Below are 53,437 nucleotides of genomic sequence, written 5' to 3' on the forward strand. Positions count from 1 at the left end.
CGTCCATCATACGCAGCGCACTCAGTTTTTGTTCGATCGAATGTCGACTTCTCGCCATAAAAAAACACTCCCCAATCAGATAAACAGATTTGTTATTTCATCTGTCTACCTATTGGGGAGCATATCATAAACGGTTCTTCGGGTGTTTTTGAATGTGCTCCGCGGTCAAAGTAACCGTTTACGGCACGGTGATTAGTGAAATATAACCATTACTTATTTAGCCGATTGACCACCGCGACCAAAACATGAGAGAACTGGACCCTCTAAAGGAGTTTACAATGTCATTTATTACTGACCACGAATTGTACGAACGCATCCAACAAAAAGACGCCCTCGCTTTAGAACTCCTATACGACCGTTACGAACGAATCTTATACGCCGTTACACTGCGTTTGACGACACGCCCTGACTTGGCGGAAGCCGCCCTCGTGACCGTGTTCACCGAACTTTGGCACAGTCACGTCTCGTTTGATTTGTCCACGAGAACGGTTCGGTCCCATTTGCTCGCGAGCGCGCAACAATCGGCACTCCGTTTCGCTTAAAGTGCATGAAGTGGACTAGTGCGACCGTGTCTCCTGCACAAATCGCGTCAACACCTCTAGTATTCCTTCCGCATAACTTCCCGCGGTCACACGATCGTGCTCAGACTTGGCTTGCTTCGTCCCGTTGCCGAGGACGTATCCGTTACCGACGTGCTTCAACATTGCCAAGTCGTTCCCACTGTCACCGAACGCATACGCTTCGCCCACTTGAAATGCACAGCGGGTACAGACGTAATCGACCGCGGCGGTCTTCCCGGCTCCGCGCGGGATGAAGTCGATATCATGCGCCCCAACGGGATCTCCGGCGAGCGGATTGCAACGACTGACGTTGACGGCGATACCGAAGCTATGCGTGATTTCTTGAATCAGCGCGATATCCTGCTCGCGATCTCCAAAGTAATAATAGTTGTGCATCCACGCGTTCGTCCCCATGTTCGTCTGCGGCTCAATCGTGAGCGCATGGTGAGCCAACGTGTTGACGACCTGTTCGACACGGCGAGAGAAATCAGACGGGAACAGTGACTGGAAGTTCGAGTCTAGCTCGAGTTCTCCTGCAGTTGTAATATGGTATAGCTCTGTCCCGAGGCTCGAGGCGATCCGATGTGGAAAGTAGCGCATGTCGGCCCGCCTCACCTTCTCAGCAATCGTCTCAAGCGAGCTCCCCGTCACCCACATCGTCGACAACCGATGGGAGTGCTGCTCGAGAAAATCTTCGAGCCGCCGCAATTGCTCGAGCTGTTCAGATGTACACGCATGCGGGAAATACGTCTCGTCGAAATCAAAACAGACGAGCGTCCGCCCCTCGTTCGTAAATCGTTTCATGGTCATCCTCCTTGTGTCGTCATACCCCATCTCGTATAGTAAAAGGACGAAAGGAATGAGCGACATGAAAAATCGATTAAGTCGGTACTACTGTCAGTATAGCGGAATCCTGATCGGTTTCGCCCTCGTCTTCGCCTTTTTGTCCGGTGTGCGGACGTATCCGTTCTGGCATCAGTCGCTGTCAAACGGGCCCGCGCTTGTCATGACACTCGTCACGGCGGCGCTGTTCAGCTACGCGACACATCAACTGCTCACCTACTTGAATTTACGACTCTTCCGTCAAATCGGGGATGCAACTTCCACGTGTTCACGTTGAACACGATGGATACATACGACTATTCACAAAATAGTCATAATCAAATAGGCATCCATTTGATGATTCTATCCGTTAGATAAATACAAGGGACTCCCTTCATGAGTAAAGGAGAACGCCATGACTGATATTGAATTGTATGAGCGCGTCAGGAAAAAAGACAAGCAAGCGCTCGAAACACTATATGACCGCTACGAACGAATCTTGTACGCGTTCGTCATGCAACTGACGAAAGACCGCGACCTCGCCGAAGAAGCGATGCAAGAAGTCTTCATCAAGCTGTGGCGCGGCGGCGGTGTGTACGACGAGTCGAAAGGCAAGTTCAAATCGTGGCTGTTCACGATGAGCCGACACGTCACGATCGACTTGATTCGAAAACGCAAACCCGATTTACAGCTCGATGAATCATATGCTGAAGCGATTCCTTCCCCGTCCCCTTCTGTCGAGACCGAGGTCGAGTGGCAAGAAGAACGGACCCAAATCGAGACGGCGATGGCCGAGTTGCCGGTCGAGCAACAAAAAGTCGTCCGGCTCATGTATTTCCAAGGTCTCAGCCAGCAGAAAATTGCCGACGCGTGCGACATCCCGCTCGGTACCGTAAAAGGAAGGATTCGATTAGCGCTGAAACAGTTACGAAAACATCTATCCCATGACGATATAGATAAGGAGGTGGAACGATGAACGCCTGTGACCAATTGATCGACTATTTCAACCAACATTTAACGGAAGACGAACGGATTCGCTTCGAAGCACATTTGGAAACATGCCAAACGTGCCAAGAAGAACTCGAACAACTCGAGGCACTCGTCGGAGGCGTCGCGTTCCTCTCTGAACCGACCGAACCACCGAGCGGCATGAAGGCTCGCATCCTCGACAACGTCTTTGCCGAAGACACAACTGAACCGAAGCTCGTCAAAGCCGAACCGGCTCCCGTCACACCGTTCACGGAAACCCGTAAGAAGCAGAAGTCTTCGTGGGGAGCGCTCGCACTCGCGGCCGCACTCGTCCTCTCACTCGTCGGTAACGGCTATCTGTTGATGAATCAAGACGAGCCGACCGCGATTACCTTGACCGATACGGTGCCACTCGAAGGCGAATCAGAAGGGGTCGCCTACTTGGCCGAACAAGACGGCGATCGCCAACTCATCGTCCAGACGAACGGCCTCGCACCGCTCGAGGCGAACGAAGTGTATCAAGTCTGGTTGCTCAAGGACGGATCTCCGATTCCGACCGGTGCGTTCGTCACAGACGATAAAGGCAACGGTACCGTCATCTATACGCTCGACTCGACCGAGTCAGCGACAGATTGGGACACGGTCGCCGTCACGAAAGAGCCTGAACGGGGCAATCAAACACCCGAGGGCGACATCGTGTTAAGTGCCAGTCTCTGACATAGAATCGGATGACTTTACGCGTGAAGCGTAGGTGTCATCCGGTTCTTTTTTCGTTATGATGAGAGAAAGGAGTGGTACATATGAGAAAACCGAAAATCGGTGTCGTCGGCCTCGGCGGCATCGCCCAAAAAGCGTACTTGCCCATCTTGACGAACAGCACGTCGTTCGAACTTGTCGGCGCCTACTCTCCGACACAGACTAAACGGGATGAAATCTGTCGGGCTCATCGGATGGAATCGTTCATGGGACTCGACACGCTCGCCTCGTCTGTCGATGCGGCGTTCGTCCATAGTTCGACCGAGACGCATTACGAGGTCGTTTCCTACTTACTCGCACAAGGCGTCGACGTGTACGTCGACAAGCCGCTCGCCGCAACCGTCGAACAGGCGGAACGGCTCGTCGAAACGGCAGAACGTACGAACCGCAAGCTGATGGTCGGCTTTAACCGTCGCTTCGCCCCGATGTATACTCAAGTGAAGGCAGCGGCCCCGTTCCACTCACTCGACTTCGTCAAGCACCGGGGAGACGGCTTGCGCGGACACGATTACCGGTTCACGTTACTCGACGATTACTTGCACGTCGTCGATACGCTCCGCTATTTTGCCGGAAGCGACTTACGGCTCGTGACGGGACAGATCGAGACGACCGCATCGAACGGACTCCATTTCGCACGTCACGTCTGGCAAGATGAAAACGGCCTGCATACGACGTCGATGCATCGCAAGGCGGGCGTCAATCACGAAGGACTCGTCGCCATCAAGGACGGACTTCGTTTGACGGTCGATGAAATGGTGACGCTCAATCGCTTCGAGCACGGCACGCATTCGACCGAGACGTTTGGTTCGTGGGATACGTTGCTCACGCAGCGCGGCTTCCAAGGAGCAATCGACCACTTCATCACGGCGCTGACCGACGACACTCCGATTTTGACGGACGGACGCGAGGCGTTGCTCACCCAACAACTGGTCACAGACTTGTTCGGCAGACGCTGAGAGGATGAGAATTCGCATGAATTTCTTGTTTTACATCATGATCATCGCCGTCAACGCCATCGTTGCGGACACGATCATCAAGACGCGCAAAGTCCGCATCGAGGAGCTTCGTCTCAAAGTCGAGCAAGAAAAGCTGGCAATCCAGCGGCTCGAACTCGAGATGAAGCGCGACCAGGACAAATTGGATGAACACGGATTTTAAAAAGACGGTCGACCCTTCATCGGGCCGACCGTCGTCGTTTCCCATGACCGGTACTTCTTGAACAAACTGTTCCCAATCACGTATTGGCTCGATGGGACGATGACCCGTTTCCCGGGAAATGTCGCCTACGCGCTTGAAAAACGGGTTGAACCTCACATCGCTGAACCCGTCTCGCAACCGAAAGCCAAAATAGCCAAACCGCAACGGCCCGTCGATACCGCGGCCGACGAGGCACGATTGAACCAGCTCGAAGATGATCATCAGCGTCTACTCGCTCAAATGAACGACACGAACGACGTCGAGGAACTGATGACGCTGCAACGACAAGCCGAGGCGCTCCAAGCTGACATCGATATGCTACTCCATCAGTTGCTTGAATCGATTTAACGACGAACGACGCCGTGTCAACGGCGTCGTTTTTGTTCGAACCAGGATTGGACTAAAAAGCCGGTCACACCGACCGCCATCAAAAAATACGGGACGACGCGCGGCACCGCGCTCGCCTCTCCGATTGACATGAGCAGCAGTCCGCTCACGAACGTGCCGAGCCAGTACAATTTCGGCATAAATTCACCCCTTCGCCCATCACCTAAGAAAAAGCGCCACACGTGTGGCGCTTAACGGTGAGCATTTTCTAAAAAAGCGGACTTTCACCCGATCGAGAAACATCTCGATCGACCGTCCCATCGGATTGGTCAAATACGTGCTAGAAAATCGACGCGATTCACGCAATGATTTCTGAGCGTACGTTCGTCTAGAGGTCGATATAGCCTGGCACAGAAGCAAAAAACGGTTCCGGATTGGCATGTTACCGACACTTCGACTGTGAAAAATGAAATCTGTCACGAACCTCGTCCTGCTCACCTCTGTTTCCAGAAAAATCGATATCCGTTGACGTCTGCTTCCCCAAAGCATCATGTTTGTCTGCCCCTTGCCGTTTTAACATACGCAAGGTGGACGACAGATCGGATATGAAGGACGGTCACACAGGTCGATTTTTCTGACATGCTGTCTCTCGTTTCACCGAGCCGGCCTCGGCCAAACAACGACTGAATCTTTGTTTCATTCGTTGCCCCCTTTCAGCTCAACACGTTGAATGAGGACTACATTAATACAATAGCCGTTCTGCCCAGCGACGAACCCTAGTTCACCATTTCTTCAAAATTTCAGCTCATACATAACGATCCAGCGCATACGCGACTCCATCCGCCTCGACGTCTTTCGTAATATGGGTACTGATGTCTTTTAACGGATCGACCGCGTTACCCATCGCAATTCTCGTCTCCGCCACTTCGAACATCGAGATGTCATTCAAGTTGTCCCCGATCGCAACGATCTCTGCTTGCGGGATCTGATGATGCTCGGCGAGCTGCTTCAGCGCCATGCCTTTACTCGCCTTCGGATGTCCCATTTCAATCTTCGTCCATCCAGCCGTCGTGATCAAAATATCAGTCCTCGGCTCGTACAGCTTCCGTAGCTTATGCAACTTACGACGATCGAACGAATAGATGAACACTTTGTACACTTCATCGGCTTCAAAATCAATCTCGTCAATCGTATCGACGTACGTCAGGCCGAACTGTTCATTTTGAATCTCGATCTCCCGCTCGCCCCACTCTCGGGTGAACGACTGGTCGTGCGGTAACACCTCATCTAATTCGCCTTTTAACAAGTCGGTACCCGTGAACAACACTTTGACACCGGCGTTCGTATAAAACTCGACGTACGTATCGTGCTCATGCGCCACGTCCCACAACTCCTGAACGACTTGTTTTGGAAGGGCGTGATAGTAAATGCGTTCATTTTCATAAAATGCGATCGCCCCGTTCCCGGAAAGGATCGGACATGTCAACTCGCTCCGCTTCAAAATTTCCTCGATATCATGGATTGAGCGTCCTGACGAGATGGCGACCAAATCACCGCGCTCCTGGCGTCGCCGGATTGCTTGTTGGTTCGCTTCCGTGATGACACCGGTGCGCGACAATAACGTCCCGTCTAAGTCGATGGCAATCAATTTCATTTGATTCTCTCCTTTCAGCATGCTCATCTTCATTCTAATTCCCTGATTTGCTCAGTCTCAACTGTCAGATTGCACAGTTAATGAAAACTCCGGTTTCCTGATTTCAAAATTAGGGAATTTATTATTAGTTCCAAATAATATTTGTCCGTTCGGAAAGGAGTTTTTTATGAACATCTCACCTGAAAAACCGCGTTTGAATCGTGTGTTTTACATCTCTACGAGCATCATTGCCCTGCTCGTCTTATTCGGCGCGATTCGCCCGACATTATTTGCTGACATCGCCGGCAGTATCTTCAACTTCACGACCCAGTCGTTCGGTTGGTTTTACTTACTCGCCGTCTTCTTTTTCGTCCTCTTCTTAATCTTCCTCGCTTTCAGTAAGTACGGAAAGATTCGTCTCGGGACAGACAGCGATCGCCCGCAATACCCGTTCTTCACTTGGATCGGAATGTTATTTTCGGCCGGGTTCGGGGTCGGGCTCGTCTTTTGGGGCGTCGCTGAACCGATGAGTCACTTCATCACGCCCCCCTATGCGGATACGACTGAACTGACAGTCGAGGGAGCCCGACTCGCCATGGCCTATTCGTTCTTTCACTGGGGTGTCAGTCAATGGTCCGTCTTCGCCATCGTCGGATTGATCATCGCCTACTTCCAGTTTCGCCGGAACACAGATGGACGAATCTCGACAAGTTTATCCCCGCTCATCAAAGAACGGCCTTACAAACAACCGCTCAACCAAACAATCGACATTTTTGCCGTCATCGCGACGGTCATGGGTGTCGCGACGTCGCTCGGGCTCGGCGTCCTGCAAATCAATGGCGGACTGAATAGCGTCTTCGGGTTGCCGAACACGGCACTCGTCCAAGTCCTCATCATCATCGTATTGACCGTCTTGTTCTTGACGTCGACGACGACCGGGCTCGATCGCGGGATCAAATGGCTCAGTAACATCAACCTCGGAACGGCACTCGTGTTGATGGTGTTCGTCTTCTTCGCCGGTCCGACCATCTTCATCTTAGAGACGTTCACGCTCGGGCTTGGCGACTATTTGCAAAACTTTATCCGCTATAGCCTCCGTCTCCAACCGTATCAACAAGGGACATGGGTACGGGACTGGACGATCTTCTACTGGGCATGGGCCATCGCCTGGTCGCCATTCGTCGGCGCGTTCGTCGCTCGTGTCTCACGCGGCCGTACGATTCGCGAATTCATCGTCGGTGTTCTCATCGTACCACCGTTCATCGCGCTCATGTGGATCGCTGTGTTCGGAGGAACCGCCCTTCATCTCGACTTGTTTGAAGGGACATCGATCGCCCAGGCAGTTGATGCCGACGTCACGAGCGCCTTGTTCGTCACGTTTGCCGAACTGCCGTTCAGTTTCATCCTGTCTGTCTTGTCGATTTTATTGATTCTCACGTTCTTGATCACGTCGGCCGACTCGGCGACGTATATCATCAGCAGCATGACAACGAACGGAAGATTGAACCCGCCGCTTTCCGTCCGCATCGTCTGGGGCATCTTGCTCGGTGGCATCGCCGCTGTCCTGCTCATCGCGAGCGGGCTCGAGGGGCTACAGACCGCTTCCTTGATCTCGGCGCTACCGTTCACGATCATTCTAATCTTGATGGTGTACACGCTGTTCAGCTTGTTGCGTCAAGAGAACATCAAAAAAATCAAATGAGCTTGTCTGAGCCGCCGATTTCATGGCGGCTCTATTGCTGTCTCGATGCGTCGGTCCGTGTTGACACGTATGCGTCCGATTGCTACGCTTTTGTCAGCATGGCACGATAGTCAAAGGGGGAAATGGTATGGTTCAAGATTTCACACGCGGTTATGCGGAGACGCGAGACGCAAGCGATTCACTCGCACGCTACCGGGGAGAGTTTTACTTGCCGCAAGACGGGATCTACATGGACGGGAATTCGCTCGGCCTGTTATCGAAACGAGCCGAGAAGACGCTGCTCGAATCGCTCAGTGATTGGAAAGAACTCGGGATCGACGGCTGGATGTCGGGGCGCCATCCGTGGTTCAACCTGTCAGAAGAGCTGGCCGCACTCAACGCGCCGCTCATCGGTGCGAGTGCCGACGAAGTCATGGTCACCGGATCGACGACTGTCAACTTGCACCAGCTCGCCGCGACGTTCTTTAAGCCGGTCGGCAAGCGGACGAAGATTCTCGCCGATGCGCTGACGTTCCCGTCGGACATTTACGCACTTCAAAGCCAACTCCTGCTACGCGATCTCGATCCGGCCGAGCATCTCGTGCAAGTGCCGAGCCGTGACGGCCGTTATTTAAATGAGGATGACATCATCGCCGCTATGACTGACGACATCGCGCTCATCGTCTTGCCGACGGTGTTATACCGGAGCGGTCAAATTCTCGACATGGCCCGACTCGCCAAAGCCGCACACGAACGCGATATTTTGATCGGCTTTGATGCATGCCACTCGGTCGGTGCCATCCCGCACGCGTTTCACGCTTGGGGCGTCGACTTCGCCTACTGGTGCAACTATAAGCATTTGAACGGCGGACCGGGAAGTGTCGGTGGGCTGTTCGTCCACGAGCGTCATTTCGGGACGACACCAGGTCTTGCCGGCTGGTTCGGATCAAGAAAAGATAAGCAGTTCGACATGGACCATACGATGACACCGGCTGAGCATGCCGGTGCGTTCCAAATCGGGACACCACACGTCATGAGCCTCGCGCCGCAACTCGGCGCGCTCGAGATGTTCAACGAGGTCGGCATGAAAGCGATTCGTGAGAAGTCGCTCGCTTTAACGACGTATATGACCGAATTGATCGATGAACTGCTCGAACCGCACGGCTTCGTCATCGGCAGCCCGCGCGATGAAAAACGACGCGGTGCCCACTTGAGCCTCGAGCATCCGGAAGCGGCTCGTATCTGTAAAGCGCTCAAACAACATCGCGTCATTCCTGATTTCCGAGCGCCGAACATCATCCGCCTCGCACCGGTCGCGCTCTACAACACGTTCACCGACGTGTACGACGTCATCATGATCTTGAAAAAAATAATGGACAACAAAGAATACGAGGCGTTCGAGAACGTCCGTGAAGTCGTGGCTTAAGGAGATTAACGATGAGTGAACGTATCGAACATAAAGTCGAGCAATCGATTCAAACTGACTTTTCAAAAGCCATGTCGTATGGCGACTATTTACAGCTCGACCCGATCTTATCGAGTCAACATCGCCTGTCGGACCACCACGACGAGATGCTGTTCATCATCATCCACCAGACGAGTGAGCTGTGGATGAAGTTGATCTTGCATGAGTTGACGGCGGCCGTGACAGCCATCGAAACGGGTGAGCTCGAACGCTCGTTCAAAATGCTCGCCCGCGTCTCGAAAATCCAACAACAGCTCATCCAATCATGGAGCGTCCTCGCGACGCTCACGCCGGCCGAATACTTAGAGTTCCGTGACGAGCTCGGCTCGTCATCTGGTTTCCAATCGTACCAGAACCGCCAGATTGAATTCGCGCTCGGCTTTAAAAACGCACGGACGCTCAGTGTCTATGCCCATGACGAGGCACTGTATCCGCTCCTCGAGGCGTCACTGAACGCACCGAGCATCTATGACGTGACCGTCCATGAGATGCACCGCCGCGGACTGCATATCGACGCGGACGTGCTCAACCGGGACGTGACGCAAGACTGGGAGTGGAACGAGAGCGTCGAGAACGCTTGGGCCGCCGTGTACCGGGACGTCAACACGTATTGGGACTTGTACGAACTTGGAGAGAAGTTGCTCGACATCGGCAACCAACAACAGATGTGGCGCTTCAACCATATGAGCACGGTCGAACGGATCATCGGTCAAAAAATGGGCACGGGTGGATCGTCCGGCGTGAACTACTTACGCCGCGTCCTCGACCACCGTTTCTTCCCTGAACTATGGACCGTCCGGACAAAATTGTGAGGAGACATGACGATGACACCATGGATTGACGTATCACAGCCGCTCGAAGACTCGATCACGACATGGCCGGGCGATACCCCGTTCAACTACGAGATCGCTTGGCCGATGGCGGACAGCGGCTCCGTCAACGTCGGCAAAGTGACGATGAGTCTACATACAGGCACACATATTGACGCCCCGTTCCATTTCGACGATGCCGGCAAGCGGGTGATCGACCTCGACCCCGGGCTCTACATCGGACCGGTCCGGGTCATTCATTTGCCCGGGCGACAAAAGATTGAAGCAAGTGATTTGGACGGATTCGACTTGACCGGTGTCGAGCGCCTCATCCTGAAGACGGACGGATGGCCGAACAAAGCTGAATTTCCAAGCCAGATCCCGGAACTGACGCCATCCCTCGCCGAGCGGTTGGGACAGCTCGGTATTTATTTGATCGGTCTCGACCTGCCATCGGTCGACGCCATCGACAGTAAAGACATGGACGCCCACCACGCGCTCGCGCGGAACGGCGTCCACATCCTCGAAGGGCTCGTCCTCGATGCGATCGCGCCCGGGGATTACGAATTGAACGCCGTCCCGCTACCGATTGTGGAAGGCGATGGTAGTCCGGTGCGCGCGCTCCTACGTTCGCTCGACTGATCGACAGGCACCTCTTCGCGTGAAGGGGTGCCTTTAGTCTTCTTGCATGACCTCGCTCGAGCTCTTGCGGTGGTCGAACCGCTTGGATATTTGAATTTTGTACGCCAAATTTTCATCGTAGTCTTTCGAGAATATGCCGGCGTATAAGAGGTCGAGCAGACAGTGAATCGAGTCGTTCGAAGTGAAGCTTCCGATTTTGGAGTAGAGCCGCTCGCGCGTCGTCAAACGGAGCGTGCAATCTGCCTGATTTGAAATCGCATTCTCGCCGAGGCTCGTCAAGGCGAGCACCGGCACCCGGCGGCTCTTCAAATAAGGAATGAGGCCGACCGTATAATCACTCTCCCCTGTATACGAGATCAGGAGCGCGCACGTCCCTTCATCTGAGTTCGCTGCCTCGAACTCGGCGTCCACCTCACATAGTGTGACTTGCTTGCCAATGCGATTCATTTTGGACTTGAAGTCGTGGCAGAGCAGCAAGTTATGAATGATTGAAAAGACTTTAATATGCCGGGCCTCATGTAACATCGTCACGGCTTGTTCGAACGCCTCATGGTCGAGAAGCGACAACGTGTCTTCAATCGTCATCTGCTTCAGCGCCGCCACCTTATTCGCTACCGTCATCAATCCGTCTTCGGCTACAAACGGATAGTTGGCGTCAATCGTCGAGAAGTGACGGTTCAAATAGTCGATCTCCTCTAAAAAAACAGTCTTCAAATCGACCCAACCCGAGAACTCGAGCTTTTCGGCGATTCGACTTAGTATCGATGGGTGCGTGTACGTCGCCTCAGCAATCTGTTTCATCGTTTGGGTGGAGATGTGTTCCCGCTGTTCAAATAAATAATCGATGACGCCTCGTTCCGACGGTGAGAACAAATCTTGTTTCAGCTTTTCGGTCAACAACATATCTGGTCTCCTCTCGTGAATGAAATTCACAAAAATAATTCTTTTTTTGTTTTGTTTTGTAAACGCTTTCGGAGTTGTCTGTAAATCTATTGTGTTCATTTCTCTATATTCTATACTGAAATGGACAAGAGGAAATACATCAAGCAGTCAATTCCATTTACACACCGCTCAATTTTTTGTGAACTATATGAGGAGGAGATTGAAATGACAACCGGAATCAAACTCGTCACGATCGGTGGCGGCAGCAGCTACACGCCAGAATTGATGGAAGGGTTCATCAAGCGTTACGAGGAGTTGCCGATTCGCGAGATTTGGCTCGTCGATATCGAGGCCGGCAAAGAGAAACTAGACATTGTCGGGCAGATGGCACAGCGGATGTGGGACGCGTCGCCATATGACGTCCAAGTGCATTTGACGCTCGACCGCCGGGAAGCGTTACAAGACGCCGACTTCGTGACGACGCAGTTCCGTGTCGGCTTGCTCGACGCTCGGATCAAAGACGAACGGATTCCGCTCTCCTACGGCATGGTCGGGCAAGAGACGAATGGGGCCGGCGGCATCTTGAAGGCGTTCCGGACGATTCCTGTCATTCTCGACATCGTCGAAGATATGAAACAGCTCTGTCCAAACGCCTGGCTCATCAACTTCACGAATCCGAGCGGCATGGTGACAGACGCCATCATCCGATACGGGAACTGGGACAAAGTCATCGGACTTTGCAACGTCCCGGTCAATGCGATGATGGCCGAACCGGAACTGATCGGCAAGAAACCGGGAGACTTGATTTACTCTTTCGCCGGATTGAATCACTTCCACTGGCACCGCGTGCATGACGTGACCGGTCGTGATGTGACGCGCGACATTATCGACAAGATGTATGATGCGGATGCCGGGATTCCGGCCAATATTCACGATATGCCGTTCTTTAAAGAACAGTTGCATCAGATGAATATGATCCCGTGCGGCTACCATCGCTACTATTATCGCGCCGAAGAGATGCTCGCCCATATGCTCGGAGAGTACCGAGATCCGGCTGTCGGGACACGGGCCGAACAAGTGAAACAGACGGAAGCCGAGCTGTTCGAACTGTATAAAGATCCGCACCTCGACCATAAGCCGGAGCAACTGTCGAAGCGGGGCGGCGCCCATTATTCGGACGCGGCGTGCGAGACGATCGCCTCGATCTATGCGAATAAAAACACGCACATCGTCGTCTCGACGAAAAACAACGGGGCCGTCCCTGACCTTGCTCCGGACGACGTCGTCGAAGTGTCCGCCTATATCGGTGCTAACGGCGCGAAACCGATCGCGTTCGGCTCACTCGCACCAGCCGAAAAAGGGTGGCTCCAAGTCATGAAAAACATGGAGCTGTGCGTCGAAGAAGCAGCTGTGACTGGGAATTACGGACTTGCTCTTCAAGCGTTTATCATCAATCCGCTCATCCCGAGCGGCGAGACCGCGAAACGGGTGCTTGATGAACTACTCATCGCCCATAAAGCTCACCTGCCTCAGTTCGCTGACAAAATCGCCGAACTCGAAGCGAGCGGTGTCACGATCAGAGACGAAGTCGTTCAAGCGCTCCGTCCAATCGAGCACGCATAAAAAACAGCCGGCGCATCTAAGATACGCCGGCTGTTCTCATTATTTGATCAACTCGAGGTCGACCGGAATATTTTCTTCCACGGTCTCACCTTTCAAGTAGTTGACGGCTGCTTCGACACCGAGTTTTCCGATCTCTGTCGGTTTTTGTGCCACCGTTGCGGCCATCGTTCCGTCTTCGACAGCTTTGACCGCGTCATCCGTCGCATCGAAACCGATGACTTTGACGTCGCTCAATCCGGCGCTGCTCAATGCTTGGACTGCACCGAGCGCCATTTCGTCATTGTGCGCGAACACCGCGACGATATCTTTATTGTCTTGGAGAATGTTTTCCATGACCGTTAAGCCTTGGGCCCGGTCAAAGTTTGCCGATTGCTTGGCCACGACGTCGAGTTTTCCATCGATTGCCTCGTTGAAGCCTTGACCGCGATCGCGTGTTGCCGATGCTCCTGGAATACCTTCTAATTCAACAACTTTCCCGCCTTCCCCGACAAGTTCAACCATGTATTCACCAGCGAGCTTCCCGCCGGCGACGTTGTCTGACGCGACGTGGGCGACGACTTCTCCCGATTCTGCGTTCCGGTCAACCGTGATGACAGGGATACCGGCATCGTTCGCGCTTTGAACAGCGGCTCCGACTGCTTCAGAATCTGTCGGGTTAATCAAAATCAAATCCATGCCTTTTTGAATCATATCTTCGACGTCACTCACTTGTTTCGCCGCATCGTTTTGTGCGTCCGCCACAGTGAGTGTCGCATCGAGTTGCTTCGCCTCTTCTTCAGCTCCATCTTTCAAGGCGACGAAGAACGGGTTGTTCAATGTAGAGATGGAGAGTCCGATCTTAAAGTCCCCATCTTTTGGTTCTTGTTCCGAACTTGTTCCTGGTTGTTCCGTCGAACAAGCCGCCATCATGACCATTGTCAATACGAGTAGCCAAGCTGTCCATTTTTTCATCTTTCGTTTCCCCTTTCGATGATTAAGCGTTTTGTTTGCGATCGAGCAATACCGCAAATAAGATCACGGCCCCTTTTACGACAAGCTGGAAAAATGACGAGACGCCGAGAAGATTCAAGCCGTTATTCAACGTGCCGATAATTAGAGCGCCAATCAATGTCCCAACAATCCATCCGCGACCGCCCGCAAGACTCGTTCCCCCGAGAACAACAGCCGCAATCGCATCAAGCTCGTATGAAGTACCTGCTGTCGGCTGAGCCGAATTGAGACGTGACGTTAAAATGATTCCTGCTAACGCTGCCAACATGCCTGACAACGAGTAAATCATCACTTTGACTTTGTTGACGCCAATCCCCATCAGTTTAGAGGCTTCCTCATTACCGCCAATCGCGTACGTATGGCGGCCGAACGTCGTTTTTTTCAAGATGAAGTAGAGTATGCCGAACGCGATCAACATCGTGACCGCCGGCACCGGAATGATCCATAAGTAGCCGCGCCCTAACATTTCAAACCAAGTCGAGTCTCCTAAACCTGTGATTGGCCGGCCATCCGTGTATACGAGCGTCAGCCCTCGGTAGATGGTCATCGTCGCCAGCGTCGCAATGAACGGCGCGACTTTCCCGTATGTGATGACGGCTCCGTTAAACGCACCGAGCACGGCACCCGCAATCAATCCGAGCGCGATCGCCATGACAGCGTGTTGGCCGTCGACCATCATCCCGGCGACAAACGCCGAAGAGAGGGCGAGAATCGACCCGACTGATAAATCAATTCCTCCGGTCAAAATGACGAACGTCATCCCGAACGCAATCAAGGCGTTGATGGAAACTTGCCGCAAGACGTTAAAGATGTTGTTCAACGAGAGAAATCCTGGTTCGAGAGCCGTCACCACAACGATGATGGCAAGTAATCCGAACAGTGGACCGAGTTTTTGCCCCCATCCGAGCTTTTGTGGTCGCTGCAGCGCAGCCGTTGCTTTCAATTCCATATCATTGTCCTCCTGTCGCATATGTCATGACTTTTTCTTGCGTCGCCTCGTCTTTTGCTAACGTCCCTGTGACGACGCCTTCTCGCATGACGACGATCCGATCACTCATCCCGAGCACCTCGGGTAAATCCGAAGATACCATGATGATTGCGACACCTGCCTCTGCCAGTTCGCTCATAATCGTGTAAATTTCTTTTTTCGCCCCGACATCGACTCCTCGTGTCGGTTCGTCAAGGATTAACACATCTGGTTCGACACCAAGCCACTTGCCTAGAACGACTTTTTGTTGATTCCCGCCAGAAAGCGACTTCACTTTTTGTTCCATCGAATGATGTTTGACACGCAGCTTCTTCAAATAACCGTCCGCGAAGCGCTCCTCGTCTTGTCTCGAGATAATTGTGCCTTTCGCCCGTTTATCGAGCGTTGGTAGCGACAAGTTTTCTCGTAACGAGAAGTCGAGGAGCAACCCTTCGCCTTTTCGGTCCTCTGTCAAAAAAGCGATACCGTGACGAATCGCATCAGCCGGCCGTTTGATTCTTATTTCTTTTCCATTCAGTTTGACGACACCGCCTTTTGTTCGATCGGCGCCGAACAAGGCGCGCATCACCTCGGTCCGACCGGCTCCCATCAATCCTGAGAAACCGACGATTTCACCCGCCCGTACATTGAACGAGACGTTGTGGAACCGGTTACCTATCAAACCATCAACTGCGAGGACGACGTCGCCAATCGTGGCGGTCCGGTCCGGATAACGTTCCCCGATCTCGCGTCCGACCATCTCTTTGACGATTTCTTCAAATGACGTCTCGGCGATTGGATGGGTCCCGATCGACACCCCATCCCGGAGAACGGTGATGCGGTCACACAGTTCAAAAATCTCTTCCATCCGATGGGAAATATAAATGATGGACACGCCTTGGTCACACAGTGCACGCGAAACCGAGAACAACGCCCGAATCTCACGGTCGGTCAAGGCGGCCGTCGGTTCGTCCATAACGATGACTTTCGCGTCTGTCATGAGTGCTTTCGCGATCTCAATCATCTGTTGTTGACCGACGGATAAGTTTTTAGCGAGCTCATCGACTTCCATGAATACGTTCAGCTCCGCCAAATATTCCCGGGCGCGGCGCTTCATCTCTTGTTGCTTGATGACACCGAACGGACCGGTCAACTCCCGACCGAGGAACAAGTTTTCCATCACCGTCAATTCCGGCAAAATATTCAACTCTTGATGGATGAAGGCGATGCCGGCTCGTTCTGCTTCTTTCGGATGTTTGAACTGCCGCACGGCACCATCGATTTGGACATCCCCTTCGTCTTGCGCGTGAAGACCGGTCATCACTTTCATGAGCGTCGATTTCCCGGCCCCGTTCTCACCCATCAACGCGTGAATTTCACCAGGTAACAGTTCAAAGTCCACACCTCTCAATACACTCACCGGACCGAATGACTTATGGATGCGTTTCAACTGGATGTGCATCGAACCCCTCCTTAAAATAAAACGCCGGCGTGTAAAATGACGTTCGCATACGGTGTCGCTTCACCTGTACGAATGACGACTTTCGCCTGCTCGACTTCGCGCTTGAACGCTTCATGCGAGCACGTCTTGACCGTTTCGAATCGTTCAGTCAACGCTTTAGCAATCGGCTCGTTCTCGGTGAACACTTCGTCCGCCACCGTAATCTGTTCGATGACCATGTCAGCCTCAACCGCATTCAACACATCAAGAAATGACGGCTCGCCGAGACGGAGCGCTAAATCGACCCGTTTTACTCCTTTCGGGATCGGCAGTCCGCAATCGGCGATGACGACTGTATCCGTATGTCCCAGGTCAGCAAAGACTTTTGCCAAATGACTATTGAGAATCCCATGTTTTTTCATCACACTCGCTCCAATCGTCTCATCACGTCGGCTCGGTTCGGCATCCCGCCTTGAGCCCCGAACCCTTCCACGCTCATGCCCGAAGCTACGACGGCAAAACGCGCGGCTTCTTCTAAATTGTTTCCTTCCACGAGGGAAACTGCGAGAGCGCCATTGAATGTATCTCCCGCTCCGGTCGTATCGACGACATTCGCCCGGATGGCTGGGATATGTTGAATCGTCTTCCCGTCGAAGAAACGAACACCTCTTACTCCTTCTGTCACAATCAATTTGTTTGGGTAACGGCGCAATACGTCTTCAATCGGCAAGTCGCCGAATAGATCGCGGCATTCGTGCTCGTTCGGCGTCACGTAAGTCACCTTTTCAAGTAACTCACTCGTGAGCGCTTGAGACGGCGCCGGATTTAACAGGACTGGAATATTTCGCTGATGACAGTACGTACTCACTTGTTCGACGGTTTCAATCGGAATTTCTAGTTGCAACAAGACAAGCGTCTGATCATCAAGCAGTTGCTCCAACTCCACGTCGGTGAAGCGTACATGCTTGTTCGCGGATTGAACGACGACGATTGAGTTATCGCCGTCTGCTAATACGATATGCGCCGTCCCTGTCACTTCTTCGCCAATCGTTCGCAAATGACGCGTCCCAACCTGGTTCTGTTCAAAGTTTTGACGGATTATATTCCCAAATTCATCGGATCCGATACAACCGACCATCTCGACCTGACCACCTAGTCGAGCGGCAGCCACTGCTTGGTTGGCGCCTTTTCCACCGGGTACCGTCTGAAATGTATTCCCGATGACAGTCTCTCCAGCCTGCGGACGTTTATTTGTCGTGACAACCAAATCCATAGATACACTCCCGATGACAACAATTCGGTTCATGCGTCATGCCCCTTTCGTTTCGTCGTCTGTCGCTCTGTCAGTGTGACAGGCAATAAAATTTCTTTTGTAGCGGTCTCTTTCTTTTCAATCAAATCAAGAAGCCGCTCGGTCGCTCGTCGCCCCATCTCATAGATCGGTTGAGCAATCGTCGTGAGTGGCGGAGACGTCATCTCACCTAATTCGATGCCATCATACCCGATGACTTGTAAGTCTTCAGGCACCCGGACGTTGCGACGCACCGCTTCCTGCAAGACTGCGGCGGCGATGACGTCATTGGCGGCAAACACGCCGTCGAACGGCCAATACTCGTCAAATAATGTTTGTGCCGCTGTGAGTGCCTCTTTGAATGCGAAACTAGAATGTGTCATCCCGACGAGCCGGTCACCCGCCACGTCGAGAAAACCATCTGTCCGTCGCCTTACCGTTAGGAGGTGCTTAGGCCCAGCGATATGAGCAAGCTTTGTTGCCCCACAGCTCAACAGCGTCTCCGCTGCGAGGCGTCCACCTTCATACCCGTTCGAGATGACTGCATCAATCCCCGGCTTGACGATACGATCTAACGCCACCATCGGTAGTTCTAACTTTTCATAGTTCGGGTTATCCGAATGGTTCGTCGTAATAATCAGTCCATCAACATGCATCGTCTGAAGAGCGACCAAATACGTCTGCTCTTTTGAAAGTTGCTCATCTGTGTTGCAAAGTACGACCTGATAGCCATGCTGGTTGGCCACGTCTTCAATCGCTCGGGCCAACTGTGGAAAGAACGGATTTGTAATGTCCGGCATGATCAAGCCGATCAAGCCCGATGTCTTTTTAAATAATGAACGCGCGACTCGGTTCGGGGCATAGTCAAGTTCGGCGATGGCCCGCTCGACGGCTTCCCGCGCTTCTGCACTTACGTATCCGTTATTGTTCATGACACGGGACACGGTCGCGACAGAAACGTTCGCTCGTTTGGCCACTTGTTTGATTGTCGCCATCTCGCCCCTCCTTCTTTGGTAACGCTTACAAAACAAGCATAATGTGTAACCGGTTACATATCAACTATTTTTTAAGAAATTTAAAAACTTCGATTTTTCCTAGCTAATAATTAACAATAGAGGCGCGTCTATCCACCAGGGACGACGCGCCTCTACTCGAAATCTTTTGACGTTTTTCTGCTCCCTTAGTTAAGAGATGAGCGGTTGTCATAATCATCACGCGTGATGACATAGACTAAACTTCGAACGGTCCGTCCGTCCAACCGAGTCAGCTCTTGCGTCGTCGTGAACGCATACGTGAAACCGCACTTCTCGACGACACGACGCGACCGGTCATTGAAGTCAAAATAACCGCACCAGATCAGTTCTAAACCAAGGTCGACAAATCCGTGACGAAGCAGCTCACGCACCGCTTCCGGGACGTAGCCTCTCCCCCAATGATCCGGACTGAGCACGTAGCCGATTTCACGCTGGTTGTCGTGTTGGATATCCGGGTCCGGGCGTCGGTCGTGCAAACCGATGCTGCCGATCAGTTCGCCGGTCGCTTTCAACGTGATCGCCCAGACGTCTTGATCTTGCTGGAACATACGGATGACGTCCCGCGTCTCGTCGACGGACTCGTGCGGGGCCCAGCCCGCCATCGGTCCGACCCGCTTATTCTTCGCATAGCGATGCATCGCTTCGGCGTCATCGAGCTGAAACGCTCTGAGCCGTAGCCGTTCTGTGTCTAATAGAATCATGTCAGCTACTCCTTCGCTCGTTTCCCTCGCCTCCGTTCCGGGAACAACGGAACAGAGGAGGGATGACGATGCCGTTTGATTATGATCTTGATTTTGAGACGATCGATTTCCGAAAACACCCCGAGCTCTATCGCGTCGGACGCAGTGAACAAGGTGTGTTGCTCGTCGAACCTTACAAGAGTGAGATTTTGCCGCACTGGCGCTTTAAGACACCGGACATCGCCCGCCAATCTGCCGATGAGATCATGGAGCTGTTTGAAGCATATCGGGCAAACGATGATTTCGTCGGCATGGACATGGCGCGGAAATTCATCCAGATGGGCCATACCCGGGCCCGTCGTTACGCGAACTATAAAGGCGGCCGCAAGTATAAAGACGACGGCGCTATTCACGATCGCCAAATCGACGAAGAGAAAGCCGAATCGGCACGCATCTTTAAAGTGCGGTGGGACGAGATTCGGGCTGACGAGGACTACTTGAAACGTAAGAAGGCTCATCAGAAACAGTACGGTTGATCATTTGACCATGACAATAAAGCGGGTCGTCCCTTTTTCAAACGAAGCGACTTGTTGAAAGCCGAGCTGTCCATACAAATAGATGGCTCGTCGATTGAACACAGCCACGGTCAATCGGAGTGGTCTGCCTTCTCGCTCGGCTTCTCGCATCACTGTCTCGACGAACGCTCGACCACGTCCTTGTCCGGTCCGCGCCGGATGCATCCCGAGCCCGATATCAACGTACGTCCCGCTATAGTCATACGTCGCGTTCGGGACTTGGGCGTATGTGCCGAGGCAGAAAAAGCCATATAGCCCTTGATTATGGACCGCGCAATACGTCATCAGCTCGTTGATGCCTTCGGCCGAAGCTACTTGGTTATAAAAATCATATGGCGGCTCATACGTCCACGCTTGGATCGCATGGGCGTCTTTTTCTGTCATAGGACGAATTTCCATTTGCGCCTCCTGTCTCACGTCTTACTCCTGTTCGTGTCCTACACGAAAAATCCCTGTCGCTCCATACAAAAAAGGATGGGTTGCCCCCATCCTCTCGTTATTTACGGGTCCATGTCGCCGTGATGTCGACGTCGGCCGCATGCATCAAGTTATGGATCGGACACCGGGCCTCGACACCTTTTTGCAGCGCCTCAATCCGTTCATCCGACTCGGTCGTGTCAAGCACGATGTTGACGTGCACGTTCTCGAAATAAGTCCGGACCCCTTCGACGCCTTGGAAGCCGCGCGGGTCGAGCGTCCCTTCCGTCGCGAACGTCACACCTTCATAGTTAAAGTCCTGGTCTTGCGCGACATAGGCAATCGTGATCGTCGTACACGATGATAGCGCTCCGAGTAAATATTCGAGCGGATTCGGTCCGGCATCGGTCCCGCCGAGACGTTCCGGCTCATCGACGATAAACGGCTCTAGGTCGCGCACATGCACCGTCGTCTTCACGCTCGTCGCTTCGCCCTCGGCCCGCATCGTCACTAATGGTTTTTCTGACATCCCATCTCCTCCTTTTGAAATCGCATCTCTACTATCGTTCCCGTTATGTCGGACCGTTTGACACTCCCACGGCTAAAGCCGCAAGCTCACCCCTTCGGTATGAGTGGGATTCTGAAGTGCCCGTGCGGACGCAGTCCATTTCTGTTTTGTCCAAGCCTTCAGATGAGGGTGTGCCATCACCCCTCCTAAGACAGACCCTATAGGTTCTCAGGCTGGCCGACTGTCACCATCGACCACAGGTGCGTATCGGATGTTCATCGCACCGACTAGATCTCTGTGTTTTTTGAATCCACACGGACAGGCGTACGTCCGGTCTTTCGCTTTGCTTCGTTCGCCACAAGAAGGACAGGTTTGAGAGGTGTAGGCCGGATTGACATATTCGACCTTGATCCCTTCGAGCTTTGCCTTGTACTCGATGAACAATGCCAAGCGATAGAACGACCAGGTGTGCAGGTTCTTGTTGTGTTTACGGCTTGTTCTTGCCGTCTGTCGGATGTTCGCCAGTTTTTCTAGGCGGATGACAGAAATATGATTCTCTTTCGCGAAGCCGACGATCTCACGACTGACCTTGTGATCTTTGTCTTTCATCCAGCGCTGCTCTTTGTTGTTCAGTTTCTTGATCGCATTCAGTTTCTTCTTTTGACCGAGCTCTTTCCGTTTCGCACGGAACTTGCGTTTCATGTACTTGTTCTCGCGCCCGTTCCCGAAGAATCGCACCTTGTCACAACTTGTGGACGCGACGGCGGGGACTTTCAGGCCGAGGTCCACCCCGAGCACGTTGGTGCCCCCCTTCTCCGTCGTGGGGACCGTGACAGCGATCTGCGCCATCCACTTGTTCGATTTCTTCGTGATGCGGAGCGTCCCGAGCTTGTGCGCGAGGAGCGTGGCGTGGCGGTTGTCCGGTTCGACTATCTCGGCGCGGATCGCCGTCTTTTTGACCTTGCCGTCGATTATGATGGGGAAGGAGATCGACTCGAAGTCGAACGAGTAGTTCTGGTTGTTCCAGGTGCAGTACGGTTTCTTGAGGACAGGGACGATTTGGAAATCCTTCTTCTTCGCCCTCCTGAACACGCTCTTCGCGTCCTGGATGGCCTGGTTCTTGACGGCGCTGGGCAGGTCGGAACTCACGTTTTTGCTCGTCAGTTTTAGGCTTTCTCGAGCCTGCACCATGTCCGAGACGAGCTGGTTTGTCGTGCGGATATAGGTGTCCATCATCCGCTCTAAGATCGACTGTTGCGCTTTTGTCGGATGAAGTTTGATGTTCACGGTCAATGCCTGTGACACGGTGTCACCCCCTTGTCTTTTGTTCCTCGACATAACGTTTGATGGTCTCACTGGAGACGTTTCCCGCCGTCGAGACGAAGAAAAATCTCGTCCAGAGGCTCGTGAGATGTGTGAGATGCGGAAACTCCTCCCTTAGCCGCTTCGACGAGACGCCTTTGATACGCGCCATGATGTCAGACGGGCTGATGGATGGCAACGCCGACAAGAATAGATGCGTGTGGTCCCGATCACACGCGATGGCGATGAGTCGAATGTCGAGCTCTTCGCAGACATCACGGACGATCTCTTTGAATCGTCGCTCGAACAAATCGTCATCAAATAGTTTTCGGCGATACCTCGGGCAGAACACGAAATGATAACGGATCATCGACACGGTGGTTTTGGTTCTTCTGTAGTTGTTCATACGTTTATGGTATCACTTTGTTTGTTTTAGTGATACATTTTCTTGGAATAAGATTCTGCTTGTAGATTTCTGAAGTTCCGACTAGCGGGACCCCGAAATCAAGCTCACGTTCATCCCACCACTAAAGGAGTGGGCTTTCTCGTTCGCAAATTCTGTAACGCGTCATCGCAAATCGCATAGTCGTTTTTCCTTGCTACTTGATTTGGTACATCGCTCGGTCACATCACCGCGAAAAAGCGAGCGGATTCGAATCCGCTCGCTCACATGATTTATATCGTCTCTTCGATTGCAGTATCACCTTTGACCAAGTCGATGGCTTTGTTTGCCGCTTCTTGTCGACCGATGACATGGGCCAAGAACGCTGCGACATCCGCCCGCGGAATCTCACCCGTCGTCACGTTGTCGACGTTCACTTTGCCTGTACCGGCATCGTCTGTGAGCGCGCCTGGACGGACGATCGTATAATCGAGTCCACTCTGTTCGAGCAAACGGTCCGCATGATGTTTCGCCACGTAGTATGGCTTCATCGAATCAGGCCATGCCGAGCGGTCTTCCGCTTTCAAGGCACTGAGCATCACGAAGTGCTTGATGTTACCGTTCGCTTGGGCCGCCTCGACGCTTTTGGCTGCACCGTCTAGGTCGATAAGTAACGTTTTGTCGGCTCCCGTGCTGCCGCCCGAACCGGCCGCAAACACGACTGCGTCCATGCCGCTCATCGCTTGCTTCAACGTCTCGACATCACCTTCTAAGTCTCCGAGAACCGCCTGATAGCCGTTCGCTTTGAACTCGTCTAGCTGCTCTTGTTTCCGTACCATCGCGGTGACTTCGTGCTTCCCATCCTGCTTCAATCGTTCTACGAGTTGCTTTCCAATCTGTCCATTCGCTCCAATTACAAATACGTTCATCTGTCTTCCTCCTCAAATAAAATTCAGAGACAAGCGAAACGCCGTGTGGCCATGGCCACGTCCGGTGCAGAAGCAATGGCCGAGATGACAGCTACGCCGTCAGCCCCGTCACGCCGAATCGCTTCGACGTGTTCAGGCATGATTCCACCGATCCCCACGATTGGCAAATGCTGAAACCGGGCTCGCACTTGCCGAATGGGCACCGTTCCGTTCACTTCGGCCGCGTCTTGTTTCGACACAGTCGGATGAATCGGCCCAATTCCGACATAATCGGCATATCTCGAAGCCGTTGCGGCTTGCTCGAGCGAGTGGACCGAGACACCGAGACACTTCTTTGAACCGATTCGCCGACGAACGACTTCGGCTATCGCATCTTCTTGTCCGACATGAACTCCGTCCGCATCGAGTTTGATTGCCAGCTCGACGTCATCGTTGACGATGAACGGGACACGGTACTGTCGACAAAGTGGATGCAACGTTCGTGCCATCGCTTCTTTTTTATCCCCATACAGTGGCTCTTTACCTTTTTCGCGAAATTGAAAACATGTCACGCCGCATTGAAGCGCCGTTTCGACCGTCTGAACGAGATCAAACGTATCTGCCGTGCCGCAGATGAAGTAGAGCTTTAATCGCTCAACGATAGACGATGGATTCAATGGAAACCACCTCCTTCGGGTGCTTGTTGTACGCCCAATGATTTGTCAGTCCATGCCCGCTGCCGATCTGTAATCCGTGGGCGATGGCAATATGGATGAACTGTTTTTCCGTTAGTGCCGCTTCCATAACCGTCCGTCCGTTCGCGTGCTCCGCTGTTAGCGATCATGACCGGATCGACGACGATATTTTGAAAACGATGCTGCTCGATCGCACTAGCCACGACATCAATCAACTCATGATTGAACAGCAACCCAGTCTTACGCGCCGAGATGATAAAGTCTGATCCGACCGGATCGAGCTGGCGTGCGTCAAAAAACGGCTCGCAAGTTCCATCGTCGGGGCAAGAGTCACCCCTTTAGCCTGAACTTTCGAAAATTGATTCAAGTAGTACGAGTCTTGCATCACGTAATGCCGAAACTTCGCCTCGTCGAGCATCCCGTCTCCGAGCGCGCGGACGAACGGATGGTGGAAACTCGCCTCAAACAAGGCGTCGGCCTCTTGGCGGATATGTGCGGTAAACGTCATCGTATTCTCCTCCTTTGCATAAAAAAGACGCCGCCTCCCATAACGGAAGCGGCGTCGGCCATACACAAAGAGTGTGAGACAGGACGTTTCGCCCACTTCCCTCCGCTAGCGTGAACTAGATCAGGTTCAAAGGGTCTGGACCTCGTCCATCTCAGCCGCGTCAAGCGACTCCCCTAGTGGCAAACATTATGAAATTTGGTCATCTTCGACCACATCATATCAATCTTTTTGAAAAATGCAAACTCTTTAACGCGAGAAGCGACGGTTGAGCGCGGTCCCAAAATGCGAGAACCGTTCTGTCCCGAGCTTACGACGGTTCGAGGCCGCAAACACGTAATAATCGACCTTCCCCATAAAATAAATCAAGCGCAGTCCTGCGATAAAGAACGTGATCGTCGTGCTGACAGCAAAGCCGACCCCATACCAATCGATCCCGCGCGATAGTAACGACAACGTGAACAAGGCGTTCAGTATGAAGAACGAGAGGCTGACGAACAACGCCCCACGCCGGTCCTCAAAATACAGCAAGAGCAGCGTCAGTACGAGAATCATCGCGTTCGCGAACGCGGCGAGCGTCGTCATCCGGAAAATCTGGCCGACTTCTTCCGGGACACCGATCCACCCGACGAACACACCCGCCATCAGGATCGCGAACAAGGTGACAACACCTTGACTTCGCCCAAGTCGGATCAATTCATTTTTCAACACCGTCGTCATCGTCTGCTTCGCTTTCTCAATTTGGTGTAACGCCCCGCCATAATTGATCAAGCCGTAAAACGTTCGGTAGCGCTCGTAAAACCTTGTCTCGACAGCGACGACGAACAAGAGCTGGGTCGGGATGATCGTCAAGTACGACCAGAACACGGCCGTGTCATAATACGGATTGAACACGAACGAATCGGCAATCACCATGCGCCCTTCACCAAACCAGATGATGAAGTTGGTCACCCAGATCCCAAGCACGTATAACACACCGATGGCGAACAAGTCCGGATACTTATCAAAGTACCGGAAGTATGAAAATTCTCGCGTCGCATACCTGAGCGGGAACGTTCGGAGCATCGCGAAGAATAGCCCGAACAGCGTCACGACCATCCCAACGGTAAAGCCAAACAGAAGTTCGAGGCTCGATGGGTTGACCATGAGACGACTGATCAAATAGACGCTCGCGACTGAAATAACCCCGCCTAGCAAGAAGCTGTAAGCGACCGCTTGATAAAATTTGGCGGCGCTCAAGAACAAGAACATGACCCAGATAACGTTGATGGTCATGAATAAGACGAACAGGACGAGCTTATAGGCTAAACCGAGCGGTGAAATCAGCCAAAACACGCTATACATGACGACGGCAGCAAGAATCGTCACTTTTAACATGCCGGTGAAGACAGGAAAGATCTCATGGGCTTTCTTTTCATAAAATAAATCGGCCACGTATCGCGTGACGACGAGCTGCTGAAAACTAAATAGAATTTGCGAGAAAATGAACGCGTAAGACACGGATAGCATAAACAGCGTCCGTTCCTCGAGTGACAACATCGGCATCTGAAACGCCAACCATTGAATCGTACCGACAACGAGGATGACGATCAGCCAAGGGCCTGATGTGACGAGCCCGGAAAACGTGTACGCCTTCAGTCTTGAAGAGTAATAGTCTTCTTGAAACAACTTTTGTAACTTAAACCCGATGCCCGCCATACTGTTCCCTCCTCGCTTCATAGATGGCTTTATAGCGGTCGACGAACTGTTGCAATCGATAATACTGACGGACACGCTCGCGGCCGTTTTTACCGAAGCGCATCCGTTCGCGCGGATAATCCATCATCCATTCGACTTTGTCAGCGATGGCTTCCGGATGGACCGGAGGAACGATGAAGCCGGCCGGACCGAACGGATCGTCAGCGCGTCCGTAAAGTAGTTCCGAACAAGCCCCGACATCGGTCGCCACCCAAGGGATGCCAGCCGCCATCCCTTCTAAAATGGCGAGCGGCTGCCCTTCCGATATGCTCGTCAACAACAACAAATCAAATTTCGGCAACCAGTCTTGCACGTTCACTTTCCCGACGAGTTCGACATAGTCGGTCAGCCCGCTCTGCTCAATCAGTAGATGACACTCTTCAGCGTACTCTTCGTCCTCATCAAGCGGACCCATGATTGTCAGTTTAAACAGCCGATGGCGCTCTTGAAGGATTTTTGCGGAATAGATCATCGTCTTCAAATCCTTGATCGGAACGAGGCGGACGATGGCCCCAATTTGGAACACATCATTCTCGGCTCGCTCAAGCGTAGCGCGGATATGACGGTCGTCAATCCCGTTGGCGATAATTTTTGTCTTCTCGCTAGGCGCCCCAATCCACTCTTGATATTCGCGATTCCGCTCAAACAGCGTGATAATCTCATCGGCCGCGTTATACGCCTCGCGTGACAAGTGGTGGAAAAAGCGAACCCACCTCGGTTTGTAAGGGGACGGAATCCAATAAGACTGAAGGATTTCTTCCTCGCGTTCACGTGAGTAGATGCCGTGTTCGGTCAAAATGAACGGGATGCCTTGCGTCTCTTTCATGTAAGATGCGACGACGCCGGCGTAGCCTGTCGAGATGGAGTGGACGAGATCGACTTTTGGTAACGGTTGATGCAACACACGCAAGATCGGCATATACATACTCTGCCACATCCAAAAATAGTCGATGAACGATCCGCCGTTCATTTCTTCTGCGTAAGCTGCTTTTACGTTGCTCCAAAAGAACTCGCTTGAGAAGAAGGCTTGGCTTGACGGGACTTGTTTCCCGAGAATGCCGAGCGCTTGCCGGTTCGGGTTTTTCAACATGAGCCATTCCGAAATTTTCCGCTCGTCTTCGGCGTCGAGCTTCATTCGACCCTTCGCCTTTTTATCCATATCGCTTAAATAAAGGTGTGTGATTCCTGACACGTTTTGCGGCAACTCATATTTCATATCTTCTGGCCGCTTGACCGATGGCTGAATCGAGATGATTTCAAACTCGACTTCCGGCATCGCTTCAATCAGCGTCTGCGTCCAACTCGAGACACCTCCGCTCACATACGGGTAACTCCCTTCTAACACGAGCCCAATCTTCATTGCGGGTCCCCCTTGATGGCGATTTCAGCGTTCGCTGATGTCAATTGGACGAGATAGAGTGGACGGTCCGCCTCCATCTGCTCGACCGTGCCGAATGCGAATTCGCCTGTGTCCAATGATTGGCCGACTTTTAGACGGACGGTAAAGTGTGACGGATTGACGAGTCCGTCCCCAGTCAAATAAATGGTCTCGTCATCAAACGTGACGTTCAAGTCTGCCTCTTGATACGTGATTAGTTTTTCCGTCGCATAGTGCTGTGTATAGGCTTCCAGGTGAGGATAATGGTCATTTACGTCGTGGACGATTTTGCGTAGGCTCGTAAACATCGTATCCCAGTCTCGACCGAAGGCACGGTCTGGGTCGATGACGTCATCCGGGTGGATAAAGTGTGAAAACACTCCAAAGTTAGCGATGGCATCAACCATTTGGAAAATCGAACCTCTTTCTTCCCCGTAGTCACTCGTGATGCGCGGGAAATGATAGATTCCGGCATGTGTCGTATCAAATTCGAACTCTTGGACAAAATCACCACTTTCCGGGTCACCGGTATAGAGTGACGCAATCGTCCGCAGTTCAGGCAACGCCTCAGCAATCGCGTCGACACCGGTACGATTGAGTGCATTCGAAGGTGGGACGTATGATTTGAGTTGTTCTGCCGGGAAATAGTTAGCAAATACCGATTCTGCCTGTAGCAGCGAACGCTTCATCTCGTCCTTGTCTTTCCACGGAATATATCCGTACGTCGGATCGATCGGTTCATCGGCCGTGACAAGCGATTGGTGGTTATATCCGTGCAACCCGATTTCACCACCCTGCGCCAATAGTTTTCGGCCGAAATAGAGCATCGGGAACTCGCCGCGTTTAATCAATTTTTCATCTAGCAGTTCCATCTCTTCTTCGTACGTCCCGATCATCGCGCCCGTGTAAATGATGTCGTCATCTTGAGCCATGTCGACCATGTCTTTCCACCAATCTTCGGCAAAGAAGTCTTTAACCGATTTATCGAGTGGTGTCGCCGAGACATCTTTCATCTTGCCGTCCATGACTGGAGCCGGAAAGTCATCGATATACATGAGCTTAATCGCCGCTTGGGCACCCACGAACGCAGGCGGTAACGTTCCGAGCGTTTGGACGAACAGTCCGCGAATCATCTTTTGATTGGTGGTCGTTGTATTCCAGTACAGAACGTTCCCGTCACCGACCTCATATTCCCAAAGGACGGGAAACCCTTCCGCTGACAGCATAACGTTCACTTCGTCTGCAATTGCGAAGTCAACGACACTATGGACGAACAGATCGTCCGGTGGATTCAAGTCGACATAACCCGGGAAAATCGTTTCTTCGAAGTTCAGACCATAAACATCTGGAACGAATTCACCGATTTCTTCGATACCTGTCACTTCATTCCAAGCGGGGTCTTTGAAGCGGTTGGCGAACACGACATTGCCTCCTTGTTCGACGAACCGTTTCGTCTCTTGCAATGGCCATGTCGTGGTTTTTTCGCCTGTAAATATGATGATACTGTAGGGCGACGGCACGATCGAACTGACCTCGCCCGCCTCAATTTCTCGAACGTCTAGTTTGGCGTAACGCAAGCCATGCAATAAATTATCTGCCGTATTGACCGCCAAATCACCTTCGTCTCGGACAAGGTAAACTTGAAGTTGATGCTCTCCTGTTTTAGCGGAAGCATCCCCTTGCAATTGGTCGATATTCATTCGTTGTTCAGCAACGTTCGGTAACAACGTATGCAAGGAATGGATCCTCAAGTATTGGATTGCACCGACGACGACGAGAAATAACACGATGAAGAGCGAGAATGAGATTATAGTTCGTTTTTCCATGATGTCGAGTCACTCCATTCTTCAAACAACAGTCGGTGCTCATACGGCACATCGTCTAACGAAAATTGTGTTTGCATCATAAACATGACAGCCTTCACCTCGGTCCACCGCTCCCGTTCATAGTAAAAGTCGATGAGCATGAGGTGGGCCTCGATGCGTTCCGGGAAATGGTGAACATACTCCTTCAAAATTTCGAGCTGATCTCTCGGACGTTTTAACGTGATGTAGACTTCGTTTAAATCCTCATAAATCCATGAAGACGGCGGATACAGTGTCTTCGCTGTCAAAATCTCTTTTAACCAGGCCTCGCGTTTGTCTTTCAACATGACTTCCGTGATCAGTTCACTGTGAACCATCCGTTTGTATATTGTCGCTAGCCGGCGAATCGTTTCCGGGTTTCCTAAATCGTATTCACGCTTCGCCAATTTCAATTCCTGCTCATACTGATTGATGAGAATGTTCATCGTCGCGGCCGCATAATGGACCGTTTCACTGTCCGTGCTCTCAAGCCCCATCTGCAAGTATTTCCCTTGGTTATTGATGGACTGGTTGACGTGCGTCAAAATCGAGTGCTTGCGGATCGCGGGATCTTTTGAATTGATGGCATCGGCTAACGGCAACAGGCTAGAGCTCGTTTTCGCATCGTGCCGAATCTGCTCATAATTGACGACCCGAAAATCAATATACTCATCGTAATCTTCAATCAGTCCGCTCCGATCAAAGCGTTCTGCGAAGCGATAAATCGCATATACTGCGACTTCAGCGACAAAAGGTAAAAATAGGCCGAAGCATAAAGCGACCACTGCCACCCCGTAGTCTAGCGCTTTCATTTTCCGCTTCAACACCACTAACAAAACGAACGCTAAGATTGCGTGAATCACATAGAGCCCAATCCAAACTAAACTGTCGATGGCTTCCATGAACTCACACTCCCTTCTGGATCAAAATCCCTTCGATCCGATCATAAATTCGTTGACGGTTCTCCTCACTCGTTCCTGGGAGTAGCAGCAAGAGCTTGTTCTCGTCTTCGTCATAACCGACAATATCAATCTCTCGCAAATACGACTGCACGATCGCTTCAATACTTTCGAGCGAGACTGGTTCATAACCGAGCGCATACTCGAGTACGATGAACGGTTGGTCGTGATGAAGTTTCTTTTGCTCTTGAAGCGCCATTATCTCGATGAACGCCTCTTTCTTATAGAACGATGTGCCCGGGTAGAGCTTCTCGTGTTGCTCTTTACGAATCAAGTTTTGCGCGTTTGTGATTCGCGTCCCAATCCATGAGAACAGGATATTTAATACGTGGAGGTCATCTGTCGTCAGTTTCCGGAGCGGCAGACGCTTAATGACGACAACTTCACGCGTCTCTCCGTCAATCACGATCGGAGCGAGCAACATCGGATCCGTGTCGTCATCATCGAGTTGTCGTAACATCGTTTCTTGGACTTGGAAGAAACGTTTGAACATACTCGACGCCTCATCTAAGAAAATTGTTTGTGGAAACTCTTTCTTCTCGGCTTGGCGAATGATTAGACGCATCGACTTTTGCGATCGATCGACATGATAGATGGCGACGTCGCTCGCCAAGAAATATTTTTTAAGCAGACGAATCGTCTCGCTACGAATCAATTCAGGATGTGGCAAGTCAAGCGAGACAGCTAGTTCGTACAATTGATTTAAACTGTATTCCGATTGAAGTAATTTTTGACGAAGAGTCGTTTGCGAAGTGTTGAGTAAATCGACGGTCTCTTTCAAATACGTGTTTTCATCTTTCAGTTCTTCGTTGCGAAACTGACTGATTTCATAACGCTCTCGAAATGAAGTGCTAAACAAGCCGACGATGACGGTGAGTGCGAAGTAATAGAAAAGGGTGAGAAGTGAGTTTGTATCGTAGAACAGTAAGAAGATATCGCCTCCGACAAGTCCGGTGTAGAGGACTTTGTACAGCAGCAAGACGGCGAAACTAATCAATCCAAAGGTTGTTCCGTAACGTAGCGCGAATAAGATGGCGGCTACATAAAATAGGTTCAAATCATTTTGAATCGTCCCTAAATTGAAAGCTAAATCGATTCCAATCAACAGAGTAAACACGACAAGAATTTCGGCCCACTTAATCCACGGGCGGTCTTGAGCATATAGAATGATAATCCCCTCCCAACGATTAGTCACAGCTTCATAACACGAATGTCATGCTTACTTATTTGGCGCTCGCAGCAAATTCCCCTGCTAATTTTCTTAATCTCCTTCCTGAAAATCCCACGTATCGTAATAAGTGGGTTCATGATAATGGATGAACCCGTTCGCTTCCGCCAAGTCTCGACTAATGGCTTCCTCTTGGTCCGAAACGGTAAGTACCGCAGTCCCATACTGTTCTTGAATCACATTCATCCGGTCCAACATGTCCATCGACCAAGAGTCCGATGTGATCTCCGAATAATTGAACCCCTCCCACATGAACCCATCCACGTATGGAGCGCTCGTTCGTTCAAGCGTTTCGATTCCCCAATTTTGTACAATCGGGACCCCGGGGTAAGTCTGTTTAATCGCTTTTAAAAATGCTTCTAACCCGTTCAATTGTTCAGTCAAGTCTTCGGGATAGTCGAGGTGTACATCGTCGATATCTCCAACCGTGTCTAAAAAGATACCGTCCAAGTGTTTATTGATGACTTGCTTTTGAATTTCGCGCATCAAAATCTTCCGAAAATGGTCCGAACTGATATCCGTCAAATAAGAATCCCATTTCGGAAAATAAATCCGCTCTCCGTCCCGATAGAAAAAATCATCTTGTTTCATTTGACCGATCAGTTCCCGATTCCACGTGTCCGCCTCCATCACGTTTATATAACCGAGCACTTTCGTGCCGTTCGAACGAATCGCTTCAATCTGCTCCGGTGTATACCAAATCGGTTCGATGATCACGAGATCATACCGGGTCATATCCTCGATAATCGCCTCGGTCGGAATATTGTAAAAAATTTTGTACGAGCTGATTTTATCAAAATCAAATGGCGTCTTCGTGGTACATCCACCTAGCAGCAGAAGCAGCACGAAACTCGTCAACCTAAAGCGTCGCACACGGACACCTCCTTGTCGCAGAATACTTCATGGTGCAATTAGGTCCGTTTGACGTCAATTGTTCAGGGAAACAACTTAGTATGACTTAGCAAAAAAGGAGAGATGAGGATGAATACGATTTTACTGACGGTTGCCCTCTTATTCGTCGGACTGAACGTATATACCTTCTTCCGCCGACAGACGTACCGGCAGACCGGATTTGACGGCCGATTATTTAGCCACCTTTTCATCAGCTTGTTAGGCGTGTTGATCGGATTTGCCTTGGTTTATTACGCGTTGTCGTGGGACGGGGTCATTCTCGTCACGTCACTTGAGACGATGACCGCTGTCGAGCCATCATGGCAAAACCTGCTCTATTTCAGCGGCGTCACGCTTCTATCAATCGGATTTGGTGACTTACTGCCGGTTGGACCGGCCCGTCTGTTCGCCCTACTCGAAGCGGCAATCGGAATCTTGCTCCCGACCGCGTTTTTCGTAAAATCGATGTACAAAAAAGAAGACTGACAAGCAGTCTTCTAGCGTCCAGTGATCAATAAGTACAAATTGAATGCGACGAGTCCAAGCGGAAATAAGGCCACGACAACGATTGGCCATTTCTTCGTCCGGATGCCGACAAATAAGAGTAAACTCCCCACTAGGAGCGCGATGAACGTCGTATACGGATTCAAGCGTCATTCCCCCTTCTATAGAGGGGGTTTCCCGACTCGGCTAAAAACTAATCGTTTGAAGTCCAAAGCGTCGAAAAAGCGTCACGAATCCGCTTGGACTCGTCGTCCCGAAATGAGTTGCCACTTTTCTCCGAAACACGCCGACTGAAGACGCAGAACTGCTCGATCAAAACGTTAAACGCGGCTGCAATCGCCGCAGGATTTGCGACGGGGTATGTCTGTAAGTATGCTTGCCAAGCTTGATCCGATAAGTGGTCCACCAAAGCATCCCCAGCTTTCCCGATATTCGCGGAAAAGCCGGTCCTATATCCGACATCCCACGCCATCATCTGTCGGAGCATGTCTCGCATGATCGTCACGTGATCGAGCGCATACAGCAGTTGATTGCGCCTTAGTCCTTTCACGACATACAATGACACCCACCAAAACTCGTTCCAACACGACGCATAGTCAAACGCGCTCGGGCGTTTGACTCGGTACGTCTCATCGCTCGGCACAAGCCGGCCTGCCGTGTCATCTTTATCGAGCATAACGAGACTGAGCGAATCTTCCGCAATCGCCTCCTCCACGACGCGAACAGGACGAACGGTCAGATCGATTCGATGACCGGCTACAAACTGGACGAGAAACGCAAACCGCTCGTATCTTGTTTGAGACGGTGACTCGTCCGGTGTCTGCATGATCAACACCTCGCCGAACGGATCGATCCAGGATCGATCCGTTATGAACGATGATACGTCCAGAACGAAAAACGTGACATCTACATCTTGAAACCGGTCTGGGGAGACGTGCGGATTGACGAGCGATCCGTTCAACACCATGATTCGGATGTCTTCCCGCTCCTCCGCCAAAGCGAGTAGCTGCTCGAGCACCTGGTTATTGTTCATTCGACGATCGCCCCGAGCGAACGGGCGACTTGGACCGCCTGCATGACGTCGAGTTTCGTCTTTTTGAGCGTAACGTCCGTGAAATCGACCCCGTCCATGTCAGCACCTATGAAGTCGGCAGCCGTACAGTCCGCATGCTGCAGGACGGCACGTGTCAACGCAGCATTCGTCCAGCGCGACTCCTTCAAGTCCGCCCCGTACAAATCAGCCTCTACTAGACGAACATCCGACCAATCCATTTTTCGGAGCGGCGCGTGACGCAAATTGACGAACGACCAGTCGCCCCCACGAACGGTCACTCCTCCGAACGTACACGACTCGAACGAGGAACCGGTCGTCTTGCACTGATCGAACTCACGTGAACTACTCACCACTTATTTGCTTCGCAACTTGAAGTGGGAGCTTCTTGGGAAGACCATGCTTTGACCAGCCACGGTTGTGGACCAAGCTCGTCGGGCAGTCCCTGCCCTGGGGTGTTTCAGTCCGCGAGGCGCAACAGGTTGAGGCTCGCGTTGACGTCGCGGTCGTGGTGCGTGCCGCATGCGGCACAGGTCCACTCGCGGACGTCCAGGTCCTTCTTGCCGCCGTTCTCGCCGCAGGCCGAACAAACCTGGGTCGAGGCGAACCACGGGTCGGCCTTGATGAGCGTCCGTCCATAGAACCTCGCCTTATATTCCAGCTGGCGGACGAACTCGCCCCACCCGGCGTCCCCGATCGATTTTGCCAGGCGGCGGTCCTGCATCATCTCCCTCGGCTTCAGCGTCTCGACGACGACGACTTGGTTCTCGTCGACGATGCGTCGTGACAGCTTGTGGAGGGAGTCGTGCCGTCGGTTTTTGACCTGCTCATGTTTCTTCGCGAGGACGAGCCGGGCCTTCTCGCGGTTCCGGCTGCCGGGCTTCTTGCGGGAGAGCGCGCGCTGCGCCCGTCTCAGCCGCGCCTCGGCCTCGCGCAGGTTGCGCGGGTTCGGGACCTTCTCCGTCACCATCGCGTCGTTCGTCATGACGGCGAAGTGCCCGAGGCCGAGGTCGATCCCGATCTTGTGCTCGGCGGGGACCCACGGCTCGTCGGGCTGCTCGACGAGGAGCGACACGAAGAATTTGCCCGTCTTCGTCATCGACACGGTCGCCGAGCGGATCTCGCCGTCGAAGATTCGATGCTGTGTGAAGCGGATGAATCCGACCTTCGGGAGCCGGACGTGGCCCCCTTCGATACGGATCGTGCCGTGCTGGTTGTTCGTCGTGTAGGAGGCGCGCGATTTCCGTCTCGACTTGAACACCGGGAAGCCGGCCGTCCCGGCGAAGAACTTCGCGAACGCCGCGTCGAGGTGCAGCTTCGCGTTGGCGAGCGCGAGGCTGTCCGCCTCACAGAGGAACGGGAACAGGGGCTTGTACGAGGCGGGTGTCGGCAGTTTGCGTTTCGGGCCGGTCCCAGCCTTCGACTCCTCGTGGATGGCGATGCGGTCCTCGAGCAGCTTGTTGTAGACGAACCGGGCGCAGCCGATCGTCCTGACGAGGAACTCGGCCTGTGCCGTCGTCGGGTGGAGCCTGTATTTGTAGCCCTTCAGCATGTCTCCGCCTCCTCTCGGCCGATGATCGTGATGAACGTCTTCCTCATCCGATACCCGCGGCGGGGGAAGGGAAATCTGACGGAATCACGAACTTCTGTTCGTCATATCTGTCACAGGGGTGGCCAAGAGGTTTATGTACGGGCGATTCATCTCCCACCTACGCCGGGCCTCGCCCCAGACGCTTAGAGGTGGGAGAATTCTCGCTTAATTATGTTAAAAACAAATTCGCCCCATTGAATTGACAGTTTAAAAACGAACTGCCGACGTGGCGCGATGCGTTCCATTTCGAGTCGGTAAAGTCACAGTTGATGAAGCGGCACTGCTCGGTCTCGAACTCGGTCGCGTCGATGTATGTGAACCGACAGTTCTCGAACGTCACGTGTGAAAGTTGAAGGTCACGGAACGAGGACTCGCGAAAATCTTGTCCTTCGTAAGACTCATTTAATTGAAACATGTCCTGCCTCCTTGGCGTATACTAATTGTAGCTAAAGGAATGGAGTGATGAAAGATGGATATCGTATTTCCGACCGATCAGGGCACGTTCAACTACCGCGTCGCCGGCATCTGGGTCCAAGATGGTCGTTTGCTCATTCATCGGAACGCAAATGATGACTTTTGGGCGTTGCCGGGCGGCCGCGTCGGCATCGGCGAAGAAGCCGAACTCGCTTTGATGCGCGAACTGCAAGAAGAGCTCAACGCGACACTGACGGGAACGACGTTCGCTTTCGTCTCCGAAAATTTCTTCACGTACTTAGAACGCACGGTTCACGAGATCGGCATGTATTTTTATGTATCGGGTGACCTCCCGCTCCGGACCGGGGACTTTCACGGACCAGAAGGAGATCACCTCATCTATCGTTGGCAGCCGCTCGAGTCGCTCCGTGAACTGAGACTCTTCCCGGAGACGCTCTATGCGTTGCCGCAGTCGCTCCCACCACACTTTATCGACCGCTGAGCCTTATAAAATCGATTTCAACTCGTTCAAATCTTGAATCTCATACGTCGTCTCGACCGTCGCCGCAACCTCATGCGGGTTGTACCAGCACGTATCGAGGCCGTACATGCGTCCTCCGGCGATGTCCGCCGTCAGCGAGTCACCGACGATGAGCCCACGCTCTGGTGACACGTTCGGGACACGGTCGAACACGTAATCGAAGAACGGTTTCATCGGCTTTTGCGATCCCGTCGCGTCAGAGACGAACACGTCCTTGAAATACGGGAGCAACCCCGACGCCTCAAGCCGCTTGAACTGTGTCTCTGTCACACCGTTCGTGACGATATAGAGCGGATACTGTTCACTGAGCGTTTGCACGAGTTCGAGTGCCCCGTCGATGATGTGCACCCCGTCGTGCAAATGGTCTCGATAGCGCTGTTCGACTTCATGCGCATCGATCGTGATGCCGAGCGTGTCGAACAGTTGCGTGTGGCGGCCCATCAAGACGTCTTCCCGTCCGACCTCACCGCGTTCAAACGCGCGCCATAGCCCGTTGTTGATCGTCACGTATTGTTGTTTTAACGCATCGGTCATCCGGACGTTATGTGAGGCGAGCAATTGCTCCAAGGCGACGTGCTCGCTCCGTTTAAAGTCTAGCAACGTATCGTCGACATCAAATAAAATAGCTTCATACCGTTTCATAATTTGAATTACCCCTCTCTGCCTCTAATGTACAGGAACAGGCCGAGAAGTTCAAAACAAGGAGTGAGTCCCATGGCTAAACGACCGATCACCAATCTCGAGTATTCAGATAAAGAACGTGAATCATTTTTCTACTTGACCGATGAAATGTTCGGCATCGATTTTCGCGGATGGTATTTGGATGGAGAATGGACCGACCGCTATCGCTGTTATTCGTTGACGTTCTACCGGAACATCATCTCGAACGTCAGCATGAGCCGGATGACCCTCGTGACGGACGGAACCGCTCGTGAGATGTATCAAATCGGGACGGTCATGACGGACGAGGACCGACAAGGACAAGGACTCGCCACCCGCGTCTTCAAGCACCTCTTCAAACAACATGACGCCGATGGATTGCCTTATATTTTAGCTTGTAACGAGGGCCTCGAAACGTTTTATGAGAAGCAAGGGTTCACTGTCCAACGCGAACCGGAGCTATTTGTCTCCGTGTCGGGCTCGGCGCCCCCGCTCGAACACGTCGACGTCGACGCCGAACGGTGGCGTCGGTTCAAACTGGAGTCGCTCCCGTACTCACCCCGGCTCTATACGACGGACGACATGCATATTTGGATGTTCAGTTTCTATCAAGGCCTGAACGAGGACGTCTATCGCTTCGACGACGTGCATGTCATCTATTTTATTGAGCGCACGCGTCTGCATTTGTTCGCGGTGCTGTCGCCTCGGCCTGTCGATATGCGTGACGTCGTGGCACGGCTCTCCTTTGATGGGATCGCGGAAATCGTCTTTGAATTCACACCTGACTTGGCCGATGTCGAACGACGTGCGTCACGTGCACGTGACGGACAATGGATGATCCGTATGAGTGACGGCCACCTTTTCCCGGAAGGCTGTCGCTTCCCGAGTTTATCGAAAGCATGAAATAACGCGCCTTGCAACAGAGTCTGATGGTGCGAGCGTACTCATAAGAGAAGAGGACCGTTCCGACAATAGGTCAGAATGGTCCTCTTCTCTTATCCAAGAATATTTTTTTGGTTCTCAAACGCTGTTTTTAAACAATGAGCCGCCTCTTTCACCGCCCGTTTCGCCTCTGGGACGAACGCATAGTAGTTCGTGAAGCCGTGGATCAGCCCCCCGTAATTTTTATACGTCACCGGGACACCGAGGCTGATCAATTTGTTCGCATAAGCCCGACCGACGTCACGGAGCGGGTCGTACTCGGCCGTCAGTAGTGTCGTCGCAGGCAGTTGCTCTAAGCGATCGGACAAAATTGGCGACGCATACGGATGTGTCAACTCATTTTCGTCATTAAAATATTGCTGCTGGAACCAACGGATCAACCCTTCGTCAAGCAAGTAGCCGGTAGCGTAATCAATCAAAGATAACGGCAAGTTCTCTTCGGTCCCGGTCACCGGGTAAAACAGGAGCTGATGAACGAGTGACGGCCCCCCGCGCTCACTCGTAATCAATGCGCTGACCGTGGCGAGCGTCCCGCCGGCACTGTCGCCGCCGACGGCGAGTCGTGACGCATCTACGTTTAATTCCGAAGCGTGTTCCCCGATCCAAACGAGTGCATCGTAAGCGTCTTCGACCGGGGCTGGAAATTTATGTTCCGGCGCGAGGCGATACCCGACCGAGATGACGGTACAGTCCGCCTCGTTCGCGAGGGTGCGGCAAATCGCATCGTGTGTCTCGATGCTGCCGGTGACGTAACCGCCGCCGTGATAGTAGACAAGTGCCGGGGCGGTCGTTGCTCCTGACCGATAAATCCGAATCGGGAGCGTACGCCCTGGGAGCGAGAGATCCAAGTCCTCGACTTCGTGAACGTGCTCTTTATGCTGGAACCTCGTCAGCACTGCATCTTCCTGTCGTCTTAACTCGAGTGGGTTCATTTGCTCATATGTGGGTGACATCTGATTTTTAAATTGATCCAAATAAAATTGAATCGTCGGATTGACTGGCAATGGGAACCCCTTCTTTCTCTATTGGCGTACAGTTTCCTATTCCCAGCCGAACCCGTCATTAAGCAGACTCGCACACTTTTCGAAATTTAGAATGATAAAAGAATGCCAAGACGACACCGATAACGAACAAGACCGTCCAAGCGATGCCTAACAATCGAGCTAGCATCTATGACAAACGTCTTAGACTTCCTCCTGTTGATTCTTTTTCCACCAGACGAACATAACGATTCCCATGCCGACGAACAGAACCATCATTGAGAAAATCAACTGTTGTTCAAGCGGCAGGCTCGTTTGCGCGAACACATATTGCGGCACAAACAGTAGAAGTGGAATAATCAGATTGATCCACGTCTTCGTCCACACCGACACGATGACGAGTGTGAGCACTGCTAGCCCGAACAACACGAACTGCCCGACCGTCCCAAACGTGATCTTCGGTGTCTCAACGAGCAGGTCGAAAGTCATCAAGCCTAGGAATAGCGTCATCGGCAATGCGCCGAGCGCGGCATACGTCAACCCAGTTTTCATCTTGCCGCGAGACGAACCGGTCGACATCTTACGGAACACTTGTGTCACGGCGAGTAAAAGTATGACGGCGACGAGTGGGAAGCCGATCAGTTGGACCGTCGAGAACGTCATCTCTCCTTGAATAAAGTTTCCGATGATGATGTAGGCGAATACGCTCGGAATGATCATGCCGACAACTTTCACTACCCCTTTCACGTCAAACGCCATCTCGCTCCCGAGTTGGCGCATATACGCCTCAGGGCTCTGTCCGACGACATCGTCTACGCTTTTCCCTGCTCGCTCCGCTTCTTCTAAATGGTCTTTCAATTCTTCGGTCACGTCCTTCACTTCACGTTCTGATTTCCCACTCGACATGAGATAGACCGCCAAATCATCTAAAAAATCACGACTCTTTTTCGAAAGTTCCACGTTCATTCCCCTCTCCTAGTACGCGGTCGACACCGCTCGACACATCTGCCCAACGCTTCCGGAACGCCATTAATTCCTGTTCCCCAGCTTCCGTCAATACGTAATACTTTCGTTTCGGACCTCCTGAAGGCAGAGGTTTTTGAACCGTCTCGACCCACCCCTCTTTCTTCATCCGTAACAGAACCGGGTAGATACTGCCTTCGCTCACCATCGTGAAACCGTACGCTTGAAGTTTCTCCGACATCTCATAGCCGTACGTCTCCCCTTTTGCGATGATGGCGAGCAGACACCCTTCGAGCAACCCTTTCAACATTTGACTCATCGCCATGGCGTGACCTCACTTTCTCCAAACTATCTTGTTATACATAATAGTAATGGAAGGTGATTTCAATTGCAACTACTTTGTAAAACAAGATAGTTGCGCATCGAAAGGTTTAATTTTTTAAATCAGGTGAATACTTCTTATGGTGAAGAAAAAATAAAGGAGTGTTGTTATGCATACCGATTTTACGAAGATGTACATTGACGGCCAGTGGGTAGACGGTTCGAGCGACAAGTCGATCGACAACGTCAACCCGTTCACGGACGAGAAGCTGTTCTCGATCCGGTCAGCAGACGAGTCCGATCTCGACAAGGCATATCAGGTAGCTAAGGAAGCGCAAGGTGAATGGGCGGTCATGCTGCCGCAAGAGCGCCGCGCCCTGATCGAGCGGTTCGCTGAACTGACGTTACACTACAAAGACGACATCATCGACTGGCTCGTGAAAGAGTCAGGCAGCACCCGCATCAAGGCAGAAGGCGAATTCGCTGCCTCGATGGCAATCATTAAAGAGGCGTCGACGTTCCCGTTCCGGATGGACGGACTGATCAAACCATCGATCGTGCCGAACAAAGAGAACCGGGTCTACCGGAAGCCGCTCGGCGTCATCGGCGTCATCAGCCCATGGAACTTCCCGTTTCATCTCGCAGTCCGTTCAATCGTCTCGGCGCTCGCGACCGGCAACACGGTCGTCGTCAAACCAGCGACGGCGACACCGGTCACTGGCGGGCTCCTGTTCGCTTCATTGTTTGAAGAAGCCGGGCTCCCGAAAGGCGTCTTGAATATCGTCGTCGGTCGCGGCTCTGAGATTGGCGATGCCATCGTCGAGCACCCGATCCCAAAACTCATCTCGTTCACGGGATCGACCGAGGTCGGGAAAGGCATTGCCGAGAAGGCCGGACGTCTGTTGAAGAAGACCGCGCTCGAACTCGGCGGCAACAACGTCTTCGTCGTCCTAGACGATGCTGATATCGACCGCGCTGTCGAGTCGGCCGTCTACAGCAAGTTCTTCCATCAAGGTCAGATCTGTATGTCGACGAACCGCATTCTCGTCGCCGAATCGATTCATGACACGTTCCTCGAACGGTTCAACGAACGCGTCCGCGGCCTTAAATTCGGAAATCCGAATGAAGCCGATACACAAGTCGGACCGCTCATCGACCATGATCAAATCGATCGTATCCTCGACCAAATCGATCAGACGATCGACGCCGGGGCGACGCTCCACGTCGGTGGCAAAGCGAACGGCAACGTGCTCGAACCGACCGTCCTTAGCGGTGTCACGAACGACATGCCGCTCGCCAAAAATGAGATCTTCGGACCGGTCGCCGTCATCTTGTCATTCAAAGACGACGAAGAAGCGCTCCATATCTCGAACGAACTTCCATATGGTCTTAGCGGAGCCGTCCACGGTTCGATTTACCGGGCGACCGAGTTCGCTCGCCGCGTCGAGACCGGGATGATCCACATCAACGACCAATCGGTGAACGACGAGCCGCACTTGCCGTTCGGCGGTGAGAAAGACTCAGGGCTCGGCCGCTTCAACGGCGAATGGGTGCTCGAGGAGTTCACGACGCTCCAATGGGTATCTGTCATGCATGAACGCCGTGAATACAAGCCGTTCTTCTCGTAATACAAAAAACTGTTTCGGTCCGTGGACCGAAACAGTTTTTTCATAGTTTCTTGACGAATTCTGACTTGAGCTTCATCGCGCCGAACCCATCGATCTTGCAATCGATATCGTGATCACCGTCGACGAGGCGGATACTTTTCACTTTCGTCCCTTGTTTGACGACGAGTGACGTACCTTTCACTTTCAAGTCTTTGATGACCGTGACCGTATCTCCATCTTGGAGCACGTTCCCGTTCGCGTCTTTAACCTCAGCGTCCGCCTCGGCCTCGGCCGCCTCGCTCGGTGACCACTCGTAAGCACATTCCGGGCAGACGAGCAGAGCGCCATCTTCATAGACGTAGGCCGACTGACATTTTGGGCAATTCGGTAGTTCTGTCATCTTGATTCCTCCATTCGATTCACTGTTGCCAGTATACCGTATTTCAGAAGTGTCGATAGACAACATTTAGCCTTCTTGCGGTGTTTCGGGACCTGTCAAATCCAATTGATAAAATGACAAGTCGAGCCATTTTCCAAATTTGTAGCCGGCTCGTTTGATCGTCCCTGAATGAACGAAGCCCAGTTTTTCATGCGCTTTGATACTCGCGATGTTCGCAGCGTCGATTCCGCCGATCATCGTCTTATAGTCACGCGCTTCCGCGATGCGAATGATCTCACGAAGCAACTTGTTGCCGACACCTTTGCCTCGATAGCCCGGATGGACGTAGACAGAATGTTCGATCGCGTAATGATAGGCCGGCCATGGACGGAACGGACCAAACGTGGCGAAACCCATGACGACGTCGCCGTCTTGCCAGACGATGACAGGGTGTCCGGACGCTTTTTTATCTTCATACCAGGCGACTCGATTTTGAAGCGTCACCGGTTCATAGTGATAGACGGCAGTACTGTTGACGATGGCGTCATTGTAAATATGTAAGACGGCTTGAAGGTCGTCACGACGGCAATTACGGATCATACATACACCACTTTCATGAGTTTTCTTCATTATACGTATCTCGCTCTCAAAACACACGTCGCGACGCATTTTCCACAAAAAAAGGTCAGCCGCGTCGACTGACCGTATTCCGCTCAAGCTGCTAAGCGGTCGCACATCGAAGCGCATTCGAAGCAAACGCGCGCACACTCTTGGCAGTGCTCGTGCTTATGTTTTTCGCACTCTTGGGCGCACGCCTTACACATGACCGCACAAGCCCGTGCGAGTTCGGGCACGAACGCCGAATCCCGTGTCATCGCCTCGGCGAGGAACGAGCACATAGCGGCACATTCGCGGTCGAGCCGGATGCAATCGACCATCATCTTCACATCGCGCTCTTCAAGACACGATTCAAGACAGTAGTTACACGTCTCCACACAGTCATGCAACGTTTCAAGTTCATTCGCATAAATTCGGTGAGCCATTCGGACGTCCTCCTTTTTTAGTGACACGACAACGATACGTTACTGTTGTTCCCTAATCGCCAAAATAAAAACGACCTTCGACTAGCGTCTCGGATCGTTGACAAACGTGCGGTATAAATAGGCGATCCCGTTCAACAGCCGCTCGGAATATCGTTTCGGCACGAAGCGGAGCCGGTAGAGCCGATACATCCGTTTCAAGTCTTCCCATTGATGGTCGATATGCTGCCCTTGCCGGAACCGGGCCAAATCGATCAAATAGATGCGGCCTTGCGGACTGAGGATGATGTTGCGCAAATGTACGTCTGACGGGGTCAGTCCAAGCTGCCGCGCCTTAATCAGCGCCTCGTCGACTTGCTCGATGTACGCCGCGTCAATCCAAATCCCTTCGGTCAAACACTCGAACAGCGTTTTGCCTTCGATATAATCGATGACGATATAGTTCGGCCCGACTTCGTACAAATGCGGGAACTGGGGCAGCCCTTCGAGCGTACGATAAATCACGGCTTCTTCCGCCGCGATTTGAGTATAGCCCGGGAAGAACACTTTGATGACGAGTCGCGTATCTTTCACGCGAAATACGGCGGCGCTCCGTCCGATCCCATGCAGCTCGAGGTCTTGGTGATAAGCGGTGACACGCGTCTCGTGAACGTCTTGTTCGAACGACACGTCCGCATAAATTTCATAACAATTCATGAAGAACTCCTCTTTCTGTTTGTCTCTCGTCTATCATAACGGATTCCGTCACGATTGACCCTGTTTCAGCATCCCTGCTCGCGCGCAGAAAGTGACGCTGTTGGACAATACCCGTATAATGAAAGCGACAGACAATTAGGAGGAATCGATTATGCAACGAATCGCACTAACGGAAGACTTATCGTTCTCACGCATCATCCACGGAATGTGGCGTCTCGCCGAATGGGAGATGAGCCCACAGGAGCGTCTCACGTTCATCGAGCAATGTATCGAGCTCGGCATCACGACGTTCGACCACGCCGACATTTATGGCGGGTATACGTGTGAAGGATTATTTGGAGAGGCGTTGCGCCTCAAACCTTCGCTTCGCGACCAAATCGAAATCGTGACGAAGACGGGCATCAAATTGACCGGCTCATTCAACCCCGGCCAAACGCTCAACCATTATGATACGACGAAAGCACATATCATCAGCCAAACCGAACGTTCTTTGAGCGAGCTCGGAATTGACCAGATTGATACACTTTTGATCCATCGTCCCGATCCGCTCATGGATCCAGATGAAGTCGCCGAGGCGTTCATCACGTTGCAACAGAGCGGAAAAGTCCGGACGTTCGGCGTCTCGAACCACGTGCCGTCGACACAGCAATTGCTGCAGTCACGGCTACCGTTCCAACTCGTGACGAACCAGCTCGAGCTCTCGCCGATGCAGTTGAAACATTTCGAAGATGGTTCTGTCGACCTATGTCACGAAAAGCGGATGCCGCTCATGGCCTGGAGCCCGCTCGCCGGAGGCCAGTTATTCTCTGCAGACGACTACGCGCCGCTTCGTGAAAAACTTGAAGAGATCCGCGTCCGTCATGACGCTAGCGGTATCGATTCAATCGTCTATGCTTGGCTACTTAAGCATCCGGTCAATATCATGCCGATCATCGGCTCTGGGAAAATTGAACGAGTCCGCACCGGTGTCGACGCACTCGAAATCGAGCTCAGCCGTGAAGAATGGTTCGAAATTTTGAAAGCTTCACGCGGTCGCGACGTCGACTAAAAGAATATAAAAACCAATAAATACCTATAAAACCCATAATTCATTTCAACGCTTTCTATTCGTTTTTTAGCAATGACGCTATATCAAGGTTCATTCGTCAAAAATCGACAACGTTGAAATCGAGAAATTCCATTTCATATCCATAAGTGTAAATCAGACCCGCTCAGTTCAAGTCGAGCGGGTTTTTCGCTTTTTTATTTAAAAAACACATTAGTTTTCCTAAGACTAAAGTCACAAAAAAATGGTGCTACAATGATGAAAGTTATTCATCGAAGGAGTGCACCGCTGTGAAAAAGTACCTGCTTTTCTGTACGCTCGCCATTTTATCATTCCTGTTTGGATGTGAGGAAGAACATGCTTTTCGTTTACATACAGCTCCAGAGTACTATCAAGGTCGCGCCACGCTTCCTTCGGGGCAACAGATCGAGATGACCGAGTCCGACCGGACGAACGTGCTCGATGCTTGTTATCCAGAAGATGCGATCACGACCGTTCCCGCCGGCGACCGCCGTTTAGTCGGAACGGTCACGTTGACGCAGCCGTTGACGACGACAACGTCAACCGAAGCGTTCCCGACCGCCACATTCTTTGAAGTGGAGAATCAGTTTTACGTGCAATGTCAGGTAGGCACAATCACTTATATCAAACAAGTCGCATCCGTTCCCGACAGTCTCACGGCTTTTCAAGACTTGTCCGTCACTTATCCGTCCATCTCGAAACTGCGAAACGCTCAACCGCACGAACGACTTCAATTTCTAAACGAGATGGACAAACCGGTCGGCAACGAACCGTATCCGCTCCGGACTGCTCTCGAGCAAACGCTCGTCCACGTGACGATGCCGTTCAACGGTTCATATGAGTTCACGTTCGAGTCAATGGATACGGCTGAGACCCTCGTCGTCCCTATTGATTTATCTTCTAGACAGCCGTTTCTCTCGATCGGGTTTGGTACCGAGTCGGCTGATGGCGAACAGCGCTACGGGATTTATACCTCGTCAAACCAAGAGCTCTATCGCGACGTGATCCGACCGTTCGACGCGTCGTTCGACCGTTTTCTAGGAGCCCGGCAAGCAAGTACGCTCCTATCGACACTCGTAGCGAACAAACGCTATCCGTTGTTCAGCTTCTCGTTCACCCGCGATGGAAAAGCCCATAAACAAGTCGTGTCGATCACCTATAAAGAAGAAACCTTGTTGCGCGGGGATAGCTTGAAGAACGAAATGCGCCAACAATTCGACCACCGCCGGCACGTCATCTTTCACGAGCTCGCCTTGATCGGTACGGAATCGAAAGACGAGCCGTTTTTAAGCCACGCCACAGCTGACGATACGCAATTCATCTTCAATGCGATCGAGCGCGCGAAAGCCGTCTCGAAAGCCGGCACACCTGCCTCGACCCCTTATTTGACCGTCTTCGAAGGCATATGTGCACAAACGTTCGACGTCAGCTATGAAGGAAATGACGTGTTTTTGACGAATACGAAGACTGGGTCTCATTTCCAGCTGCTCCGCGACGATGCGGCCAAGTGGCAGGCCCAATTCATGGAGTAAAGGGGGCAAATGGCGTGCGAACCATCGGCATCACAACGTTGCTCATGGCGACAATCATCTTGACCGGTTGCACAGAACAAGAGTCCGCGCTCGACCTCAAAGTTCGCCCCATCCTATTCGACGGCTATCATTATGAACCGGACCAACAGTCGATGCAGCTCGACGAAACGGAACAGATTGCCGTGCATACGATTTGTGACGACACCGGCGCCGTTTCCATCTCGGACCGACCGTTCGTCTATGACGCGACGTATCGCAGTTTCTCACGTTTTTCGTCAAACTTCACGACGATGTCCGTGTTCCATGACGACGAGGCGACATACGCTTACTGTCAAACTGACGTTAGCCAATATGTGAAACTGATCGATGCCGATCTCCTCCCGGCCGCTCGGCGTGAAGCGGAGCCCGAACCGCTCCGACCGCGTTCTGTGGGCGTGTCCGATGCAATGCGTCAAACGACCGAAACCAAGCTTGAAGACGATCCGTTTTTCGAATTGATCCCATTCGATTCACCGTTTGTTACGCTGCACTCTCCTCTCTTCGCCTCACTCGCTCTAGAAGTGAAGACGCAGGACTCGTCGACGACATCTTTTCACCCATTTGACCCGAACATGAAGACGATGACGCTGTCGCTTTATCTCGTCAAGATGGACGGGGTTGTCCAACCGCTCTTGATTCGATCTTCTGAAAACAACATGGCATACGGGTCGCTCGATTCTGTTCCAGATGGCGGCATCCCGACACTTTCAACCGTCTATCCGTTGCCTGACGAACTCAAGTTCGGAGAAACATACCCGCTTTGGGAACTGTCTTATGATATTGGCGGGGAAACGGTGAAACAAACGATCTCGCTCTCCTATGAACCGCCGGTGATGATGACACAGTCAGAAGTCGACGCAGCAACGACAGAAGAAGTCGAGGAAGCGACCATCGGTTATTTCCATAAGACGTCGCTCTCCGGTAAGACCGAACTTCATCATTTGGACGCCATCCAAACGACCACTGCCGACGGAGAAACGCTTAAACAGATGCTGCAGCGGGCCGAACGCGTCAACCGGAACGGTGAGGCGGCCGCATATCCGCTATTCACCTTGGCCGAAGGCGTTAAGTCCCAAACGTTCGACGTGACGCTCCATGAACGTTCCAAAAAGACGGACGTCTATGTCACGACCAAGGGTAACCATTACAAACTCAGTTCCGAGGACAGCGCCACCTGGCTGTCGCTCGCCCCTTATTGACAGACGGTCTCCTGGCCGTCTGTCTTTGCACGTTCAGAGAGCAAAATCACCCGTTTCTAGATCGTCCATGTGCGACAATGGAGCCAAACGCTTCCGAAGGAGATGGTCTGATGACGAGACAATTTGACCGCGATGTCGCCGCACACTGGCAAGTCACGTATAAACAGAACGGCTATCCGCACGTCCAACAAGGGTGGGTGTTGCCCCCGGAACGAAAAGCCGAGTTCGACCCGTTCATTTTAATGGCCGAGGATTGGTTCAAGCGTGGCACGTTCTCTGACCATCCGCACCGCGGGTTTCAGACGATCACGTACGTCATCGACGGTCGGCTCGAGCATATTGACAACCATGGCGGTCATTCGGTTTTAGACGCCGGTGACGTTCAATATATGAACGCCGGTTGGGGAGCCCGGCATGCCGAGGAAGCCGTCGATGACGACTTGATCCATACGCTGCAACTATGGCTCAACTTGCCAAAATCGCTCAAATCGACGACGACATCCTATCAGAACGTATATGTCGAAGACGCCCCGGTCGTACCGATCGACGGCGGGCAGATGCGCGTCTACTCCGGCGACGTCGCCGGGGTAACGGGGCCGATGAACAGCCTCGTGCCGATCACGATGAGCGAAATCAGTTTGAAAGCCGGTGCCGTCTACGAGCACGTCTTGCCGACAAATCATAACGGATTCGTCTACGTGCTCGCCGGTTCAGTCGAGCTCGGCACGTCGGCGACCCCGCTCGCGAAAACGTACGTGGCGACGCTCACGTACGACGAAACAGCGGACAGCATGAGCGTACTCCGCGTCAAAGCGACGTCACGGGCCCGCCTGCTCGTCTACTCAGGACAGCCGATCCGTGAGGACTACATCGCCCATGGTCCGTTCGTCATGAATACCGAGGACGAGATTCGCCAAGCGTTCCGCGATTATCATGCCGGTAGTTTTGGACCCCCGGCACAATAACAAAAAGCCACGCGGCAGCGTGGCTTTACTTCGTTTTATCCGGCATGAGTACCGTCTGCTGGGTCGGAACCCGACCGATCGGTACGGTCCGTTCGACGAGGACGTATCGTTTCCCGTCCACCTCAAACTTCCGGTCGCCGAGATAATGGGCCGACTTGCCGTCCTCATAGAGTTTCGTCAAAATCGCCGGCACGTATTGATTCAAGTAAGTGTGATGATCATCGAGCGTCATGACGATATTGCCTTTGCTGTATCCCATCCACTGGTTCGACATGAAAAACATTAAAGAAATCACTCCGATGATCCCAATCACTAAAATAACCGTTTCCATCCAATCCCCCTCATCCTATAAATGCTTTATAACAATTTGACGTTTCGTTCGAAAACCGACACGCTCGTAAAACTTGGCGGCTTCTTCGTTCACCGACCAATAATCCAGTTCAATCGATGAGAAATCATGGTCAACGGCAAAGCGCTCGACATGCTCCATGACGAGACGGCCATAACCGTGTCTTTTCACGTCCGGGTTGATACTGATTTGATGGACGTAGAGCGTTCGCACTGCCTGACGAAATGCGTTGGCCTCACTCACTCGCTCTTGAAAACATACGTAGCCGATGATTTCATCGTCTACTTCGGCCGTAAAGAAATGATAAGTATCTTGTGCCATCATCTTCGAGAACGCCTCTTCGATCAACGCATGATCATACGCAGCAAAGAAAGTCGGTACCAGTTCGATATGATGCTCGTGAATCGGGCGGTTCAACGTGGCGATCAACGACGCATCATTGGTGGGGCGCAAGCGCATCATTAACCGCCCCCAGTGTGCGTGCCGTTTCGATCTTCCGTGATCCCGTGTGGCTTTTCATCACCACGCAACACGTGGTTCGAACTGACCGTCGCTGTTCCGTTCAACCGGCGCTGAATCGGACGGGCGAGGAAATAGCCGCCGAACAACGACGCCGGAAACACGAGAACGGCTGTCCCTAAGACGAGATACGTGTAACGTTGAATCTCTTCCGTTGCCGGGACGAACTGATGGACCCCATAGCGCAGGCCAAAGAATAATCCGATGAATACGAGCGCGACAAACGCGTACTCGATACATTTCCCAAGAAATTGCTTCATCCTGTTTCCCCCTCACCTTGTTATTTATCGTTACGAGATGAAGCAAAAAAAGTTTCATTTCTGTTGCTGGGACAAATACCAAAGCGTCGCCACTCGCTCCGTTTCGGACACCCATTCTTGTTTTCCTTGGATGTAGCTTTCGATATCTTCCGGATGTTGGCTCGCGAGCTGTTGTTTGAGAGCGGCATATTCGGCACGTACGTCCGGAAACGCCATCAAGTAGTCCCGAAAGGCCAAATGCCGGACGACCCCTTCGTCTCCTTCCTCGAAGACGTGGACATGGACCGTCCGCACGTCCTCACCTTTGGCGAAGAAGCGCCGTCTCGGAATACCGTGCTCGCCGAAACTGCGATAACCGAGGGCCTCCATGTGGCCGATCAATCCATCGACGCGTTCGATTTGGCGAACGACCGGCATGATATCGATGATCGGTTTGGCGTCAAGCCCCGGGACAGACGTGCTGCCGATATGATGAATCACAATCAGTTCACCGTCGAGCAATCGTTCGAGCCTGCTCGACTCGTCCTCAAACTTTTCCGTCCATGCTGTATCGTATTCCACAACCTCAACTTTTCTCATGTTGCTTCCTCCTTATTCCACGACAATTGACACTCATTGTCATCATACCCGTTTTCTCATGTCTTTAGAAATCCGCTTTGCCGACAGAAAGGTTTGTCGCGTCGCAAAATGGGAAATGCTTATACTAATGAAATCAGAACTGGAGAGTGGACCGTATGTTGACACAAAAACAAATCGATACGTTCAAAGAACGTCTACTAAAAGAGAAAGCCAAGACCGAAGGGTATCTGGAAAATCGTGAAGAAGTTTACGACGAAGGAGAGTTGTCGCACTATGACAACCATCCCGCCGATTCGGGAGAAGAGCTGTTTTTACGCGAACGTGACCACGCACTCACCGAACTCGATGAAGAATTTTTAACGGACGTCGATAAGGCGCTTCTCGCCATCAAAAACGGGACGTACGGAAAATGTGAAGTATGCGGGAAAGAAATTGAACTCGATCGGCTCGAGATCATCCCAGAAGCGACGCTTTGCATCGAACATGCACGTGAGCAGGAAGAACAAGAGCATCAAACAGACCTCGATCGTCCGGTCGAAGAAGATGTCCTCAATGCGTCTGAGACGGCTGCCCATAAACAGCTCGACGGAACAGATGACGCCGGGAAAAGTACTGACGCCTTCAGCCAAGTCGAAGACTTCGGAAGCTCGGATACAATCGCCGACACCAAAGGCAATCACGATCCAACCCGCGAATGAACGAGAGCCGCTGTAATGCGGCTTTTTTTGCGCAAAAAAACACGACGCTACGTCGCGTCGTGTCAATAAACCGCTTTGATTGGTGATGTGCCGCCGAGTACTTCCGCTACGTCCATCGGATTGACCGTATTGCCGGCCGAACTTGACGAGTAACCGTATTTTCCTTGATGCACCTCGAAATGTAAGTGAGGACCTGAAGAATTGCCCGTGTTGCCGATTTGGCCGATGCCTTCACCTTGAAGCAACGCTTGGCCTTTCTTCACTTCGATTTTATGCATATGGGCGTAGACGGTCGTCCACTTCTGTCCGTTCAAGTCATGCTCGATGAAGACGTGCTTGCCGTAAGGGCCGCTCGTCTTGACGTCGATGACCTTGCCGTCAGCCGCTGCATAGATCGGTGTCCCGACTTTGGCGGCGATATCGATCCCGTTGTGGAACGTATAGCCGAATTGTCCACTAGCAGGGCCGAACCCTTGTGACAGACGTCCCGTCGCCGGAATCATAAACTGATCTGGTGCGATTGCCGCTTTTTGCTTCTTCAAATCTGTTAATTGCGCAGCTTGTGCCTTCAACTGCTTATACGCTGCCGCATGTGAAGCCTTCGCCTGTTCCCGCTCGGCCTTCACTTCGGCCTGTTGATCACTCAATTCGTCTAACGCTCGAGCAGCTTCGGCTTCTCTCGCTTTTAAATCTGTCTCGGCTTTTTCGGATTCCGCCGCTTCCGCCTTCGCGCTAGGAAGGACAGACGACAGTACTTGTTTAAACAAAGACGTCTCTTCAGGGGTCGAAGCCGTTTCATACGCTTCGAGCTGAGTGCTTACTTGATCTAGTTTAGCTTGAAGCGCATCCGCCCGCGTCTCGACGGTCTGCACATGACGCTTCGCCTTTTCAACCGCTTGCTTTGATGCGCGAACACCACGCTCTATCTTCTGAAGGGACTTCGTCGTCTTGACGAGCTCTTGCGGGGTAAGTTGATCTGCTGAGGCCGACGCCGGGCCATTCAAAACGAGTACGCCGACACCGACAGTTAGTAAAAGTTGTTTCCACATATATTGATAAAACCTCCAAATAGGATGATTCGCTAGCTATATAAAAAGCTACAAGTGCGAATATAGCATCCCTACCTAAAAAGTTCAATATATGAAGCATTTCATTTGTATGTCGAACATTTCAAAACAATGAGCAAGCACTCTCACAATCTTCACGAAGAGTTCATCACCGTTTGTCTCGCTTCATTTTTAGGACGACAAAGACAATACCCACAGCAGTTATAAACGTCACCGCCGGCCCCCCGAACAGAAAGACGCGATCGATTGACGGAGACAAGTTCGTCGTCAATCCGAGAATCGTGAACAAGTTTCCGACGATGAGACCGACCATCAACATGGGAAGAAGACGTCTCATCAGACACCCGTCTCGCGCTTCACCATCTCAAACTGGGCGA

General features: G+C 52.2%; 67 protein-coding genes, 1 pseudogene and 1 riboswitch (1 of these 69 cut by a window edge). Of the genes and pseudogenes, 22 read left to right on the forward strand and 46 right to left on the reverse strand.

Annotated features, from left to right (window positions below; translation table 11 throughout):
• Positions 1-278 precede the first annotated feature (278 nt).
• Positions 279-542, forward strand: coding sequence for a hypothetical protein (locus EVJ30_RS06010; protein ID WP_131457545.1), 264 nt, complete (start codon positions 279-281; stop codon positions 540-542).
• A gap of 15 nt (positions 543-557) precedes the next feature.
• Here EVJ30_RS06010 and EVJ30_RS06015 read toward each other — a convergent pair whose 3' ends face one another.
• The gene (locus EVJ30_RS06015; protein ID WP_161568819.1) at positions 558-1,364 is read right to left on the reverse strand and encodes an HAD-IIB family hydrolase; all 807 of its coding nucleotides are present in this window, start codon (positions 1,362-1,364) and stop codon (positions 558-560) included.
• 64 nt (positions 1,365-1,428) lie between these two features.
• On the opposite strand from EVJ30_RS06015, the gene EVJ30_RS06020 reads away from it, so the two are divergent.
• The 6 genes from EVJ30_RS06020 to EVJ30_RS06045 all read left to right on the forward strand — a co-directional run bounded on the left by EVJ30_RS06020 (position 1,429) and on the right by EVJ30_RS06045 (position 4,652).
• Entirely contained in the window at positions 1,429-1,680 is a 252-nt protein-coding gene (locus EVJ30_RS06020) for a hypothetical protein (protein WP_070329166.1), read from the forward strand.
• Between the two features lie 117 nt (positions 1,681-1,797).
• Positions 1,798-2,358, forward strand: coding sequence for an RNA polymerase sigma factor (locus tag EVJ30_RS06025; RefSeq protein ID WP_131457549.1), 561 nt, complete (start codon positions 1,798-1,800; stop codon positions 2,356-2,358).
• Positions 2,355-3,068, forward strand: coding sequence for an anti-sigma factor (locus EVJ30_RS06030; protein WP_131468379.1), 714 nt, complete (start codon positions 2,355-2,357; stop codon positions 3,066-3,068). The genes EVJ30_RS06025 and EVJ30_RS06030 overlap by 4 nt, the downstream gene beginning before the upstream one ends.
• Before the next feature lie 83 nt (positions 3,069-3,151).
• A complete protein-coding gene (locus EVJ30_RS06035; protein WP_131457554.1) occupies positions 3,152-4,063 on the forward strand; it encodes a Gfo/Idh/MocA family protein in 912 nt (303 codons plus the stop codon).
• Positions 4,064-4,079: 16 nt separating this feature from the next.
• Positions 4,080-4,265: a hypothetical protein gene (locus EVJ30_RS06040; RefSeq protein WP_131457556.1), complete on the forward strand. Its 186-nt coding sequence runs from the start codon at positions 4,080-4,082 to the stop codon at positions 4,263-4,265.
• A 57-nt stretch (positions 4,266-4,322) separates the two neighbouring features.
• A complete protein-coding gene (locus tag EVJ30_RS06045) occupies positions 4,323-4,652 on the forward strand; it encodes a DUF4349 domain-containing protein (protein ID WP_131468381.1) in 330 nt (109 codons plus the stop codon).
• A 17-nt stretch (positions 4,653-4,669) separates the two neighbouring features.
• Here EVJ30_RS06045 and EVJ30_RS15270 read toward each other — a convergent pair whose 3' ends face one another.
• Together EVJ30_RS15270 and EVJ30_RS06050 are read right to left on the reverse strand one after the other, a co-directional pair.
• Entirely contained in the window at positions 4,670-4,831 is a 162-nt protein-coding gene (locus EVJ30_RS15270; protein WP_167615757.1) for a hypothetical protein, read from the reverse strand.
• Between the two features lie 605 nt (positions 4,832-5,436).
• Positions 5,437-6,285 carry an HAD family hydrolase gene (locus tag EVJ30_RS06050; RefSeq protein ID WP_131457559.1) on the reverse strand — a complete coding sequence of 283 codons (849 nt, stop codon included), beginning with the start codon at positions 6,283-6,285 and terminating at the stop codon, positions 5,437-5,439.
• 166 nt (positions 6,286-6,451) lie between these two features.
• On the opposite strand from EVJ30_RS06050, the gene EVJ30_RS06055 reads away from it, so the two are divergent.
• From EVJ30_RS06055 to kynB, 4 genes are all read left to right on the forward strand, one after another.
• A complete protein-coding gene (locus EVJ30_RS06055; protein WP_131457560.1) occupies positions 6,452-7,966 on the forward strand; it encodes a BCCT family transporter in 1,515 nt (504 codons plus the stop codon).
• A gap of 127 nt (positions 7,967-8,093) precedes the next feature.
• Positions 8,094-9,371 carry a kynureninase gene (kynU, locus tag EVJ30_RS06060; protein WP_131457561.1) on the forward strand — a complete coding sequence of 426 codons (1,278 nt, stop codon included), beginning with the start codon at positions 8,094-8,096 and terminating at the stop codon, positions 9,369-9,371.
• 11 nt (positions 9,372-9,382) lie between these two features.
• Positions 9,383-10,222 carry a tryptophan 2,3-dioxygenase gene (gene kynA / locus EVJ30_RS06065; RefSeq protein ID WP_131457562.1) on the forward strand — a complete coding sequence of 280 codons (840 nt, stop codon included), beginning with the start codon at positions 9,383-9,385 and terminating at the stop codon, positions 10,220-10,222.
• 12 nt (positions 10,223-10,234) lie between these two features.
• Positions 10,235-10,861 carry an arylformamidase gene (gene kynB / locus EVJ30_RS06070; RefSeq protein WP_131457563.1) on the forward strand — a complete coding sequence of 209 codons (627 nt, stop codon included), beginning with the start codon at positions 10,235-10,237 and terminating at the stop codon, positions 10,859-10,861.
• A 33-nt stretch (positions 10,862-10,894) separates the two neighbouring features.
• On the opposite strand, the gene EVJ30_RS06075 is transcribed toward kynB, so the two are convergent.
• Positions 10,895-11,764, reverse strand: coding sequence for a MurR/RpiR family transcriptional regulator (locus EVJ30_RS06075; RefSeq protein WP_131468383.1), 870 nt, complete (start codon positions 11,762-11,764; stop codon positions 10,895-10,897).
• A 204-nt stretch (positions 11,765-11,968) separates the two neighbouring features.
• Between EVJ30_RS06075 and EVJ30_RS06080 the strand changes: the two genes are divergently transcribed.
• On the forward strand, positions 11,969-13,366 hold the full coding sequence (locus EVJ30_RS06080; RefSeq protein ID WP_131468385.1) for a 6-phospho-beta-glucosidase: 1,398 nt from the start codon (positions 11,969-11,971) through the stop codon (positions 13,364-13,366).
• Between the two features lie 39 nt (positions 13,367-13,405).
• Here EVJ30_RS06080 and rbsB read toward each other — a convergent pair whose 3' ends face one another.
• The 7 genes from rbsB to EVJ30_RS06115 all read right to left on the reverse strand — a co-directional run bounded on the left by rbsB (position 13,406) and on the right by EVJ30_RS06115 (position 19,790).
• Positions 13,406-14,317 (reverse strand): ribose ABC transporter substrate-binding protein RbsB, encoded by a 912-nt coding sequence (gene rbsB / locus EVJ30_RS06085; RefSeq protein WP_070329453.1) that lies wholly within the window; start codon positions 14,315-14,317, stop codon positions 13,406-13,408.
• Positions 14,318-14,339: 22 nt separating this feature from the next.
• Entirely contained in the window at positions 14,340-15,305 is a 966-nt protein-coding gene (locus EVJ30_RS06090) for an ABC transporter permease subunit (protein WP_131468387.1), read from the reverse strand.
• Position 15,306: 1 nt separating this feature from the next.
• Positions 15,307-16,785 carry a sugar ABC transporter ATP-binding protein gene (locus EVJ30_RS06095; protein WP_131457567.1) on the reverse strand — a complete coding sequence of 493 codons (1,479 nt, stop codon included), beginning with the start codon at positions 16,783-16,785 and terminating at the stop codon, positions 15,307-15,309.
• An 11-nt stretch (positions 16,786-16,796) separates the two neighbouring features.
• Positions 16,797-17,186, reverse strand: a complete 390-nt coding sequence (rbsD, locus tag EVJ30_RS06100) for a D-ribose pyranase (protein WP_070329456.1) — start codon at positions 17,184-17,186, stop codon at positions 16,797-16,799.
• Positions 17,186-18,070, reverse strand: a complete 885-nt coding sequence (rbsK, locus tag EVJ30_RS06105; protein ID WP_131457568.1) for a ribokinase — start codon at positions 18,068-18,070, stop codon at positions 17,186-17,188. Before rbsK ends, rbsD begins: the two co-directional genes overlap by 1 nt.
• Positions 18,067-19,050 (reverse strand): LacI family DNA-binding transcriptional regulator, encoded by a 984-nt coding sequence (locus EVJ30_RS06110; protein WP_131457569.1) that lies wholly within the window; start codon positions 19,048-19,050, stop codon positions 18,067-18,069. Before EVJ30_RS06110 ends, rbsK begins: the two co-directional genes overlap by 4 nt.
• Before the next feature lie 185 nt (positions 19,051-19,235).
• Complete coding sequence (locus EVJ30_RS06115; protein ID WP_131457570.1) at positions 19,236-19,790, reverse strand: GNAT family N-acetyltransferase; 555 nt, start codon at positions 19,788-19,790, stop codon at positions 19,236-19,238.
• A 68-nt stretch (positions 19,791-19,858) separates the two neighbouring features.
• On the opposite strand from EVJ30_RS06115, the gene EVJ30_RS06120 reads away from it, so the two are divergent.
• A complete protein-coding gene (locus EVJ30_RS06120; protein ID WP_131468389.1) occupies positions 19,859-20,305 on the forward strand; it encodes a DUF4385 domain-containing protein in 447 nt (148 codons plus the stop codon).
• Here EVJ30_RS06120 and EVJ30_RS06125 read toward each other — a convergent pair whose 3' ends face one another.
• The 15 genes and pseudogenes from EVJ30_RS06125 to EVJ30_RS06190 form a co-directional block, all read right to left on the reverse strand.
• Positions 20,306-20,743 (reverse strand): GNAT family N-acetyltransferase, encoded by a 438-nt coding sequence (locus EVJ30_RS06125; protein ID WP_131457572.1) that lies wholly within the window; start codon positions 20,741-20,743, stop codon positions 20,306-20,308.
• 97 nt (positions 20,744-20,840) lie between these two features.
• Positions 20,841-21,290 (reverse strand): OsmC family protein, encoded by a 450-nt coding sequence (locus EVJ30_RS06130; RefSeq protein WP_131457573.1) that lies wholly within the window; start codon positions 21,288-21,290, stop codon positions 20,841-20,843.
• Positions 21,291-21,497: 207 nt separating this feature from the next.
• Positions 21,498-22,574 (reverse strand): RNA-guided endonuclease InsQ/TnpB family protein, encoded by a 1,077-nt coding sequence (locus tag EVJ30_RS06135; RefSeq protein ID WP_131457574.1) that lies wholly within the window; start codon positions 22,572-22,574, stop codon positions 21,498-21,500.
• Between the two features lie 4 nt (positions 22,575-22,578).
• The gene (tnpA, locus tag EVJ30_RS06140) at positions 22,579-22,977 is read right to left on the reverse strand and encodes an IS200/IS605 family transposase (protein ID WP_131457575.1); all 399 of its coding nucleotides are present in this window, start codon (positions 22,975-22,977) and stop codon (positions 22,579-22,581) included.
• Positions 22,978-23,246: 269 nt separating this feature from the next.
• The gene (locus EVJ30_RS06145; protein ID WP_131457576.1) at positions 23,247-23,882 is read right to left on the reverse strand and encodes an SDR family oxidoreductase; all 636 of its coding nucleotides are present in this window, start codon (positions 23,880-23,882) and stop codon (positions 23,247-23,249) included.
• A 23-nt stretch (positions 23,883-23,905) separates the two neighbouring features.
• A complete protein-coding gene (gene thiE, locus EVJ30_RS06150) occupies positions 23,906-24,538 on the reverse strand; it encodes a thiamine phosphate synthase (RefSeq protein ID WP_131468391.1) in 633 nt (210 codons plus the stop codon).
• Positions 24,516-24,665, reverse strand: coding sequence for a hypothetical protein (locus tag EVJ30_RS15340; RefSeq protein WP_236636008.1), 150 nt, complete (start codon positions 24,663-24,665; stop codon positions 24,516-24,518). Before EVJ30_RS15340 ends, thiE begins: the two co-directional genes overlap by 23 nt.
• 76 nt (positions 24,666-24,741) lie before the next feature.
• Positions 24,742-24,789 (reverse strand): annotated as a pseudogene (locus EVJ30_RS15435) (hypothetical protein); the annotation flags it as partial.
• Positions 24,768-25,064 carry a thiaminase II/PqqC family protein gene (locus EVJ30_RS06160; protein WP_370250779.1) on the reverse strand — a complete coding sequence of 99 codons (297 nt, stop codon included), beginning with the start codon at positions 25,062-25,064 and terminating at the stop codon, positions 24,768-24,770. The pseudogene EVJ30_RS15435 and the gene EVJ30_RS06160, both read right to left, overlap by 22 nt.
• Positions 25,065-25,144: 80 nt before the next feature.
• Positions 25,145-25,249: riboswitch (TPP riboswitch) on the reverse strand.
• A gap of 61 nt (positions 25,250-25,310) precedes the next feature.
• Entirely contained in the window at positions 25,311-26,759 is a 1,449-nt protein-coding gene (gene pelG, locus EVJ30_RS06165) for an exopolysaccharide Pel transporter PelG (protein WP_131457578.1), read from the reverse strand.
• The gene (pelF, locus tag EVJ30_RS06170; RefSeq protein WP_131468394.1) at positions 26,740-28,158 is read right to left on the reverse strand and encodes a GT4 family glycosyltransferase PelF; all 1,419 of its coding nucleotides are present in this window, start codon (positions 28,156-28,158) and stop codon (positions 26,740-26,742) included. Before pelF ends, pelG begins: the two co-directional genes overlap by 20 nt.
• Positions 28,155-30,002, reverse strand: coding sequence for a DUF2194 domain-containing protein (locus tag EVJ30_RS06175; protein ID WP_131468396.1), 1,848 nt, complete (start codon positions 30,000-30,002; stop codon positions 28,155-28,157). The genes pelF and EVJ30_RS06175 overlap by 4 nt, the downstream gene beginning before the upstream one ends.
• Positions 29,984-30,922, reverse strand: coding sequence for a tetratricopeptide repeat protein (locus EVJ30_RS06180; RefSeq protein ID WP_131468398.1), 939 nt, complete (start codon positions 30,920-30,922; stop codon positions 29,984-29,986). The genes EVJ30_RS06175 and EVJ30_RS06180 overlap by 19 nt, the downstream gene beginning before the upstream one ends.
• Positions 30,923-30,926: 4 nt before the next feature.
• Entirely contained in the window at positions 30,927-32,174 is a 1,248-nt protein-coding gene (locus EVJ30_RS06185; protein ID WP_131457581.1) for a GAF domain-containing protein, read from the reverse strand.
• A 66-nt stretch (positions 32,175-32,240) separates the two neighbouring features.
• Positions 32,241-33,080, reverse strand: coding sequence for a glycoside hydrolase family 191 protein (locus EVJ30_RS06190; RefSeq protein ID WP_236636010.1), 840 nt, complete (start codon positions 33,078-33,080; stop codon positions 32,241-32,243).
• Between the two features lie 108 nt (positions 33,081-33,188).
• Here EVJ30_RS06190 and EVJ30_RS06195 point away from each other — a divergent pair, with 108 nt between their 5' ends.
• Complete coding sequence (locus EVJ30_RS06195; RefSeq protein ID WP_131468400.1) at positions 33,189-33,584, forward strand: ion channel; 396 nt, start codon at positions 33,189-33,191, stop codon at positions 33,582-33,584.
• 11 nt (positions 33,585-33,595) lie between these two features.
• Here EVJ30_RS06195 and EVJ30_RS15275 read toward each other — a convergent pair whose 3' ends face one another.
• The 5 genes from EVJ30_RS15275 to EVJ30_RS06215 form a co-directional block, all read right to left on the reverse strand.
• Entirely contained in the window at positions 33,596-33,748 is a 153-nt protein-coding gene (locus EVJ30_RS15275; protein ID WP_021065921.1) for a hypothetical protein, read from the reverse strand.
• 47 nt (positions 33,749-33,795) lie between these two features.
• Positions 33,796-34,635: an aminoglycoside 6-adenylyltransferase gene (locus tag EVJ30_RS06200; protein ID WP_131468402.1), complete on the reverse strand. Its 840-nt coding sequence runs from the start codon at positions 34,633-34,635 to the stop codon at positions 33,796-33,798.
• Complete coding sequence (locus EVJ30_RS06205) at positions 34,632-35,009, reverse strand: pentapeptide repeat-containing protein (RefSeq protein WP_236636012.1); 378 nt, start codon at positions 35,007-35,009, stop codon at positions 34,632-34,634. Before EVJ30_RS06205 ends, EVJ30_RS06200 begins: the two co-directional genes overlap by 4 nt.
• Positions 35,010-35,113: 104 nt before the next feature.
• Positions 35,114-36,205: an RNA-guided endonuclease TnpB family protein gene (locus EVJ30_RS06210; protein WP_131468404.1), complete on the reverse strand. Its 1,092-nt coding sequence runs from the start codon at positions 36,203-36,205 to the stop codon at positions 35,114-35,116.
• Positions 36,206-36,413: 208 nt separating this feature from the next.
• On the reverse strand, positions 36,414-36,659 hold the full coding sequence (locus EVJ30_RS06215; protein WP_236636013.1) for a pentapeptide repeat-containing protein: 246 nt from the start codon (positions 36,657-36,659) through the stop codon (positions 36,414-36,416).
• A gap of 54 nt (positions 36,660-36,713) precedes the next feature.
• Here EVJ30_RS06215 and EVJ30_RS06220 point away from each other — a divergent pair, with 54 nt between their 5' ends.
• Positions 36,714-37,160: an NUDIX hydrolase gene (locus tag EVJ30_RS06220; protein ID WP_131468406.1), complete on the forward strand. Its 447-nt coding sequence runs from the start codon at positions 36,714-36,716 to the stop codon at positions 37,158-37,160.
• Between the two features lie 3 nt (positions 37,161-37,163).
• Here EVJ30_RS06220 and EVJ30_RS06225 read toward each other — a convergent pair whose 3' ends face one another.
• A complete protein-coding gene (locus EVJ30_RS06225) occupies positions 37,164-37,841 on the reverse strand; it encodes a YjjG family noncanonical pyrimidine nucleotidase (protein ID WP_131468408.1) in 678 nt (225 codons plus the stop codon).
• A gap of 72 nt (positions 37,842-37,913) precedes the next feature.
• Between EVJ30_RS06225 and EVJ30_RS06230 the strand changes: the two genes are divergently transcribed.
• On the forward strand, positions 37,914-38,762 hold the full coding sequence (locus EVJ30_RS06230) for a GNAT family N-acetyltransferase (RefSeq protein WP_161568727.1): 849 nt from the start codon (positions 37,914-37,916) through the stop codon (positions 38,760-38,762).
• Between the two features lie 92 nt (positions 38,763-38,854).
• Here the strand turns inward: EVJ30_RS06230 and EVJ30_RS06235 are convergent, their stop codons facing one another.
• The 3 genes from EVJ30_RS06235 to EVJ30_RS06245 form a co-directional block, all read right to left on the reverse strand.
• Entirely contained in the window at positions 38,855-39,805 is a 951-nt protein-coding gene (locus tag EVJ30_RS06235; protein WP_070329269.1) for an alpha/beta hydrolase, read from the reverse strand.
• Between the two features lie 180 nt (positions 39,806-39,985).
• On the reverse strand, positions 39,986-40,747 hold the full coding sequence (locus tag EVJ30_RS06240) for an HAAS domain-containing protein (RefSeq protein WP_070329270.1): 762 nt from the start codon (positions 40,745-40,747) through the stop codon (positions 39,986-39,988).
• Complete coding sequence (locus tag EVJ30_RS06245; RefSeq protein ID WP_070329271.1) at positions 40,716-41,069, reverse strand: PadR family transcriptional regulator; 354 nt, start codon at positions 41,067-41,069, stop codon at positions 40,716-40,718. Before EVJ30_RS06245 ends, EVJ30_RS06240 begins: the two co-directional genes overlap by 32 nt.
• 166 nt (positions 41,070-41,235) lie before the next feature.
• On the opposite strand from EVJ30_RS06245, the gene EVJ30_RS06250 reads away from it, so the two are divergent.
• Entirely contained in the window at positions 41,236-42,693 is a 1,458-nt protein-coding gene (locus tag EVJ30_RS06250) for an aldehyde dehydrogenase family protein (RefSeq protein ID WP_131457591.1), read from the forward strand.
• Between the two features lie 40 nt (positions 42,694-42,733).
• On the opposite strand, the gene EVJ30_RS06255 is transcribed toward EVJ30_RS06250, so the two are convergent.
• The 4 genes from EVJ30_RS06255 to EVJ30_RS06270 form a co-directional block, all read right to left on the reverse strand.
• Complete coding sequence (locus EVJ30_RS06255) at positions 42,734-43,072, reverse strand: zinc ribbon domain-containing protein YjdM (protein ID WP_131439500.1); 339 nt, start codon at positions 43,070-43,072, stop codon at positions 42,734-42,736.
• 66 nt (positions 43,073-43,138) lie between these two features.
• On the reverse strand, positions 43,139-43,651 hold the full coding sequence (locus tag EVJ30_RS06260) for a GNAT family N-acetyltransferase (protein WP_131457592.1): 513 nt from the start codon (positions 43,649-43,651) through the stop codon (positions 43,139-43,141).
• A 113-nt stretch (positions 43,652-43,764) separates the two neighbouring features.
• Complete coding sequence (locus EVJ30_RS06265; protein ID WP_070329275.1) at positions 43,765-44,094, reverse strand: four-helix bundle copper-binding protein; 330 nt, start codon at positions 44,092-44,094, stop codon at positions 43,765-43,767.
• An 81-nt stretch (positions 44,095-44,175) separates the two neighbouring features.
• Positions 44,176-44,787, reverse strand: coding sequence for a protein kinase family protein (locus tag EVJ30_RS06270; protein WP_131457593.1), 612 nt, complete (start codon positions 44,785-44,787; stop codon positions 44,176-44,178).
• A gap of 151 nt (positions 44,788-44,938) precedes the next feature.
• On the opposite strand from EVJ30_RS06270, the gene EVJ30_RS06275 reads away from it, so the two are divergent.
• The 4 genes from EVJ30_RS06275 (at position 44,939) to EVJ30_RS06290 (ending at position 49,588) form a co-directional block, all read left to right on the forward strand.
• Positions 44,939-45,835: an aldo/keto reductase gene (locus EVJ30_RS06275; RefSeq protein ID WP_131457594.1), complete on the forward strand. Its 897-nt coding sequence runs from the start codon at positions 44,939-44,941 to the stop codon at positions 45,833-45,835.
• A gap of 287 nt (positions 45,836-46,122) precedes the next feature.
• Complete coding sequence (locus EVJ30_RS06280; protein WP_236636015.1) at positions 46,123-47,385, forward strand: hypothetical protein; 1,263 nt, start codon at positions 46,123-46,125, stop codon at positions 47,383-47,385.
• Between the two features lie 14 nt (positions 47,386-47,399).
• Positions 47,400-48,623, forward strand: coding sequence for a hypothetical protein (locus EVJ30_RS06285; RefSeq protein ID WP_131468412.1), 1,224 nt, complete (start codon positions 47,400-47,402; stop codon positions 48,621-48,623).
• Between the two features lie 110 nt (positions 48,624-48,733).
• Positions 48,734-49,588, forward strand: coding sequence for a pirin family protein (locus EVJ30_RS06290; protein WP_201739063.1), 855 nt, complete (start codon positions 48,734-48,736; stop codon positions 49,586-49,588).
• A gap of 25 nt (positions 49,589-49,613) precedes the next feature.
• On the opposite strand, the gene EVJ30_RS06295 is transcribed toward EVJ30_RS06290, so the two are convergent.
• The 4 genes from EVJ30_RS06295 to EVJ30_RS06310 form a co-directional block, all read right to left on the reverse strand.
• Positions 49,614-49,862, reverse strand: coding sequence for a hypothetical protein (locus EVJ30_RS06295; protein ID WP_236636018.1), 249 nt, complete (start codon positions 49,860-49,862; stop codon positions 49,614-49,616).
• Between the two features lie 72 nt (positions 49,863-49,934).
• On the reverse strand, positions 49,935-50,399 hold the full coding sequence (locus EVJ30_RS06300; protein ID WP_131457597.1) for a GNAT family N-acetyltransferase: 465 nt from the start codon (positions 50,397-50,399) through the stop codon (positions 49,935-49,937).
• Entirely contained in the window at positions 50,399-50,716 is a 318-nt protein-coding gene (locus tag EVJ30_RS06305) for a hypothetical protein (protein WP_131468416.1), read from the reverse strand. Before EVJ30_RS06305 ends, EVJ30_RS06300 begins: the two co-directional genes overlap by 1 nt.
• A 54-nt stretch (positions 50,717-50,770) precedes the next feature.
• Entirely contained in the window at positions 50,771-51,295 is a 525-nt protein-coding gene (locus EVJ30_RS06310; protein ID WP_071398548.1) for a GrpB family protein, read from the reverse strand.
• A 155-nt stretch (positions 51,296-51,450) separates the two neighbouring features.
• Here EVJ30_RS06310 and EVJ30_RS06315 point away from each other — a divergent pair, with 155 nt between their 5' ends.
• Positions 51,451-51,993 (forward strand): TraR/DksA C4-type zinc finger protein, encoded by a 543-nt coding sequence (locus tag EVJ30_RS06315; RefSeq protein WP_131457599.1) that lies wholly within the window; start codon positions 51,451-51,453, stop codon positions 51,991-51,993.
• A gap of 62 nt (positions 51,994-52,055) precedes the next feature.
• On the opposite strand, the gene EVJ30_RS06320 is transcribed toward EVJ30_RS06315, so the two are convergent.
• The 3 genes from EVJ30_RS06320 to EVJ30_RS06330 all read right to left on the reverse strand — a co-directional run.
• The gene (locus EVJ30_RS06320) at positions 52,056-53,042 is read right to left on the reverse strand and encodes a M23 family metallopeptidase (RefSeq protein ID WP_131468418.1); all 987 of its coding nucleotides are present in this window, start codon (positions 53,040-53,042) and stop codon (positions 52,056-52,058) included.
• Between the two features lie 166 nt (positions 53,043-53,208).
• Entirely contained in the window at positions 53,209-53,379 is a 171-nt protein-coding gene (locus EVJ30_RS06325) for a hypothetical protein (RefSeq protein ID WP_161566978.1), read from the reverse strand.
• 17 nt (positions 53,380-53,396) lie between these two features.
• A protein-coding gene (locus EVJ30_RS06330; RefSeq protein ID WP_131468420.1) for a GNAT family N-acetyltransferase crosses the window boundary here: on the reverse strand, positions 53,397-53,437 show its final stretch. It continues 757 nt past the right edge of the window; the window shows 41 of its 798 coding nt (coding positions 758-798); its start codon lies beyond the right edge, outside the window; it ends in the stop codon at positions 53,397-53,399.

Source organism: Exiguobacterium sp. SH5S13 (assembly GCF_004337085.1).
Classification (GTDB): domain Bacteria; phylum Bacillota; class Bacilli; order Exiguobacteriales; family Exiguobacteriaceae; genus Exiguobacterium; species Exiguobacterium aurantiacum_A.

What these genes read in the sequence shown, in the direction of transcription:
- EVJ30_RS06010 (WP_131457545.1), top strand. Translation starts at nt 279, where the DNA reads ATGTCATTTATTACTGACCACGAATTGTACGAACGCATCCAACAAAAA.
- EVJ30_RS06015 (WP_161568819.1), bottom strand. Translation starts at nt 1,364, where the DNA reads ATGAAACGATTTACGAACGAGGGGCGGACGCTCGTCTGTTTTGATTTC.
- EVJ30_RS06020 (WP_070329166.1), top strand. Translation starts at nt 1,429, where the DNA reads ATGAAAAATCGATTAAGTCGGTACTACTGTCAGTATAGCGGAATCCTG.
- EVJ30_RS06025 (WP_131457549.1), top strand. Translation starts at nt 1,798, where the DNA reads ATGACTGATATTGAATTGTATGAGCGCGTCAGGAAAAAAGACAAGCAA.
- EVJ30_RS06030 (WP_131468379.1), top strand. Translation starts at nt 2,355, where the DNA reads ATGAACGCCTGTGACCAATTGATCGACTATTTCAACCAACATTTAACG.
- EVJ30_RS06035 (WP_131457554.1), top strand. Translation starts at nt 3,152, where the DNA reads ATGAGAAAACCGAAAATCGGTGTCGTCGGCCTCGGCGGCATCGCCCAA.
- EVJ30_RS06040 (WP_131457556.1), top strand. Translation starts at nt 4,080, where the DNA reads ATGAATTTCTTGTTTTACATCATGATCATCGCCGTCAACGCCATCGTT.
- EVJ30_RS15270 (WP_167615757.1), bottom strand. Translation starts at nt 4,831, where the DNA reads ATGCCGAAATTGTACTGGCTCGGCACGTTCGTGAGCGGACTGCTGCTC.
- EVJ30_RS06050 (WP_131457559.1), bottom strand. Translation starts at nt 6,285, where the DNA reads ATGAAATTGATTGCCATCGACTTAGACGGGACGTTATTGTCGCGCACC.
- EVJ30_RS06055 (WP_131457560.1), top strand. Translation starts at nt 6,452, where the DNA reads ATGAACATCTCACCTGAAAAACCGCGTTTGAATCGTGTGTTTTACATC.
- kynU (WP_131457561.1), top strand. Translation starts at nt 8,094, where the DNA reads ATGGTTCAAGATTTCACACGCGGTTATGCGGAGACGCGAGACGCAAGC.
- kynA (WP_131457562.1), top strand. Translation starts at nt 9,383, where the DNA reads ATGAGTGAACGTATCGAACATAAAGTCGAGCAATCGATTCAAACTGAC.
- kynB (WP_131457563.1), top strand. Translation starts at nt 10,235, where the DNA reads ATGACACCATGGATTGACGTATCACAGCCGCTCGAAGACTCGATCACG.
- EVJ30_RS06075 (WP_131468383.1), bottom strand. Translation starts at nt 11,764, where the DNA reads ATGTTGTTGACCGAAAAGCTGAAACAAGATTTGTTCTCACCGTCGGAA.
- EVJ30_RS06080 (WP_131468385.1), top strand. Translation starts at nt 11,969, where the DNA reads ATGACAACCGGAATCAAACTCGTCACGATCGGTGGCGGCAGCAGCTAC.
- rbsB (WP_070329453.1), bottom strand. Translation starts at nt 14,317, where the DNA reads ATGAAAAAATGGACAGCTTGGCTACTCGTATTGACAATGGTCATGATG.
- EVJ30_RS06090 (WP_131468387.1), bottom strand. Translation starts at nt 15,305, where the DNA reads ATGGAATTGAAAGCAACGGCTGCGCTGCAGCGACCACAAAAGCTCGGA.
- EVJ30_RS06095 (WP_131457567.1), bottom strand. Translation starts at nt 16,785, where the DNA reads ATGCACATCCAGTTGAAACGCATCCATAAGTCATTCGGTCCGGTGAGT.
- rbsD (WP_070329456.1), bottom strand. Translation starts at nt 17,186, where the DNA reads ATGAAAAAACATGGGATTCTCAATAGTCATTTGGCAAAAGTCTTTGCT.
- rbsK (WP_131457568.1), bottom strand. Translation starts at nt 18,070, where the DNA reads ATGAACCGAATTGTTGTCATCGGGAGTGTATCTATGGATTTGGTTGTC.
- EVJ30_RS06110 (WP_131457569.1), bottom strand. Translation starts at nt 19,050, where the DNA reads ATGGCGACAATCAAACAAGTGGCCAAACGAGCGAACGTTTCTGTCGCG.
- EVJ30_RS06115 (WP_131457570.1), bottom strand. Translation starts at nt 19,790, where the DNA reads ATGATTCTATTAGACACAGAACGGCTACGGCTCAGAGCGTTTCAGCTC.
- EVJ30_RS06120 (WP_131468389.1), top strand. Translation starts at nt 19,859, where the DNA reads ATGCCGTTTGATTATGATCTTGATTTTGAGACGATCGATTTCCGAAAA.
- EVJ30_RS06125 (WP_131457572.1), bottom strand. Translation starts at nt 20,743, where the DNA reads ATGGAAATTCGTCCTATGACAGAAAAAGACGCCCATGCGATCCAAGCG.
- EVJ30_RS06130 (WP_131457573.1), bottom strand. Translation starts at nt 21,290, where the DNA reads ATGTCAGAAAAACCATTAGTGACGATGCGGGCCGAGGGCGAAGCGACG.
- tnpA (WP_131457575.1), bottom strand. Translation starts at nt 22,977, where the DNA reads ATGAACAACTACAGAAGAACCAAAACCACCGTGTCGATGATCCGTTAT.
- EVJ30_RS06145 (WP_131457576.1), bottom strand. Translation starts at nt 23,882, where the DNA reads ATGAACGTATTTGTAATTGGAGCGAATGGACAGATTGGAAAGCAACTC.
- EVJ30_RS15340 (WP_236636008.1), bottom strand. Translation starts at nt 24,665, where the DNA reads ATGGAAGCGGCACTAACGGAAAAACAGTTCATCCATATTGCCATCGCC.
- EVJ30_RS06160 (WP_370250779.1), bottom strand. Translation starts at nt 25,064, where the DNA reads ATGACGTTTACCGCACATATCCGCCAAGAGGCCGACGCCTTGTTTGAG.
- pelG (WP_131457578.1), bottom strand. Translation starts at nt 26,759, where the DNA reads ATGGCGGGCATCGGGTTTAAGTTACAAAAGTTGTTTCAAGAAGACTAT.
- pelF (WP_131468394.1), bottom strand. Translation starts at nt 28,158, where the DNA reads ATGAAGATTGGGCTCGTGTTAGAAGGGAGTTACCCGTATGTGAGCGGA.
- EVJ30_RS06175 (WP_131468396.1), bottom strand. Translation starts at nt 30,002, where the DNA reads ATGGAAAAACGAACTATAATCTCATTCTCGCTCTTCATCGTGTTATTT.
- EVJ30_RS06180 (WP_131468398.1), bottom strand. Translation starts at nt 30,922, where the DNA reads ATGGAAGCCATCGACAGTTTAGTTTGGATTGGGCTCTATGTGATTCAC.
- EVJ30_RS06195 (WP_131468400.1), top strand. Translation starts at nt 33,189, where the DNA reads ATGAATACGATTTTACTGACGGTTGCCCTCTTATTCGTCGGACTGAAC.
- EVJ30_RS06200 (WP_131468402.1), bottom strand. Translation starts at nt 34,635, where the DNA reads ATGAACAATAACCAGGTGCTCGAGCAGCTACTCGCTTTGGCGGAGGAG.
- EVJ30_RS06210 (WP_131468404.1), bottom strand. Translation starts at nt 36,205, where the DNA reads ATGCTGAAGGGCTACAAATACAGGCTCCACCCGACGACGGCACAGGCC.
- EVJ30_RS06215 (WP_236636013.1), bottom strand. Translation starts at nt 36,659, where the DNA reads ATGTTTCAATTAAATGAGTCTTACGAAGGACAAGATTTTCGCGAGTCC.
- EVJ30_RS06220 (WP_131468406.1), top strand. Translation starts at nt 36,714, where the DNA reads ATGGATATCGTATTTCCGACCGATCAGGGCACGTTCAACTACCGCGTC.
- EVJ30_RS06225 (WP_131468408.1), bottom strand. Translation starts at nt 37,841, where the DNA reads ATGAAACGGTATGAAGCTATTTTATTTGATGTCGACGATACGTTGCTA.
- EVJ30_RS06230 (WP_161568727.1), top strand. Translation starts at nt 37,914, where the DNA reads ATGGCTAAACGACCGATCACCAATCTCGAGTATTCAGATAAAGAACGT.
- EVJ30_RS06240 (WP_070329270.1), bottom strand. Translation starts at nt 40,747, where the DNA reads ATGAACGTGGAACTTTCGAAAAAGAGTCGTGATTTTTTAGATGATTTG.
- EVJ30_RS06245 (WP_070329271.1), bottom strand. Translation starts at nt 41,069, where the DNA reads ATGGCGATGAGTCAAATGTTGAAAGGGTTGCTCGAAGGGTGTCTGCTC.
- EVJ30_RS06250 (WP_131457591.1), top strand. Translation starts at nt 41,236, where the DNA reads ATGCATACCGATTTTACGAAGATGTACATTGACGGCCAGTGGGTAGAC.
- EVJ30_RS06255 (WP_131439500.1), bottom strand. Translation starts at nt 43,072, where the DNA reads ATGACAGAACTACCGAATTGCCCAAAATGTCAGTCGGCCTACGTCTAT.
- EVJ30_RS06260 (WP_131457592.1), bottom strand. Translation starts at nt 43,651, where the DNA reads ATGATCCGTAATTGCCGTCGTGACGACCTTCAAGCCGTCTTACATATT.
- EVJ30_RS06265 (WP_070329275.1), bottom strand. Translation starts at nt 44,094, where the DNA reads ATGGCTCACCGAATTTATGCGAATGAACTTGAAACGTTGCATGACTGT.
- EVJ30_RS06270 (WP_131457593.1), bottom strand. Translation starts at nt 44,787, where the DNA reads ATGAATTGTTATGAAATTTATGCGGACGTGTCGTTCGAACAAGACGTT.
- EVJ30_RS06275 (WP_131457594.1), top strand. Translation starts at nt 44,939, where the DNA reads ATGCAACGAATCGCACTAACGGAAGACTTATCGTTCTCACGCATCATC.
- EVJ30_RS06290 (WP_201739063.1), top strand. Translation starts at nt 48,734, where the DNA reads ATGACGAGACAATTTGACCGCGATGTCGCCGCACACTGGCAAGTCACG.
- EVJ30_RS06295 (WP_236636018.1), bottom strand. Translation starts at nt 49,862, where the DNA reads ATGTCGAACCAGTGGATGGGATACAGCAAAGGCAATATCGTCATGACG.
- EVJ30_RS06300 (WP_131457597.1), bottom strand. Translation starts at nt 50,399, where the DNA reads ATGATGCGCTTGCGCCCCACCAATGATGCGTCGTTGATCGCCACGTTG.
- EVJ30_RS06305 (WP_131468416.1), bottom strand. Translation starts at nt 50,716, where the DNA reads ATGAAGCAATTTCTTGGGAAATGTATCGAGTACGCGTTTGTCGCGCTC.
- EVJ30_RS06310 (WP_071398548.1), bottom strand. Translation starts at nt 51,295, where the DNA reads ATGAGAAAAGTTGAGGTTGTGGAATACGATACAGCATGGACGGAAAAG.
- EVJ30_RS06315 (WP_131457599.1), top strand. Translation starts at nt 51,451, where the DNA reads ATGTTGACACAAAAACAAATCGATACGTTCAAAGAACGTCTACTAAAA.
- EVJ30_RS06320 (WP_131468418.1), bottom strand. Translation starts at nt 53,042, where the DNA reads ATGTGGAAACAACTTTTACTAACTGTCGGTGTCGGCGTACTCGTTTTG.
- EVJ30_RS06325 (WP_161566978.1), bottom strand. Translation starts at nt 53,379, where the DNA reads ATGTTGATGGTCGGTCTCATCGTCGGAAACTTGTTCACGATTCTCGGA.